Source organism: Bacillus sp. FJAT-49711 (assembly GCF_018343715.1).
Classification (GTDB): domain Bacteria; phylum Bacillota; class Bacilli; order Bacillales; family Bacillaceae_C; genus Lederbergia.
On record NZ_JAGYPL010000003.1, the window covers coordinates 548,469 to 606,139 of the forward strand.

The window sequence follows — 57,671 nt, forward strand, 5'->3', positions numbered from 1 at the left end:
CGCAGTGATATGACTCGTTCATTTAGCATTTGATCTAAACCGACTTGCAGCTTTCTTTTATTCACTTCAAAAGGAAGCCGTTCAGAAGTACTTAACACCTTCACTTCTTTTACAAGCACTTCCACACCTAATTCTGTTTTTGTCGTTTCTACTAATTCACCTTTAATTTCAACAACACTTTCGACATCAACTTTAAATCCCGCTAGGTCATTTTCTAATACACATTGAATGACACCCGTTCTGTCACGCAATAATAAAAAACTAAGATTTCCTAAATGTCGGATTTTTTTCACCCAACCTTGCAGTAAAACGACCTCTTTACTAGATGATTTACATTCACGAATGAGTGACCGCTTCAATAATTGTTCCATTATTTTCTCCTCCTATATTTTTCAATTTATTTTCATTATCATTGTCATCGTCGTCATCCACGGCCACTCACCTCCTTTAAGAGAATACAAAAAACCGCCCCTATAAATAGGGACGGATAATCTCCGCGGTACCACCCAAATTGTCAAAATGACCACTTAGACCTGATAACGGCAGGCGCCGTCTGCTTTTACTAATCATCACGTTCAAAGCTACGCTCACAGGTGTCTTTCCACCATGCGGTATCGCAATCTTCCCAGCAACCGATTGCTCTCTTAAGACCCACGCATGAGTACTTTTCCTGATCAACACTTTTTATATATTGTATAGTATTTTATTGATTTGTCTTTAAAAATGCAAGATATTTTTGATTTTTCATTGATTTTTTTGCTCATTCAACAGTTCCAATTAAAGAGACTTTGAATTCTAAACTTTATGAATATGATATGATTAATACGACTAGTATCCATCAATAGAAAGAGTGGAATTTTCATGTACAAAGTGTATTGCAGGGCTTTTCAAAGGGTTATGAAAATAGCTTCTTCATTCATTCCTTGGCGTGAACCTGAACTACTAGAAGGAGAAGATAGTTTAAAAAAACTGCCAAGCCTTTTTACACAATGCAAAATTGAAAGCATTTTAATTGTGACTGATAAAGTTATTGTTTTAGTTGGTTTAATAGACGATTTTCTAAATGATCTTAGAAATGAAGGAATCAAGTACGTTGTATATGACAAAACCGTTCCTAATCCAACCGTTGAAAATGTTGAAGAGGCTTATCAAATGTACGTATCCAACAACTGTACAGGGATTGTTGCTTTTGGGGGAGGTTCCCCAATGGATTGCGCGAAAGGTGTTGGGGCAAGGGCAGCAAGACCTAATAAGAGCATTCACCAAATGAAAGGTTTATTTAAAGTATTGAAAAAGATTCCTCCCCTGTTTGCAATTCCAACTACAGCGGGTACTGGAAGTGAGGCAACACTAGCAGCTGTTATTTCGAATAACACGACACATGAAAAATACGTCATAATGGATCCATCTATCATTCCGCATTTTGCAGTTCTTAATCCGTTGCTTATCGTAAACCTTCCTAGACATATTACAGCTGCGACTGGGATTGATGCTTTAACACATGCCATTGAAGCATATATCGGCAGGAGCAACACAAAAGAAACAAAAAAGTACAGTTTAGAAGCGACTAAATTAATTTTCGAAAATCTTTATGAATCCTATTTAAATGGAACAAACATTCAAGCACGTAAAAATATACAAAAAGCTGCTTATTTGGCTGGGATGGCATTCACACGTGCTTATGTTGGGAATGTGCATGCGATTGCGCATACTTTAGGAGGATTTTATTCTGTTCCACATGGGCTTGCAAATGCTATTATACTTCCATACGTTCTTGAATATTATGGTGCTGCAGTTCACAAGTCTTTATCTGAACTTGCAGATATAGTAGGAATTGGTGATCCGACAGATACTGACGAACTTAAAGCAACAAAGTTTATAGAAAGCATTAATATGTTAAATAAAAAGATGGAGATTCCCAATAAGATTAGCGAAATAATCAATACAGATATTCCAGTGATGGTCGAACGCGCTCTAAAAGAGGCAAACCCTCTCTATCCCGTGCCGAAAATTTTTAATAAAGAGGACCTTTTCCGTCTATACCAACTTCTTAAAGACTAGCTTGTTCCCATAACTAAGATAAAAAGGTGGCTGTTAAAATGGAAAACTATACTCCTCTCATTACGAAACAAAAATCTTTTTTCCGCACAGAAACTACAAAAAAGATAGATTACAGATTAAATGCACTCCAAAAATTAAGAATGGCAATAAAAAATAACGAACAAGAAATAATAAATGCCTTAAGAGCAGATTTAAATAAATCTGAATTTGAAGCATATACCTCTGAAATCGGTTTTGTTCTTCAAGAATTACGATTTACCATAAAGCATTTACGTTCATGGGTGAAGCCAAAAAGAGTAAAAACACCTCTTACCCATATTGGCTCTCGAAGCTTTATTTTACCTGAACCATATGGAGTGGCACTCATCATCTCCCCTTGGAATTACCCGTTCCAATTAGCAATCGCTCCATTAATCGGTGCTATTGCAGCTGGAAACTGTGCAGTCATCAAACCATCTGAATTAACACCGAAAACATCGGAAGTATTAGCGAAACTTGTTAGAGATATATTCCCTAAAGAATATATTTCCATTGTAGAAGGAGACGCAGAAACGAGCCAAGCACTTCTTAATGAGCAATTTGATTATATCTTTTTTACAGGAAGCGTTTCAGTCGGAAAGATTATTATGGAGGCAGCGGCTAAACATCTAATACCCGTAACCTTAGAATTAGGTGGGAAGAGCCCCTGTATCGTTCATAAGGATGCGAACATTAAACTTGCAGCAAAACGGATAGCTTGGGGGAAGTTTACCAATGCAGGACAAACCTGTATTGCACCAGATTATTTGTATCTACATAAAAGCATTAAGGAACAATTTCTCCAGCAATTCAAAGAAACGATCATTGAATTATATGGGCAACAGCCGTTAAATAATAAAACATTCACGAGAATCGTAAGTCTTCGACACTTTAAACGACTTACCTCTTTACTCGATAATGGGGACATTTTTATTGGGGGAGGCTTTAATCAGGAAAAATTAACGATAGAGCCAACAGTCCTAACGAAAATTACTTGGGAAGATCCGATTATGCAAGATGAGATATTTGGACCAATTCTTCCTGTACTCGAATACGAAGAGCTGCCAGAAGTACTGGAAGACATTCATCATCACCCAAAACCACTTGCCCTATATATCTTTACTGAAAGTAATACAGCCCAAGAAAAAGTCCTTAACAGTGTTTCATTCGGTGGTGGCTGTGTTAATGATACAGTCTATCACTTTGCTTCTCCTTACCTTCCCTTCGGTGGTGTAGGAAGCAGTGGTATAGGTGCCTATCATGGAAAAGGAAACTTTGATACCTTTTCTCATCAAAAAAGCGTACTTAAACAAACGACCTTATTTGATATTCCTTATCGTTATCCAAATGTTAAAAACGGACTTCAAAAAATAAAGTTTTTTATGAAATAATGTAGTTCTTTTAGATACTCCTTCCTCGCCAACAATAACCAAAGGCTAAAATTTCTAGGTGCATGAGGAAGGGGTAATTAAAAACCTTTTATAGATCATTTGAAAAATTGCACCAACTAAAGTCATTCTGACCTCCCCCCTTAAACTGTATATTTCTTCATTTCTAGCCTCTATAATAGCTTTCAATGCATTTCATCGTTTTAAGCATTTCAATTTTCCATTGAAGATTTTCGGAGTTATTCCAGCACCTGTTCACTTTAAAGAATTGGTCTTCCTTAAAATTTTTATAGTTAACCTTTTACAAAAAGTAATTTAAAAACACAACTTTTATTTCACTCACACGTCTAAGTATTGAACTTCAAAAAAGGGGGGCCCGAAGTTTGTCTGAATTCAGAAAAGAAGAAATCGCCAATTGGTACGATGAACATAGCAAGTCCATATTAAGCTTTATTTTATTAATGGTAAGGGATTATCAAGAAGCTGAGGATTTAACGCATGATACTTTTGTAAAAGCATATCAACACTATAATTCTTTTAAACACAGTTCCAGTGAAAAAACATGGTTATTTAGCATTGCACACAATGTCACTGTAGATTATTTAAGGAAGCGCAAAACCCGTAATTTCATTAAAGAAACACTTCTTTTACAAAAAAATAATATTCCTTTACCAGAAGATCTTATCCAAATAAAAGAAGAATCATATGAACTATATAATGCTTTAGGAGAACTGAAAGAAACGTATAGAAAAGTTATCGTTTTGAGAAAAATTAAAGGTTTTTCTATAGAGGAAACAGCAAAAATATTGAATTGGTCTGAAAGCAAGGTTAAATCGATGCTGTTCAGAGCGATGCCCGCTTTAAAAAAACAATTAATTAAGGAGGGCTATTTATATGAAAAAACATGTTGATGATTTTGATAATGTTCATTTTGAACTAATGTGGAAAGCGAAACGAAAACAACAATTGAAAAACCGAATCATGACTGATATTAGCATATTAGATTTGGATAAAAAAAATAAAATCACTCATTTTAAAACTGGAAATGCATTTGGAAAGTTAGCATACTCCAGTATTGCTGCAATTGTATTGTTTGGCTTATTTATTGGCTCAGCCTTTATTTCTCCAGCAATGGCGGAGGTCGTTTCAAAGATTCCTTATTTAAATAAAATATTACATTCGGAGCCTGTGAACCGAACTATATGGAAAGACTTGGAGGAAAGAGGCTATCATATAACCGGAATAGGTGGGAATGCCGGTCATATTTCAATATCAATAGATGGTTCCGAACAATACTTTCAAGATGTACGCGATGAAGTAAAGGAAATTGCCACCAATATATTAAAAGAAAAAGATTATGATGCATATAAAATTGAAGTCGAAAGACAGATCGATCGAGTTCCAGATACTCAACTCTCAGAACGCGAGGAATTGACTTCTAAGGCACTAGAAGAAAGCTATAACAAATTGATTGAATTAAATTTTAATGTACTATCTTACGGATATTCCCATATCGCTCCAAACTCAGAGGAAATAGACATCAACATCGATATTCCTAATACTGAAAAAAGGGTAGACGAAATAAAAAATATCATAAATGAAAACCTAAGTTCAAAAACTATTGACTCATATACTATAAAGGTTAATAAAATTGATCTTGCTCAAAGGGAAAATGAAGAAAAATGGCACGAAATATTCGATGCAATTATCGAAGGATTGTATGCGAAAAAAGAATACAATGTAACAGGATTTGCTTATTCCTTTAAACCAGAAGCCTTGCAAATTATAATTAAGACATCAATAAAAGCTTCTGACAAAAATACAGAAGAAAAGGTTCGGATTATTGAAAATACAATCGATGAATTTTTAAATTCCGAAGAAATTCAGAGTAAAATCAATAACGATCCATATAAAATTATCATTAGGGGTAAAGATGGAAAGAATATAAATTGAAGGATCTTATATGAAAAAAGTACGAGGTTGTTGCTTTTAAAACAAACACTGTTGAAGGTTGATTGGAGCGAAATTGCGAGACTCCTGCGGGATGTGCGGACAGGTGAGACCCCACAGGCGTTTTGCGCCAAGGAGGCTCACCGCCTGCCCCGCGGAAAGCGAGCAACTGCAGCGGAAATCAACCTTTACGCACTACTTGATAAAAAGCAACAAAGTATGTGAGAAAAGCCTAACGAAAAAAGGCAGTCCTTAGAAGTCATTTTTCATGACTTTTGGGACAGCCCCGTACCTTTTTAATGACTAGCGACTTTTCCAAGTCCATCTTGTGTTTCCTTAACAGCCAGTTTGCTAATCAACTTTTTACTTTCTATATTTAATCCTTTAAGATTTACTTTTACACCATTTTGATGGTATTTCATCACTACTTTATCGATGGCACCAACAGCTGAATCGTCCCAAAGATGAGTATTAGAAAGATCTATATCAATTTCATTTATCATCTCTTTATAATCAAAACAATTTACAAAATCTGTTACAGAAGCAAAGAAAAGTTGACCCGTAACATGATAAATCTTCTTCCCGGAACCTTTAGCCGAAACACTTATGACGTTCACTTTTGAAATCTTTGCTGCGAAGAAAATAGCACTTAATATTATTCCAACTAAAACACCCTTCGATAAATCATGAGTTTCAATTACCGTAATAACCGTCGCAATCATAACAATCGAATCTGTGATCGGAACTTTTCTTAATGATTTCAGGTAAGACCAATCAAATGTTCCAATTGAGACCATAATCATCACGCCGACTAGAGCCGCCATTGGAATTTGAACAAGAAAACCTTTGAATGAAACGATGAGTGTCATTAAAAAGGCACCCGCTACAAATGTGGATAGACGCCCCCTTCCACCTGACTTTACATTAATAACGGATTGTCCAATCATGGCGCAGCCAGCCATACCACCAAAGAAAGCAGAAACTATATTAGCAATACCTTGGCCTCTTGCCTCCTTATTTTTATCACTTTCTGTGTCCGTCATATCATCCACAATCGAAGCTGTTAGTAACGATTCCACTAATCCAACAATGGCAATCGATAAAGAATATGGAAAAATAATTTTCAGTGTTTCAAAATTTAACGGAATATCCGGAAGCAAAAATACAGGCAACTTTGATGTTAATTCCCCCATATCGCCTACTGTGCGCACATCACTTCCCGTAAATATGGCGATCGCTGTCATTACCAAAATAGCAACGAGCGGCGATGGAACAACCTTTGTAAAACGAGGCAGGATATAAATAATGGCAAGTGCTCCTACGACCATCGCATACATTTCCCACGTTTCTCCTACAAAGTGTGGCAATTGGGCAGCAAAAATTAAGATGGCCAGCGCATTAACAAATCCTGTCATAACAGACCGAGGGACGAATTTCATCAAACGCCCTAATTTTAAAGCTCCCATTATGATTTGGATAACACCCGTTAAAATCGTTGCCGCAAGCAAATATTGTAAGCCGTAGTCTCTAACTAAAGTCGTCATTAATAACGCAGTTGCACCTGTTGCAGCTGAAATCATCCCAGGTCTTCCACCTACAAAAGCAATTGTAACAGCAATACAAAACGAGGCATACAATCCCACCATGGGATCCACCCCAGCAATGATTGAAAATGCGATTGCCTCCGGAATTAAAGCAAGGGCAACAACAATACCCGCCAATATATCTCCCCTTACGTTGCCAAACCATGTATATTTAATTGTATTAAAATTCAAACTTAGCACCTCTCCCTTTATTTTCGCATTAAATTTTTGACTTTAAACTCTCATGAAAGTCGGGGCCGTTGTGAATAAAACAAAGTATAAGGGAATGAGGAATATTTGTGAAATCGCCATGTAAACGTGAACAATTAATATTATCTTAGATTTCCTCTATTTTTCTTTACTTTTTTGTATAATAGTACTTTTTTATTTTGAAGTTATCTGTCCAATTACCATTATTGTCATTTTTAGGATAGCATTTTTATGATTTATAGATAATCATCTTTTTAGGCAGTGGCTGCCTTTTGATTTGCAACAACAGTCAACCATCGTACAGTGATTAAAAACCCCAAACATACAATTATGTTGGGGGTTTTATAGTCTAAAAAGCTAATTCCTACTTATCAAAAATCCTTCTTCCAGCCTTGACTAATTCATTGGCGATAATTGGGATAAGGGAGATTCCAACAACAAACAACCAGTCCTTCCCAGTCAACACATGTATCCCAAATACATCATGTAAAAATGGGATGTAGACTAATGCTGCTTGAATAATGATACCAAGGAAAATGGCCCCGATTAAGTATTTATTAGAGAATAAGCCAATTTGGAAAATTGATTTTTTCTGGCTTCGCAAATTTAAGGAATGGAAAAGCTGCGATACACTTAATGTGATAAATGCCATCGTTTGAGCGTGTGTAAGTGCGTCGTTAGTTATATTTCCAAAATCGATTGAAAAAATAGAGCTTGCTCCTGAGTAAAATCGAAGTCCCTCAACAAAAGCAAAAAGTGTGATAAATCCAATCAGAAATCCGTTTAGTAATGCAAATGTACCTGAGCCTTTAGCAAAAATACTTTCTTTTGGATTTCGTGGTTTTTCCTTCATTACATCCGGGTCATCAGGATCCATTCCAAGTGCAATAGCAGGGAAGGTGTCGGTAATTAAGTTGACCCATAAGATTTGAACAGCCGTTAATGGAGTTGGCATTCCTAGAAGAACCCCGATAAAAATCGCTGTGATTTCCCCAAGATTACAAGAAAGTAAAAATAATATAGACTTCTTAATATTTTGGAATATATTACGACCTTGTTCAACAGCTGCTACAATGGTTGAGAAATTATCATCCGTTAGAACAATATCTGCTGCGCCTTTCGCTACGTCCGTTCCGGTAATTCCCATTGCCACTCCAACATCCGCCTGTTTTAATGAAGGGGCATCGTTGACCCCATCACCAGTCATCGAAGTGATGTGGCCATTTTCTCTTAATGCTTTGACGATCCTTACTTTATGCTCAGGTGAGACACGGGCAAACACTCGAGTTTTTTCCACTTTTTCTTGAAGTTCCACATCACTTATTTCATTCAATTGTTGTCCAGTCATTGTTTCGGATTTACTGCTTGCAATTCCGAGGTTTTGGGCGATTGCCAAGGCTGTATTTTGATGGTCTCCCGTAATCATTACCGTTCGAATACCGGCATTCTTACACTCAGCAATCGATGCCTTTACCTCCTCCCTAGGTGGGTCAATCATTCCGACGATTCCTAAAAAGGTTAAATCTTCTTCCAGATTATGATTAAATTCTTTTTCAGAAGAGACATTTCGTTTCGCAATAGCCAAAACACGAAGTGCTTCTTCTGACATTTGATTAGAATTATGGAGGATTCCGTTTTTATCTACCTCTGTCATTGGTTTAATCGAACCATCTATAAAGATTGATGTCATTCTTGGCAGCAGTCGATCTAAAGCACCTTTCGTAATCGAAAAAAATTGATTTCCATTTTCATGTACTGTCGTCATCATTTTCCGATCAGAATCAAAAGGAATTTCATACACCCTTTTATGTTGGTCTTCCAATTCTCTTTTCGTTAGACCCATATTCATTCCAGCTGTAACTAAAGCAATTTCTGTTGGGTCCCCTGCTTGTTTGTCGTTATTCACAACCGCATCGTTACAAAGCATCATCCCTTTAATAAAATCTTTAGTCACTTCATTACTAAAATGGATGTTTTCTAATTCAGTAAATTTTCCGTCCGCATATACTTTCGTTACGGTCATTTTGTTTTGTGTTAATGTACCTGTTTTATCTGAACAGATTACACTAACAGCTCCAAGTGTTTCAACAGCAGGAAGCTTCCTAACAATCGCGTGGTGTTTGATCATTTTTTGAACGCCAACAGCTAAAACAATCGTTACAATCGCAAGGAGCCCTTCCGGAATGGCCGCCACTGCAAGGCTAACAGCTATAAGGAACATCTCTAAAACTTCGCGGCCTTGAAAATATCCTACAAAAAACATAATGATACAAACGAATATAGCACCAATTCCTAATATTTTCCCTAGCTCGTCTAGTTTCTTTTGTAGTGGAGTACTTTCTTTCCCTTGACTCCCTAGCATTTTCGCAATTTTGCCGATTTCTGTTTCCATGCCAGTATGAACCGCAATCCCGATGCCGCGCCCATATGTCGAAAGTGTTGACATAAAAGCCATATTTATCTGGTCACCAAGAGGGATTTCACCTTGTTCCAGCGAAGTATCAATTTTATCAACCGGAACGGATTCGCCGGTCAAAGCTGATTCTTCTATTTGTAAATTTGCAGTTTCTACTAGGCGCAAATCGGCGGGAATAAATCGACCGGCATCAATTAAAACAACATCCCCAGGTACAACTTTTTCTGAAGAGATTTCCTTTACGATCCCATCCCGTTTTACGATAGCATTCGGTGTCGACATTTTTTTTAATTCTTCTAAGGCTTTCTCTGCTTTTGATTCCTGCACAATTCCAATTACTGCATTTAACACAATAACGATTAAAATGATAACTGCATCACTAATTTCACCAACTATCCCCGAAATGACAGCAGCTGCAATAAGAATATAAATCAACATGCTATTCATTTGTTCCCAAAGCATTTTCAAGATGGTCGGTTTCTGACCCTCTTGAAATTCATTCGCACCGTATTTCTGTAAACGTTCTTCTGCTTCTTGGCTGGAAAGCCCCTTTACAATATCTGTTTGTAACTCCTTCTTTACATCTTCAACTGATTTTGAATACCACAAAGACACCATAACCCACTTTCTATTTAAAGGTATGAAATTACCTATATTCTATCTTTTATTAACCAATTAATCGATAATATTTGGAAAAAATTCCACGAACGTGCAATTTCATTATATTTTGTAAAAGCCCCGCTTAAAGATTTAATAATTATTTAAGAATTTCATAAGAAGTGATTTAGAATTGCCTCGTATGATATACACAAGTCAAAAATGTGGAGGAAAGAACATGAAAGTCAATAATCCAAGGGTACGTGTTGGAAGAATCACTTATTTTATATTTGCCATCCTATTTGCATTATGTATCATAGCCCAAATTTATTTAGCGGGGGTGGCTATCTTTTTAGATGGATCGGCATGGACGAAGCATATGATGTTTGTTCATCTATTTGGGTTTAATTTTCCTGTTTTAATGCTTATTTTGGCTTTAGTAGGGGCTTTGCCGCGCTGGGCATATTTTCAGCTTACTGGAGTATTCATTTCGATTTTTCTTATGTACTTTACGGCAAATATTAATGCCATTTTGCCATGGTTTGGTCCACTACACGTCATTATGGCTTTATTATTATTCGTCTTATCATGGTCGATTGTGTTTAAAACATGGAAGTTGATTTTTAAAGGAAGTGAAAAAAATTGAAATTATTTTCTGCCATATTCATAAGTGTTATAGGAGGCTTTATACTTGGTATTGCCTTATCAAGTATAATTGGGATATTTAGTGTCATTTTTCTTAATCAACCAATTGGAATAAAGTATCTTCCTTTTTACACTGCCTTACTTTGTGCTGTTGTAGTGCCGATTTGGCATAATAAGGTAAATACTGTCAAGCACTCTTGACGGTCTTATTAATTAATTGAATTATAATGTATATAATTCTATAATTTTAACATTTATGGGTGATCACATTGTCGATTAAGAAGCGATTAATTTTATCAAATATAGGGATGATAATCATTCCTATTATTGGTTTCTTTTTAGTGGAAATCATGTTGGGATACTTATTGTTTGTCGTATTTAAAGGAAATCCTCACGGCTCAGAATTAACCTTTTTTCTTAGCCTTCGATTTATCTCGATGGTGATTGTTCTAATCATTACAAACGGATTATTAACGTATTACGTATCAAAAAGTATAATAACTCCAATTAAAAGGCTATCTATTGCGGCAAAGAAAATCAGTAAGGGTAATTTGGAATATAGTGTAACATCCTCCAAAAAGGATGAGCTTGGCGAGCTTAGTCAAACATTTGAAGCCATGCGTCTAAAACTGAAAGAGGCAAAGGCAGCTCAAATACAATATGAACAAAATCGTCAGGAACTGATTGCTAGCATTTCTCATGATTTAAAAACTCCTTTAACATCTATAAAAGGCTATGTTAAAGGCATTGAAGACGGAGTCGCAAATACGCCGGAAAAATTAGAACGTTATATGAACATCATTTATTCGACAGCGAATGATATGGACGTACTTATAGATGAATTGTTTTTATATTCAAAGCTAGATTTGAAACGATTGCCATTCCATTTCGAGAAGGTTGACTTATATTCTTTTTTCACTGATTTTGTCGACGAATTAGCGTTTAACTTAGAGAAGGAACAAGGAGCCGCTACCTTAATCGCCAATAACGCTGACTCTTATATAGTTGAAGCAGACAGAGAGAAATTGAAACGTGTTGTAACAAATATCGTCCAAAACAGTTTGAAGTATATGGATAAGAATGATAAAGAAATCAATGTTCGGTTACTATCAAAACCGGGCGAAGTTATAGTAGAAATGCAAGATAATGGCAGAGGCATGAATAAAGAAGATATTCCATTTATATTTGATAGTTTTTACCGTACCGATACTTCAAGAAATTCTTCTACTGGCGGCAGTGGACTTGGACTATCAATTGTTAAAAAGATTATTGAAGAGCATGGGGGAGCAATTTGGGCAAATAGTGAATTAGGAAAAGGAACTAGTATATATTTCAATTTAGAGAAGGTGAAATAAATGAAAAACATATTAATCATTGAAGATGAATTAAATATTGCGGAATTGGAACGTGATTATTTAGAGATCAATGGCTTTGAATGCGACATCGCCACAAATGGTGAGGAAGGATTAAAACTAGCCTTGACTAATCGATACAGCCTGATTTTATTAGATTTAATGCTCCCGGGTATTGATGGATTTCAATTATGCAAAAAGCTGAGACAAACATTAGATATACCTATATTAATGGTTACTGCTAGAAAAGAAGATATAGATAAAATTCGGGGATTCGGTTTAGGGGCGGATGATTATATTGTAAAGCCATTTAACCCAAATGAATTAGTTGCAAGGGTAAAAGCACATATTTTAAGATACGACCGTTTAATCAATCACGGTGGGAATAAACAAAATGATATTCAAATCGGCAACCTCCTAATTCAAATTGATTCAAGACGGGTGTTTGTAAAAGAAGAAGAAAAAGTATTTACCGCTAAGGAATATGATTTATTGCATTTTTTGGCGACAAATCCTAACATCGTTTTCAGCAAAGAACAATTATTTGAACGAATTTGGGGATATGATTCAATGGGAGACACGACAACAGTTACTGTCCATATTAGAAAAATTAGAGAAAAAATTGAAAATGATCCCTCTTCCCCACATTGGATTGAAACGATTTGGGGAGTAGGGTATCGGTTTAAAAAGTAACATGTTATTTTTCTTTATTAGAGACACCTTTCCCCGTCTCAAATTCCTATCTGTTAACAATCGATTCTATGTTATATTTGAAAGAAGAAATGCAGTGGAAATACTTTATTGGAGGTAAATGTTGTGGAGGAATTTTTAGAAGATCATTATTTAAGAGGTATAAGACTTGATCGTAATAGTATTCCTTCTTTTGATAACTATCCATTCCATTTACCGAGTATTAAGACATTAGATGAACTTGCCTTTCATCCAAATGTTACATATTTCGTCGGCGAAAATGGCATGGGAAAGTCAACATTATTAGAAGCTATTGCGGTTGCTTCTGGATTTAATCCAGAAGGTGGTTCATTTAACTTCAACTTTTCCACGTATGATTCACATTCCCCATTAGAAAAGTATATTAAACTGATAAAAGGAATCCAAAGACCTACTGATGGATTTTTTCTTCGTGCTGAGACTTTTTACAATGTAGCAACAAATATTGAGAAACTAGACAGTGAGCCAGCGCCGGGACCACGAATTATTGATTCATTCGGAGGATTATCACTTCATCAACAGTCACATGGAGAATCCTTTTGGGCAACATTTATGAATCGATTTCGGGGAAATGGCATTTATTTGTTGGACGAACCTGAGGCAGCATTATCCCCGCTTAGACAGCTATCGATGCTAGCTCAAATCCATGAATTAGTCAGGAAAGGTTCCCAATTTATCATTGCGACCCATTCCCCCATCATCATGTCATATCCTCATTCTAAAATTATAGAACTGAGCGAAGATGGTGCCAAGGAAACCTTACTTGAAGAAACGAACCATTATAGTATCATGAAACAATTTTTTGATGATAAAGATAGATTACTGCATCATTTGCTGAATCATTAATGCTTGGGAATTTCATTCTACCGATTAAAAGACCATTTAATGGGTTAATTCAAAAAACAGGCAAGAAAAAAACAATTAAAAAATCTAGTCACTACATTCATCATGATCAGATGACCGAAAGTATTTTCCCCCAAAATTCATTAATTGGGAAACACCTGGACTTTTTACTTATCAGTTTACTCGATTACTTTTGAAACAGTCATCCCGTCACCAATCGGAATAAGCAAAGATTCTAATTGAGGATGATTGGCCACCGTTTCATTGAATTTCTTCATAGATTCTGTATAGCGTTTAGGATTGGCAGACTGATCAGCAACACTTCCGCCAGCAAGTACGTTGTCAGTTACGATTAAGGCACCCGGTTTCGCAAGACTAATGGAATACTTTAGATAGTTTGTGTAATTTTCTTTGTCAGCATCTATAAAGAAAAAATCAAAACGTTTATTTTCTACAACAAGTTTTTCAAGACTTTGAAAAGCTGCCCCGGTCATATATGTTACTTGATCACTAAAACCTGCTTTACTTAGATTACTATATGCTAGTTTTGCGTATCGCTCCTCCAATTCAAGAGAAGTCAATCTCCCTTCTTTGCCGAATCCTTTAGCAAGGCAAATTCCGCTATATCCTCCAAGTGCACCTATTTCTAAAATATTTTTAGCACCAGAAATGGAAACAAGCATGGTTAACAATTTCCCAGCAGAGGAAGAAACGGAAATAGATGGCATTCCATTTTCTCTTATAGACGCAAGGACTTCCTCCAAAAGAATATCTTGGCGAGTAAACACTGCATCGATATAACTGTTAATTTGTTTCATCCGCTTCATTTCCTTCCTCGCTATCATCTAAAGACTCCGATTCAGGCACTTCCAATTCTTCAATTTCAATATTATGCATATCTACTATTTCACTTTCGTGTATTTCAAATAATTGTTTAAATTCGCTGATTACCATATCAATTGCTTTTAATTCACCAACTAATATTGGACGAATTGATTGATAGTCAGGTTCATCCAATTGACGCTTGATGGTCGAATGCCTAAGATGCATTGATTCTAAAAAGGCTATAGCTCTGCCCCTTCGAAAAGTTTTCGCCCCATGATGATGCGACTCTTTTCTTTTATGTCTTTCCCCACGGTGATGTCCACCATTCTCAAATTCCTTGAATTTTTTATGTTTCATTCCTTCATCCTCCTTTGTATACACATGTATACATATTATATAATTTATTGTATACATACGTATACAACGTGTCAATATAAAAACGACTGAGCTTCACAAAAATGATAGAAGCTCAGCCAATATAATCACTCACCCAATTGATCTAAAAGAAGGTCTGTCGTATTGGTCAATTGAATTTTTGCATCCACTGATACATTATTTTGATGGGCTTTATTGTTTAAATGCTTTTGAAATTTTTCTAAATGCTGAATCGCTTGCTTTATTCTGTTCATTTTCAAATGATGTTCTGCCTGCTTTGCGGAATTCACTAGCATTGGTACAAGCGGTCCTTTAATATCATTCGTTGAGATGTACCCGTTCAGTTGCTCATTTAAAAAGGAAATCGTTACCGGCTCAGCAATCAGCTTTTCCATGATGGCTGCTTGCTCCATTAGCATTACTCCACTTAAATTGATGCTAAGATCTAGGTTCAAGCTAGGTGTTCTTTCCCAAGAGGAGCCAAATAATACTTTATCCTCTCCTAATTTGTTGTTCCATGCACTTTCAGCGTTATTTATAAGGAACTGTGCAATGGCTTTTTGATTAGGATCTTCCTTAACTAATCCACCTAAATAGCGCACTAAAATTCCTTTAAACAAACCTCCATCTCCGCCGCCCTCATCTTTTAAAATATTCGTAGTATTATTCCCTACTAATCTTTTCATACTTGTCTCAGCCGTCTGTATGGCAGCAAAAAGATATTCCTTATTATCTGTTGCTCTGTACAACTCAACACCTGCCCCAATATAAACTCCTTGGTTATAGGTGAATTCCCAATTCTTATCTATATTTCCATCGCCAACACGATTAATGCCGTCCCATACAAAGCCAGTTTCAGGATCTACTAAAGTTGATTTTTGCCAATTAAATATTTTAATTGCCCAATCTAAGTCATCTGGGTTTCCAAATTTTTCATAAAGCCTTGCAGCTAATATAACTGCCGGCGCATTTGATGGAGTATTTTTATAGTCTAACTGCGACTTATTCCAAGCAATGCCTCCGCCAAATTGATCACTCCACCCTGTTTTAATGTCATTCCACAGAGTAAATACTGCAGCTTCATATTTTGAATCATTAGTATGTTCATACAGGCGGAGCAAGGCCAAACTCATCCACAACATATCATCATAAAAGTGGTTAGTGATGACTCCATTGTTTCTTTTTAAAATACTTTCATACAGAGCCTTTGATCTATCTAGATAAACTTCATTGTCCGTACGTTCGTATGCATCAATGAGTGTATCTAAGGCATGGGCAAGCCACCAGTAATGGAATTGTCCATTACAATTACTACACTCATATGAATTATTAAACATATTCGTTTCGTCATTCCAGTAATTTTCAAACAAGGATTGTTGGGCTTGTCCAGCTTTCTCTTCCCATTCATTTGAGACGGTACTCGTGACATCTTCCTCGTTATTATTTGCAAAGGTTGAGCTTCCTAACAACAATAAAAAGATAAGTGAAAGTGCAAAGACTTTTTTGGTCATTATCTCTTCCCTCCCAATATTAGTCACATAGACGAAGTAGTTTAGTAATCTATAAATTCCAATTCTCTAGTATTTACACCATGAATACACCTCTCCTTTTTGGATAGCGCTTACAAACCAATTCACGCTATCGATCGAAGTTAGAATCACATGGTTGATAGATTATCTACATATAATGTTAATTTATATGTAGATACGTGTATATAGTGCCATCGCTTCAATTAACAAGGCATATCTCAGTGACTTTCTACCAACTTATGAAAACCCATTTTGATAGTTTCTTAGGACTTGGAGTCTTTACAAATATTTGTTTCCATGTGCCTTAATCGACTAGTTTAATACACATTCGAATTATTTGGACGGGGGTTTTACGTTTTAATAGGATAAAATTACATAATTTTACCGTTACTCCTTACCTCAATTCTTACTTAGGGATTATAGATATAACTTATGTATTTAGTAACAGTCCTTCTCTCCGGCATTTCCCATAAGCTGCGTCACATTTGAATTACTCTGTACTTCTTCGTTCCTAGCTCCTTCAAATTTTCTCTTAACCGCAAAAAAATAAAACTTCGTTCTGTTATAAACGGAGTTTTACTACAATTAACTATGTTTTAATAATATCGCCTCTGTAATTAGCAATTGAATTATTTAGAATAACGCTCAGATAGTTTCTTTTTATGTGATTGAAATACTTCTTCCAAAGGGATATTGTACTTATTCGCAATTACAATTAAGTTGCCTAATACATCCCCTAACTCCTCTGTTAACTCCTGTTTATTTTCCTCATAAGATCCACTTACTTCATCAGGTCTATCTCTACCAATCTCGAGGGCTCTTATTGCACGGGCAACTTCGCCAGTTTCTTCTGCCAAAAAGCCGATGCGAACAAATATGTCTAAATCAGACCAGCCCTTGCCTTCATAATAATCTTTCACCCATTCCTGAAATTCTGATACATTCATTTCGTTCACCATCCGTTTCTACATTTAAAGCTTAACAAAATATTTTAATTTATGATATTGTCAAAATGAAAGGTGGGATAGTATGAAAAAAATAGCTGTATTTTGTGGATCAAGCAACGGAGTATCCGAAGCTTATATTGAAGGTGCAAAAAGGCTTGGCAAAGAACTGGCGAAAAGAAATATTGCCCTTGTATATGGGGGTGCAAGTGTAGGAGTTATGGGGGCAGTTGCAGATTCTGTTTTAGAAGAGGGTGGAAAAGTAATTGGTATAATGCCAAGCTTTCTAGAAAAAAGAGAAATATCTCATAAGAACTTAACACAACTCATTGTTGTTGACTCTATGCATGAGAGAAAAGCAAAAATGGCCGAATTGGCAGATGGATTTATAGCTTTGCCAGGAGGGCCGGGAACATTAGAGGAGTTTTTTGAGATTTTTACTTGGGCTCAGTTAGGACTTCACCAAAATCCTTGTGGACTTTTAAATATTAATCATTATTTTGACCCGCTTATTACTTTATTTAATCATATGGCAGATGAACAGTTTTTACATGAAAAATACCGTTCTATGGCTCTTGTAGATACTGAGCCGCAAGGACTTCTCGATCAATTCAATATATATGAACCACCAACCTTAAAAACTTATATTACTGAAAAACAAATTTAGCCATCCTATTATCAACTTTATAATAAGATGTTTACACAAAGCTACGGAACTATGAGCATACAAAAAAAAGTGAATTCATTTTGAAAAATGTCTTTCAAATGAATTCATTTTTATTAAAAGTCCCTAACAGCAGATCTAGGAAAATACAACTTATTCATAATGTTAGGTAGAGTTCAGTTCTTTCACTCCATTCATTATCTTCGGCATCACTAATCTATGTTCCCCTCAGTCGACCTTTATTGTACAACCTGTCAAAAAGAACCAATCAATTGCTGATTGGTTCTTTTCATATAATCTATACTTATTGATTTCCTTTTTTAACCCACTCTGCAACTGTCACAGTACGTTTAGCTTGATGCTTAACAGCAGCTTGAACGTCTTCAATCATTTTTCCATCTTGTCCAACTGTTACGCTTGTTCCATATGGATTTCCGCCTGCTCCAAATAATACTGGATCAGTGTAACCAGGAGTGGCGATAATCGCACCCCAGTGCATCATGGAAGTATATAAGGATAACAAGGTAGCTTCTTGGCCACCATGTGGATTTTGTGCAGATGTCATAGCACTTACTACTTTATTCACTGTCTTACCTTGCGCCCAAAGCCCACCTTGAATATCTAGGAACTGTTTCATTTGTGATGGCATATTACCAAAACGTGTTGGGACACTAAAGATAATGGCATCTGCCCATTCAAGGTCATCTGATGTAGCTACCGGAACATCCTTCGTAGCATCTACGGTTGCCTTCCAAGCTTCGTTTCCTTGAATGACTGATTCAGGGGCTAATTCTTGTACTTTTAAAACCTTAACCTCAGCACCTGCTTCTTTCGCTCCTTCTTCTGCCCATTTTGCTAATTCATAGTTAGTTCCACTCATACTGTAAAATACGACTGCTAATTTAACGTTTGACATATTTTCCATCTCCTTTGGTTTTTTTCCAAATAATTTATCTAAAAATCCCATTTATTACGTCCTCTCCTTAATTAATAACTTTTAAAAGAACCCCCTTCATAGAAATGAATGACATTCATATAGCAGGAATTTTATAATACGTTTAGTTCATACATCTCTATATAGAGATAATTGAGGTAAATTAGTATTTAAGATTTTACCTTATCTATACTATGCCTCTCTAATTTAATTCCTAATCAGTATATTATCACTTAGTATATCTCTATTTCAATATATTTGCTTATTTTTACGAAATAGCATTGGATAATGGGAGTAAAGTTTAATAATTCCATCCACCAGTATTATAAAGTTAAATACCATCTACCAGCTGCTTCAACTTCCTCAATTGTTAATTGATGACCTCTATTTTCCCAATGAAGATCAACTTCGGCATTCGCCTTTTCTAATAATGTTTGTAATTCCTGAGATTCTTCCGGTGAACAAATTGGATCGTTTGTTCCAGCTGCAATAAACACTGATTTTCCGGACAAATCAGGAAGCTCCACTCCTCTTCTTGGGACCATAGGATGGTGAAGAATGGCAGCCTTTAAAGAGTTTTTATAGTGAAACAATAAGCTCGCAGCAATATTAGCTCCATTTGAGTAGCCAATAGCAATAATATTATCTCGGTCAAAATCATATTTTTGTGCTGCGTCATCAAGAAATTGATTCAACTCATAAGTACGGTATATAAGATCTTCTTCATCGAATATTCCTTCAGCTAATCTTCTAAAAAAACGAGGCATTCCGTTTTCTAAAACATTCCCGCGAACACTTAATACTGAAGCCTCACTATCAATCATTCCTGCAAGAGGCAATAGGTCTTGTTCATTGCCTCCAGTACCGTGAAGCAACAATAGTGTTGGTTTATTTGGATCTTTTCCTTTATTGAATATATGCTTCATTATTTATCACCCTATCATTTTCTTATTTAGGTCGTTCTATCTCAAAAACCTCTCCGATTTTAGCATAACTAGCACCTGCTAATCGACTTACAGCAGCTAACCCTATAGGATCTATTCTTCCATTTTTATAAATATCGTCTTCAATATGATACTGAATAATTTTTCCGATGATTAAATCAAAACCAGGTAAATCTCCCAATGTTAAAGAGTGTTCAAGTACACACTCCAACCGAATTTTTGCTTGTTGTATACCCGGAACTGAGATTTTAGTACTTGCGACTTCTGTTAATTGCGCCAACTCAATTTCACTCTCATGAGGAGAAAGACTTGCCGCTGTTTTATTGATCTTTTCAACATTTTCTTCATCAACGATATGAACGACAAATTCCTTCTTCTGAAGAATATTCCTAGCTGTGTCCTTCTGTCTCCCTCCAGGACGCTGTATGGATAAAGAAATCATCGGGGGATTTGAAGACACAATATTAAAATAGCTAAAAGGTGCACCATTTAAAACACCATCTTCGGACAACGTTGTGACGAAAGCTATTGGTCTTGGTATAATGCTTCCGATAAGAAATTTGTAATTTTCTCTTTCCGTATTTGTATTAGGATCAATGGAAAGCATAGAATCATTCCTTTATTTAATCTAATTCTCGCACATGAATTGGCATCAAGCTGTGTTCAAGCTGCTCTCTATATTGTTCATACTGCACAGGCAGCATTAGCTTTTCTCCCATCGTTTCTTGTGATTCATCATGAGCAAATCCAGGAGGATCTGTTGCAATTTCAAATAAAATTTCACCATGTTCCCTAAAATAAATGGCATTGAAATAATTTCTATCTTGAACAGGGGTTACACCATAACCACTTTCAGCTACATATTTCTGCCATTCCAGCTGATCATTGTCATCAACGGCTCTCCATGCGATGTGATGAACAATTCCAACGCCCATTTGGCCTCTTCCGGTCGGATTCGCTTTTAAGTCAATGATATTTCCTATATCTGCTGAAGAACGGAAACGGATAAGATCTTCCTCATGACCAATGAGCTCAAGTCCCATTACCTTTTCTAGCAATTCTGCTGTTTTGTTTGGCTGAGAAGAAAATAGAGTGGCTCCTCCAAAACCTTTGATTGCTACTTCTGGGGTTATCCCTCCAAAAGTCCAAGGATTAACTGCCCCTTCTTCTCGTTCAACAATTTCCAAGTGTAAGCCATGTGGGTCGTCAAATTGCAAATACTGTTCACCAAATCGTTCTGTTTTAGCGAAGGCAATACTGAACTTTTCTAATCTTCTTTCCCAAAACTCCATTGAGCCTTTAGGAACAACATAAGAAGTAACCCCTACTTGTCCATCACCAATAATTCCTTGACGTGCTCCTGCCCACGGAAAAAACGTAATGATTGTTCCTGGTTTACCTCCTTCGTCTCCAAAATATAAGTGATACGTGCCTGGATCATCAAAATTGACTGTTCGCTTGACTAAACGCAACCCTAGAATTCCTGCATAAAAATCAACATTTTCTTGCGGATGACCTACAATTGCCGTGATGTGATGAATTCCGCTAGTTTTTTTAGTCATTCATTTTCACTCCCACATACTATTTATTGGATATAAGTTACAAATTCACTCACAGGTTTACGATAACCACGAGGTTTTCTACTTTCCACTTTTTCCTTCCCCAGTGTTATCATCATAACGATCTCGCATGACTCACTTATATTTAATATTTCTTTCACTGCTTTAGGATCAAAACCAATCATTGGACAAGTATCCCATCCTTTTTCTTTGGCAGCCAACATGAAAAGCATTGCAGATAACGAAGCATTTCTTATTGCTTCATCTCTTTGAAATTGCTTGCCTCTTGATTGATAAAATGTAACAGTATCATTTACCATAAAATCATATTCCTGTTTATTTACAATTCCTAACAATTTTAAGCCCTCATAAATTTTCTCAGCCTGATGGTAAGCACATTTATCCCCTAAGACCATGATTACAGCTGAGGAACTTAATACTTTATACTGCCCGTTAGCCGCTTGTTGTAATCTCTTTTTAGTTTCATCATCTAATACAGCTACATATTTTGTATGTTGCAAATTAAATGCTGAAGGTCCTAATTTTACCAACTCAAAAATCGAGTTTAGTTCTTGTTCTGTAATTGTATATTCGGGTATAAAATTTGTGGCCGATCGTCTTTCTTCTACTAATTGAATAAAACCTGACATCTCTTATAGATCCCCTAACTAATAATATTAAATTTGCTTCAACTTAATATATTATGAAATCGAGATAAATATATAAAAAAATTATAAACCTTGTGCGTGGTAGCCTAACTTTTTCAATTGTTCAATCATAACTTGTTTTTCATCGATATCTAATCCTGCACATATCTCTCTAATTGCTTGTTTATGTTTAGGGAATACTTCATCCATTAATTCAGTTCCAGCCTCAGTAATTGCTGCATATGTGATACGGCGATCCTTAGGACAAGGTTTTCTTCTTAATAAATTTTTCTTCTCTAATTTATCTACCACATACGTAATACTACTGCTTGCAAGCAAAACTTTTTCACCAATTTTTTGTATGGGCTGTTCGCCTTTACTGTAAATCAATTCAAGAACAGCAAATTCAGTTGGATTTAGCCCTAAACATTTTATATCCTCTTCAACACGTTTTTTTATTGATTCCAAAGCCCGAGTCAAAACAACAAATAACTTTAGAGATAATTCTTCTTCTAGTGCATTATTGTTCTGATTGTCCATTGTTATCATCCCTCTTTTTATCTCGAATTCGAGATAATTATATAATGAACCACTTTCCATTGTCAACAGATAAATTTACATAATAAAAATAACTTGCCCCATTATCCCGTACCTTGCAAAAATAACTCATAAACTATCTTGGGCTCTACCAGAGCGGAACGACCTATAATCAACCCGCATTATTAATGAAGTCACCTTAACTTTGGCGTCGAATTAGCGAGTAGACTAATTCCAATTTTTCGGGCTCCGCCTCACACTTTCCCTGATTATAGGTCGAGATTAAAAATCTAGGTTTTATTCCATATCTCTTTATTTATGCCTTTTTCGGCAAACACAAACCATAAGTGGGCTATCAGCTTGGAATGGCTTCTTGTCAAAGTTCCCATACATCTGCTCAAGTACAAATCCATTATAATATAGCAAACTTTCAAGCTCCTGAGGAAAAAAGTAACGAATCACAAAAGGCTCTACTGTTTCCACTACGTTCGACGAGTCCTGCCATCGACGATTTGTAAAAATATAGTGCTCTAACTGTCTTTTATGATCATACGAACGTCGATATGTGCTGCTACAATGATAACCATCATTATCTATCCATGAATCGGCATAATCTTTTTCTGTATCTTCATCTGCTGATAAAACCGAAATAGTCGGATTTCTAGTTTCGAATGCAAAGACTCCATCTTCTTCAAGATGTCTATGAACTGATCCGAGCAATCCGTCCACTGATTCTCTATCCAGGAAGTGCTGAAATGAGTTGCCTGTTGTAAATATGAATCGATATTTACGATTCAACTCAAATTGTCTTGCGTCAGCATGAACCCAATTGACCGAAACATTTAAGCGTTCTGCCTTTTGTTTTGCAAGTTCCAACATTTCTAAAGTTATATCCAGACCAGTAATTTCAATTCCACGCTCCGCTAAGGGAAGGGTCAATCTCCCTGTTCCACAAGCAACATCTAAAATGGGGCCACCTTGTTGGTTTGCTAGATCAAAATAAAACTTACTTTCTATTTTGCTCAAATCATTCAATAAATCATAAGTGTCTGCATCCTTATACCCCTCTAAATTATCAAAATCTAACATAGACACCTCCAAAAATTTAAAGCCAATGGAATTTTTTAATTTCAAGATTGGCCTTTTAATATACAGTTCTATTTGCATTGTTAAATTCCTTCTATTGTAATAGAGATAAAGGTAATTTAATGAATAAAAGATTCAAGTTTCTCGTTTTCTGCCACTAAAGAGAATTTAAAAAAGAATCGAACGCCAGCAATTATATACTGGCAATCGAATGATACATCCTGGCTCTTATTACATTATTTATACAGTTGCTTCTCTTGCAGCTCCTTCCATTCCTTAACCAAACGCTTTGGTGCGGCACGTAAATAGGCTTCCGAAATTAACTCGGCTAGTTCATCCCAGTCTCCTTCACTCGGACTTTTAATAGACACCCATCCGTGACGCCCGATATAGGGAGTTTTGAAAAATTGCCTTTTCTGCAGCAATAGCTCCTGAGTTTCAAGATCTGATTTAAATGATAAACCAGCCCTTTTAGTTAATTTCACGAAAGACTTTCCATTAATTTGAAAGGATATGTGTCCAAAACCATCAATATGCTCAACAACTTCAGGCAGTAAAAGGCAAACCCTGCGCACATTTTCAAGCAAAACATGTGGCACATCGTTTATGTTCACGACTTTATTCACCCCCCTATTATATTAAAAATCATGTATTGTTACGCAAAGCTGTATAACGATTCCAAATGGATCTCGTATAATAGCATATCCGGGACTAAATGCATTTTCTTTCAATGGTATCAACACTGTAACCTCACTATGTTCAACAAGGGATTGATAAAGATTATGAATAATATTCTTGTCTTTCGACTGAATACATAATGAAGAGCTATTCCCTAATTGCCATGGGCGTGAAGAATCCATGGCTTCCTCCGCAATCATTATTTTATTAACACCAATTTCCAAGACAGAATGTGTAATATATTCATCTTGGCCTTCCTCAAAATGGAAGTTTGGGTTCATTTCCTTCATTTCTTTATAACTTTTCTTAAAAAGAACTTTAGCACCTAAATGTTCTTCATAAAATACAATTGCTTTTGCAGCTTCACCATTTAAAGATAAAAATGGAATAACTTCAAAATTCATTTGATTGCCTCCTTCACTATTATTGAATACACTTACAAGTATAGTAATTAAAGGTGACAAATTTAGGCACCTTTAAGAGGTGATTTTTTCATGAAAAAATCAGAACGTATAAATCAAATGCTTCGCTTCATTAATCAAAAACAACACTTTTCACTTCGAGATTTAATGAATGAATTTCAAATTTCAAAAAGAACTGCTTTAAGAGACGTAGCTTCATTAGAGGAAATTGGTGCTCCTATTTATGCTGAATACGGCCGACATGGGGGGTACCGCTTACTCAATCAAATGCAGCTTCCCCCCATTTCTTTTAGCAGTCAAGAAATTTATGCCCTATATTTTGCGATGCTAGCACTTCAAAGTTTTACTAATTTACCGTTCCATGTAACTTTTCGTTCCATTCATGAAAAATTTATAAATGAATTGTCGGATAGCCAAAGGCAAGAAATTGAGAACATGAAAAACCGAATATCTTTTCGCCATACAGAACAAATCAAAGATAGTTCCCATCTAGAAATTTTATTGATGGCAGCTGTTAAAAAAATCGTGTTAAAAATCAATTATCAAAATGCTAACCAAAAGAGTACTCGTACTATTCAACCACTTGCTATTTACTCAATGAAAGGCTACTGGTATTGTCAGGCTTATGATATGTGTAGAGAAGCTTATCGGGTGTTCCGTTGTGATCGTGTAACATCGGCTGAAATCACGAATATCAAACCGTTTGAGGATTTGAATGAAATGACAATACAAAATGCTCAATCGCTTTGGAGACCATCCGAAAAAGCAGTGCAATTTAAATGTCTTTTAAGCCTTGAAGGAAGAGAGCTATTTCAACAGGAGTCATTTCCTTCTATGAAGTTAGTCCAGGAGATGGATAATACCTATCTTGTTGGTTCGTATGAGCCACACGAAATTGATTTTATCATTAATTATTTTGCTCGCTTTGGAAAATTCATAAAAATAATAGAACCAATCAGTTTGAAAAAAGCCTTAAAAGAATATTATAGAATTTTAATTGATAATGTTTAAAGGGCAGCTTCTAATCTTTATGGCTAACTGGACTTAACCTTATTTACATTTTCCGTATCACAAAGTATAATAAAATGTGTAAAGCGATTTCAATGAGTACATTAATTAAAAAGCAGAGGTGCATTTTGTGAGTGTGGTAGTAGTTTCTAAATAGGAAAATTTTAAAAGGGAATAAGTAAGTTTTAAAATCAGGGGATTCTTTCATTTTCACCCCCCTTATTTACGCATGTACTTATTTCCACCTATGAAGATACCTACCTTACTTTACAAACATGTGCATCATTTCATGATTAGACTATCGTAATAGATAGTTTAATTTATGTATTTACTTTGCCTTGTCTACGTAAGCTGCGGTATGTGCCGCGGCTTTTTTATTTATCTAAAACTCATTGAAATCCTGCGAGTAGGTTTCTTCATTGTTGATCAAATCATCACTTTGAGGAGAATGAAAAAATGAATGAAAATACTTTTGAAAAACTTCAATACAACGAATTAAAAGAGATTGTTAAAACTTATTGCGTTAGCGGACTAGGCAGGGAATTAATTGATAAATTAACCCCTAGTTCTAAATTGGAAATAGTAAAACATCGACTTTTGGAAACATCAGAAGCGCGAACGATTCTGGATGGAGGAGGAAACGTACCTTTCATGGGTGTTTCCAACATTGAACTCATTATCTCTAAAGTAGATAAAGGCATCATTTTAGATCCAGCGGAGCTTCTAAATATCTCAGATTTTTTAAAAGGTTGCCGGAGAATTAAAATGTTCATATCCAGCAAAGAATTCTTTGCTCCGACATTAGCGTCCTATGCTAAATCCATGACAGAATTTATGGAGATTGAAGAGGAAATAAATTTTTCAATTAACAATAATCAAGTGGATTCGGAAGCCAACAGAGAACTTAAACGTGTTCGTTACCAGATTCAAACAACTGAGCAGAAAATTAAAGAGAGACTTAATAAATTCTTAAACAGCAGCGCTAATCGAAACCATATTCAGGAATTCATTATAAGTGTAAAAGATGATCGCTACACAATCCCTATAAAAGCATCTTACAAAAATCAAGTACAGGGAACGATCATTGAAATATCTTCTAGAGGTTCGACCGTCTTTATGGAACCTAGTGTAATAGGAAAGTTAAGCGTGGAATTAGCCTCATTAAAATCGGAAGAGGCCATGTTGGAATATCAAATACTAGCTACTTTAACGGGGATAGTGGCAGAAAATCTCCAACCTATCCATATTAATATCGAGCTTATATCTCAGTACGATATGATTTTTGCTAAAGCAAAATATAGCAGACAAGTGGATGGAATTGAGCCTAATATTAATGATCATGGACAAATTAAATTAGTTCATTGCAAGCACCCATTATTATCAGGACATGTTGTTCCGCTTCAATTTCAGATAGGAAGCAGTTATCGCAGCTTAATCATAACTGGCCCTAATGCTGGCGGAAAAACAATTGTACTGAAGACGATTGGTCTTGTTACATTGGCAACGATGTCCGGATTTCATATTACCGCTTCAAGAGAAACGGAAATTGCCGTATTTGATAACGTCTTTGTAGACATTGGCGACAATCAAAGCTTAGAAAATGCGCTTAGTACATTCTCGTCTCACATGAAAAACTTATCGGAAATTTTATGGACAGTGAACAACAATTCACTGCTGCTATTCGATGAAATTGGCAGTGGGACAGAACCAAATGAAGGATCCGCTTTAGCCATCTCTATCTTAGAAGAATTTTATCTTAAAGGGTGCATTACCGTTGCTACCACGCATTATGGAGAAATTAAACGCTTTTCTGAAATGCATCCTGATTTTATGAATGCTGCCATGCAATTCAATCAAGAAACATTAGAGCCATTATTTAAGCTTCTCATCGGGCAATCCGGAGAAAGTAATGCCTTATGGATCTCTAGAAAAATGAATGTACCTGAAAATGTTCTAAATAGAGCTGAAGGTTATATGAAAAATAAAGAATATCACTTGGAGCGATTAAATGAAAACAAAATCCGAAAACCAAAAGTAGTGGATGAAAAGGTAGAAAATCATATCGACTATCAAAAAGGTGACCGAGTAAAACTGCTAGACCTTAATGACTTCGGAATTGTGTATGAAGAAAAAGATGAATATCATAACGTTACTGTGTTTTATCAAAATCAATTCATGGAGGTAAATGAAAAACGTTTGGCTTTAGAACTAACAGCAGCTGAGTTATACCCAGAAGGCTATGATTTGGATACGTTATTTATAGATTTTAAAACGAGAAAGCTAAATCACGATATTGAACGCGGCTCGAAAAAAGCACTTCGTAAAATAAATAAAGAAATACGGAAAAATAAGTAAATCAAAAAAGATAGCCAAGATAATAAATTTTCAAAAACCATTGAATTTTTCAAAATGAAATGTTATTTTTACGAAGCAATATTTTTAATTTGCTTAAGATAAATAACTAGAAAGCTGGTTTGAAGATGGATTATAGTCCAATTCTTATTATGATCATCCTTGTGGCTGCTTTGATTTTCTATCGTCAACTCATCTCAATGTTTAAACCTATTAGGGGTAAAGGAACAAGGATCATGGCAACTCTATTTTTGTTAACACCAGGCTATGCACTAATTACGAATCCTAATGCCGATGTAACGCCTATCGAAGTTACTGTCGCGTTATTAATAGGATGTGTTTTTTCCTTTCCCTTGATCTTCACGACTGGCTATGAAAGACGGGAGGACGGAGGGATATATGCAAAGAAAAGTCTGGCATTCGTTATTACGTTTCTATTGCTTTTCGCAATAAGGTGGACTATTCGTGGATTGATGGATATGGATGCAGATTCTAGAATGCTGCTCTTCTTCGTTACTGCATGCGGCTATCTTATTCCTTGGAAACTGAGCAGTTACTTTAAGTTTCGCAGGGTATATGTATCGCAATAAATAGAAATAAGGGACTTAGAAGGTCCCTTATTCTACGTATTGGAACAAAGAGAACCCTAGATTTATCTTCTTGATGTACATCCGTCTCTGTTTTTTATAAAATGGGGTCTTTAATACCTTAATACTAGTGAGATTTCAAAATTATTAAATAGGAGCTATGTAATGAATAAAAAGAATCCAATAAGATTTGCCCTATTGTTAGCAGCTTTTTCTGCATTAGGACCATTTACTTTTGATATGTATCTTCCAGCATTTCCTCAATTAACGGAGTTTTTTGGAACAAATGCTTCAGCCATCCAAATAAGTATAACTGCCTGCTTGTTAGGAGTCGGTGTTGGGCAGATCGTTATGGGGCCTTTAAGTGATGTTTATGGGAGACGTAAACCTTTATGGATAGCGATGATTGTCTATGCCCTTGCTTCATTCGGCTGTGCTTTATCGCCAAATATCGCTATTTTTATAGCTTTACGCTTTCTTCAAGGATTTGCGGCATCCGCTGGAATGGTGATTTCCCGTGCAATTGTTCGTGATCAATATAGCGGCGTTGAATTAACAAAGTTTTTTTCACTCCTTACGATGATTGGTAATCTCGCTCCTTTACTCGCACCAATTGCAGGGAGTGCTGTCATTTCCTTCACCTCTTGGAATGGTGTATTCGTTTTTCTAGGGCTTCTTGGTATATTTCTAACAAGCATCACTACATGGAAGTTAAAAGAAACTTTGCCAGTTGAAAAGCGCGTTTCTAGCAACTTTACGGAGCTATTGCAAAACTTTAAAACATTAATTCAAAATCGAATATTCATGGGCTACGCTCTGGCGCAGGGGATAATGATGGCAGGGATCTTTGCCTACATTTCTGGAACTCCATTTATCTATCAAAAGATTTACGGAGTGTCACCACAAGTATTCGCTGTGTTATTTGCACTTAATGGAATTAGTTTAATTATAGGAGCACAAACGGTAAGGCGACTAGCGGGACGAATAACCGAGCGTCGGATTCTCCTAATTGGAATGTCAATGGCTTTTATTACAAGTGCTGCTGTTCTAATCGTCGTCCTTTCACATGGACCATTATTTACATTAGTCATTCCACTCTTCTTTTTTGTTGCTTCACTTGGACTAGTGGGTCCTGTTACTTTTACATTAGCGATGGAATCGCAAGGGCATATCGCAGGTAGTGCAGCCTCGTTGCTAGGTGTCATTCCTTTCTTATTAGGATCCGTGACTTCCCCACTAGTGGGAATCGCAGGCGAACTTTCTGCTATACCATTCGGTTTCATTCTTTTTACTACTAGCTTGCTAGCTATCATTGCCTACGTAGTTCTTGTTAAAAAAGATAAAACAGTTGAGACATCTGAAAAACAAGCGCTTAATCACTAAATACTACTCATGAATCATAAATAAGGAGTAATAAAATGAGCATTAAAACAGACCGATTACTCATTAGAAACTTTGAACCGAATGATTGGAAGGCTCTTTATGAGTACACTTCAAATCCCAAAGTAATGCACTACCTTCCAGAAACAGTATTTTCTGAGGAGGACGCAAAAAACTTCATTGAAAAAAACACTGGTGGAAAAGCGGAAAAATTCCCCGTCGTTCTTCTCGAGGAAAATAAGCTGATTGGCCATATTGTCTTTTTCAAATATTTTGGTGAACATACTTATGAAATCGGCTGGGTTTTTAACCCAGATTATTATAATAAAGGGTATGCTTCAGAAGCTGCATATGCGGTATTGAAATATGGATTTGAAAATATGAAACTACATCGTATCATAGCTACTTGTCAGCCTGAGAACACTGGTTCATACAGAGTGATGGAAAAAATCGGCATGCGCAGGGAAGGATTTTTTAAAAAATGTATCCCTCATGGAAATGAATGGTGGGATGAATGTTATTATGCTATTTTGTTTGAGGAATGGATGCAAAACAAGAGTTCACTAAAGAAGTGAGCTCTTGTTTTATTTATTTTCATAATTTAGGTTCCTTATTTTTATATTAAAAACGAAGGAAACCAGAAAACCCTTGACGCTCTTCTAATAATGCCGCCTTTCTAAACTTTAATTTTTCATTATCAGAAGCAACACAGAGGTATTTTAGTACCGTACTTTCTACAATTCAAATAAAACGATCCTCACAGTGACCTTGAAACCTAGTTGTTCTTCGTACCATTCTACAGATTGTATATTGAATACAATATCTCGCTCTAAGTGTTATTCCCACACTAGATGTCCCTTTCTCATTTTTGCAATGTAAATGATTTGTCCCGTGTGGCTAGGCAAATGTCTAAATTGGTGCAGAAGCATTTCTAAAATAGTGGCTTGATTATCTAAGGCACCGTTGAACGTAGGAAAATTTAAATAAGGTTGCTCCAATATTCTTTCAGGGTTCGCTTTCATCATTTCAAGAACTTGTATGAGGCAGTCATATGATTTTTTTGAAAGCTCTAAAGCTTGCTCTTTTGACATTTGCATACCTCGTTCAAATTCTTCACTTCTATCGTCGATATAAGGAGCACCAAAGTATACGGTTTCAAACCATTGATACACAGCACCTGAAATATGTGCTACCAAATTAGCGATACTGTTACTCTCGGGTGTTGGTGACCATACGATATCCTCTTCAGACAATTGCTCAATCACGATGCGCGTCCATTTCTGATCTGCCTTGTATTTCCTTAAGAGAAGGTCAATTACTATAGTTGTACTGTCCATAATCCCCCACGCTCCTGTATTTTTCTTAAAATGAACTGTGTTCGTTGCTGAATTTCTCTGATACCTAGACTTGAACCATTTCTGAATCTACTGGGATCCAGATACCATAATCAAGAATTTATTTGACCCATTAACGTAAATACCTCTAGCTATACGTCTTCCGGTTTTTTTGAGGTGGTATTATTAGTGAATTAGGATAAAGAATATCTAATACTGTTAGGAAAGCACTAAAAGCCAATGTTACTATCATTTCTTCTATAACCTATCACTCATTTCCCACTAACTTCCAACACCCAATCATTACATCGTATTGGATTTCCAATAGGGTATTCAAAATCACACTCACCGTTAAACGAGAAACCAAGCTTGCGACAAATAGCATTAGAAGCGGGATTATTGATTTTAGGAAAAGCATGAATGAAACTATGTTTCTTTTCAGTATTGATATAGTCGATAGCTTTTGCTGTTGCGATTGTCGCTATCCCTCTACCTTGAAATGCTGTTAAAACACTCCAGCCTATCTCATACACTGATTCTTCTTGCCATATCGTGTCCCAATAGCCTACACTGCCGACAGGTTCAAAATACGGCAGCAAAAGAATCTTAAACATACGCCCAGTTCCTTGTCCTGCAATCTCACAATAGCGTTTATGGCGGGAAAGGATTTTTTCCTCATTCTCTGATCCTCCAAAGTGTACTGTCATCTCCGGTGCGTTTAGAAGGTGAAGCAAATCAAGATCGTTTTTAGCCCAAGGTTCAATCCTTACTTCCGGCATATTCCTTTGATCCGAAATAGCACTCACTCCTTTGTCTTGTATTCCAAACTGATTTGATTATTAGCGGAACTGTCCAATAATACTCTATATTCCAAATTATAAACGAACAAACATTCGCCAACAAGTTTTTTAAACTTTAGCTTGAACCTCCCTGCTGACCATTACATAGCTCTAATTTATTTGCACACAACTTAATTGGAATGTGAACGAATTTCTATTCTTAAAGTTATGTTTTTGCTTCATAATTTAAAACTATCCTACGCTAATCAAATGTTTGATTGATAAAATGAATGTACGGGAAAGTGTTTTAAAATTATAAAAGATTATATGAAAAATATAGAATATCAGTTGGAACGAGTACTAAAAATGCAAATCCGACAACCTAAAGCATTATTAAAATTACTTTGATTCCCAAAAAAGGAATGAAACCGTTAAAATATGGATTAGGACATATAATAACAATGATTAGAGGAGGAAATTCATGAAACATATGATCGACTTAAGCGGTATTTGGAACTTTTATTTAGATAATAAAAAAGAGGGGTTACGATCCCATTTTGAGAATGTTCATTTTCCAGATTTAATTACACTCCCGACCACCACTTCTTACGCAAATAAGGGAGAACCTAACCTAGAAATAGCTTCAGGACATTTAACAGATTCATACAAAGCGGAAGGATATGCATGGTTTTCTAGAAACCTAGTAATTGATCCTGCAGATATTGGGAGAACCGCTATTCTCACATTAGAACGTACTCGCATTTCTCATGTTTGGATTGATAACCAATATGTTGGCACTCAGGACAGCTTATGTACTGCCCATAAGTATGATGTTACAAAATTTATTACTTCCAAACATCATAAACTTACGATCATGACAAGCAACGTAGATTATCCTGTAACTGGTGGCCATATGACATCCCCTGATACTCAAACTAATTGGAACGGCATACTAGGGGAAATGTCATTATGTTTCTATGATGCCTTTAGGATTACACAATTGCGTGTCGAGTCTAAAGAAAATATTCAATCGCTTGTTCATATCACTGTTCTTTCGGAGATTGTTAGCAATGTACAAGTAGTTTTATCGGCTGCACCATACCCAGAAGATAAAATGTATTCGGTTCCTGAACCTTTTTTTACAAAAGTTCGATTAAGTAAAGGGAAAAATGAAATTAATCTTACATATGATTTTCCTAATGACGCCCTTTTGTGGGATGAATATGACCCTAGTGTCTATCAAATTACTGTTACTATTAACGATCAGCAAGCAAATTCAGATTCCAAAACTACTTTCTTTGGTTTAAAAGAGTTCAAAGCTGAAGGTACTCATTTCACTATAAATGGCAGGAAAACGTTTTTGCGAGGGAAACACGAGGGAATGATATTTCCGCTGACTGGATATGCACCTATGGACGTAGACGGCTGGTACGCTCACATGAAAACATCTAAAGAATTTGGAATCAATCACTATCGTTTTCATACTTGTTGTCCTCCAAAGGCAGCTTTTATTGCGGCTGATCTTTTAGGGATATACATGCAGCCAGAATTACCTTTTTGGGGCACCTTTACTAATGAGAAAGATGAAAATCATAATGCAGCTGCCCAAAACTATTTAATTGAGGAAGGTTTTCGCATGTTAGACGAATTTGGAAACCATCCGTCTTTTGTGATGATGTCGATGGGCAACGAGCTATGGGGGAGCCCCGAATCAATCAATGAGTTAGTGGGAAGATATAAAGACTACGACAATAGACATTTGTATACGCAAGGCTCCAACAATTTTCAGTGGGTACCTAATATCCAGCCCAATGATGATTTCTTCAGTGGTGTCCGCTTTACCTTGGATCGGCAAATTCGCGGTTCTTATGCCATGTGTGATGCACCTTTAGGACATGTCCAAGTGAAAAAGCCTAATACAAATGAGAACTATGAAGAGGCCATTCATCCTTCTTATTCACATAAAGCCTCTCAAGTAAGCGAAGATGGCACAATTGAAATTCAATATGGAACAGGTGTGAAAAAAGTAAAATTAACAGATTTGCAGGAGGAATTGTTTCCGAAAATACCTGTTGTCTCTCATGAGATCGGTCAATATCAAACGTACCCAAATTTTGATGAAATTCAAAAATATACAGGTCCTTTAAAAGCACGTAATTTTGAAGTTTTCCGTGAACGTCTAGAAGAAAAAGGTCTTCTACCATTGGCAAAGGATTATTTCTATTCTTCCGGAAAATTAGCAGCTGCTTGCTATAAAGATGAATTAGAAACGGCTATTCGTACAAGCAACCTAGCGGGGTATCAAATATTGGATCTCCAAGATTTTTCAGGGCAAGGGACTGCTTTAGTTGGTATGCTTGATGCATTTATGGATAATAAAGGCATCCTGACAGCGGAGGAATGGCGAACATTCTGTTCAGACGCTGTACTGCAGGCAGAATTTGCTGATTATATTGTAGAAAGTGGCCGTACCTTCGAAGCGAATCTTACATTATCTTACTATCGTAAACAATCATTAATAAACCAAGTCGTCACATACAATCTGAACGGTGTCAGTGGGACAGTTCCTATGAAGGATATTACAGAAACTGGGGTCTATCGCTTAGGAAAATTGAAGATCCCGATTCCTTCAGTTGATGTTCCGACCAAGATGGAGCTAATGATTTCCATTGAAGAGACAGATATAAAAAATACGTATGTTCTTTGGATTTATCCCGAAAATCCCGGAGTTGCAAAAACATTATATGTAACTTCGATAGAAACTGCTATTAAAAAAGCTACCAAAGGCGAGAATGTTCTCTTATTATTAGATCATTCACAAAACCCTAACTCAATTGAGGGTACTTATTGTACTGATTTCTGGTGCTACCCAATGTTCAAATCGATTTCTGAGAGTATGGGAAAAGATGTGCCTATTGGAACAATGGGTCTATTCATTAAAAACACACATCCGGCATTAGCATTTTTTCCGAGCGAATCCTACTCTACTCCTCACTGGTGGGATGTAGTCATGAATTCTAGGTCCACTATATTGGATGATACACGTATCGAACCTATTGTTCAGACAATTGATAATTTCGAACGCAATCACCGACTCGGTTTGCTTTATGAAGTTACAATAGAAAATGCCGGAAATATTCTCATTTGTACTAGTCCTTTGCACAGCCTTGCTGATGCAGGTTCAAAAGAGGCAGCCTGGCTTCTTAATAGCCTTTGTGAATATGTATCTGGTGATGGATTCTCTTCTTCCTATTCCATCACATCCGATGAGTTAAGAAAACTATTTATTTAAACGAAATACAGATTTGGGCGGTTTAGAGAAAGTGATTGTACCTTAGTTATTATTCCTTCTTAACAACCTGTAGGACTATTTGAGATAGTGATTCCTAGATAGGTTCCACTTTTTAACAGTTACATAATGCAAACTAGCCCTCCACTTAATTTAGGTTGATGCCAATAGACAACTATCCTTTTTTCTTACTATTGGCATCATCACTATTTATCATTAAAGTTTGCACCTTCAATTGTAACCATATGTTATGGGCTGTATGTGGTATAATCAGTCCAATAATAAGCTGCGTACAGAAAAGGATGAGGATGATATATGAAAGATATTCGTACGAATAATATAGAACGTTTTTTAGGATATAGTCAGCTTTATGATCAAAATCGCCCTATTCCACCAGATGATATCATCAACATTTTAACGAGATATTTAGGTCAGCGTCCTAAACGAGTTGTGGATGTCGGCTGTGGAACAGGATTGTCATCATTCATCTGGTTAAATCAAGCGGATGAGATAATCGGGGTAGAACCAAATGATGATATGAGAGAAACTGCCAATTCCCAATGGAGAGCACAGCAGGAGCCAAAAAGTCTTCGGTTTGTGAAAGGCATGTCTGATCATCTAGACCTGGAATCTGAATCAGTAGATATCCTTACTTGTTCACAATCCTTTCATTGGATGGACCCGCAGCCCACTTTGCATGAGTTTGCTCGTGTCCTTTCCGAAGGTGGAGTCTTTGCGGCATATGATTGTGACTGGCCTCCAACTTTTACAAAAGAAGTCGAAAATAGCTATCGAAACCTTATTTCTCTTGCCGATTCACGCGTTAGCGAACTTGTACAAACCGATCGATTAGCCTTCAAATGGAATAAAGAAAAACATCTTCAACAAATTCAAGATTCTGGTTTATTCCAGTTTTCAAAAGAAATTGTTTTTCACCATTGGGAATGTTGTGATGCAATTCGATATTCCAATATCGCTTTGAGTCAAGGCGGTTTACAGACGGCAATAAAATTAGGTGCGAATGATCTAAACGATCCAATCAAAGAATTCCAAAGTCAAGTCCACCAAGCTTTTGATGGTCAATCTCAAGATATTCTTTTTAGTTATCGCATGCGTATTGGAATTAAATAATCTCATTTCAATGTGTGATCATAGTGGAAAAGAAAGAAATAACACCAATGTGATGACTTTTTTGCAGCTACTGTTACTTCAGAAGAATGGGATGCCAGCTCACCAGAAGAAAAGTGTTTGCGTTGTATTGACTGGAAGCGAATGCGTACTGAGGTCTTGTCTCCTTTAATAGCAGGCGAGACTGTTCAATATCACCCCTTTTCTTTTTCATTGAGGAATGGTTTGTCTGATTCAATAGTTACAAAAGTGCCTTCAAAGGTTATTTTACTGGACGGTATTTATTCTTCCCTGCCTATATTATCTGATGTTGTCGATTTGAAAGTTCTAGTGGATGTTTCTCCGGATATTCGTCGTCATAGGCATAACCTGCGCGAGAGAAGTAAGGATGAGGAGTGGCACCTTCTTTAGGATCCTGCTGCAGATTATTATTTCTCAGTTCTATGTCCACCAGCTTCATTTGATTTAATAGTCAGTAATACATAGAGTTCGCTTTGCCGGATGGGAAACTCCTCCCCATCTCTAGAATTGGCTTTTTGCATTGCTCATGCAAACCAAATATATGGTGTCTATGTTATATATTGAGATTAGAAAATTTAAAGCAATTAGTCGAGCTTTTCGTAGAAACCAATGAGAGCTAGGAGCTGAATTTCAGCTCCTTTTTATTATGTCCTTTCCATAAGAAACTACGTAATTAAAATTTTAGGCCGATCAATATGAATAGTATATTTGCATCTCCCAAAATGATATGTTTGCTATCTTATTAATAGATCGAATCGCACAGTTTTACTTGGACATTATCTGGATTATATTGATTTTTGACTTCATTATAAATTTCTATGTTCCAACTAAAATTAGCCCGATCTAGGCTCTGCTCTTTAATCCATTTATGAAGGATTTCGTAGCTATTTCTTATGAAGTAATTTGGACCATCATGTAAAATAGTTGCATATCGGTTCGCAGGAATAGTTAAGGTCACCATATCTTTTGGGACATCAATATATTTAGATACTTCCACACCAATCCAATACCCTTCATCTTCGGGTGTTCGTTCCTCTGTAATAAATGCTCCTATTTGTCTCCCATTGTTTAATACACTATTAATTTCATCAGTACGTTGTTTAAGTTGATTAGCGGCTTTCGGGATTTCTTCAATATACTTATCACCCTCACAAAGTACTCGAAATCCAACTAACTTAATTTCTTTAAACTCTTTAACGGCTACCTCCGCCATTCTTTCACAACCTTTCTACATACAATTTATTGATAGAACTCAATTGTCTTTCGATCATTTTCCTATTTTTAGATACCAAATTAATACATTCTCCACCATAAAAACACTCATAAATATTAATCGTTTAATCCCTTTCCATCGAGTATTTGCTGTATTGACTTTTCAACCCTTGACACTCGAGTTTTAGATTGTTTAGGCCCTGAAAAATAAAGAATGTATGCTCTTTGCCGTCCCGGCGTCAATGCTTCAAAAGCAGTTTTCAAGGCAGGGATTTCATTGAATTTCTTTTGAAGTTCTTCAGGAATAATGTAATCTTCATGCTTTTTTAATTCCACTTTCAAGCCGGCTTTTTCTACTTCGATGGCTTCACGAATATAGGCTTTCAAAATGTGCTCCATCTCAACTATTTCTTGAACATTGGTGAAACGAATCTGGCGTGCCGCCTGTACATTCTCTGTTTGTTGAATTAGAATTCCATTGGGATCCTGTAACAAAGCACCTTTATGAAAAAGAAGCGCACAATATTCTTTAAACCCGTGTATTATTACGATGTTTTTTCCCTCAAATGTATAACAAGGATGCTTCCACTTAAAGTCTTCGTCCAACTCACAATCAAGAATGATATATCTCAACCGCTCATATTCTTCCTTCCACTTTTTTGCTCTATTTAAAAATTCATCAACCTTAGGATTCATTCTACTATTTATCATCAAGAAGCACCTCTTGTCCATTATTCGATCAGCTTACTCTTAAGAATGATCTTTTTCCTCCAAAAGACCATCTTTAAGAGAATTATCATTCATCAGAATGGGATGTTTGTCAAAGCTTCATCTGCTTCAATCTCTGCTTTTAGACGTAACCAATTCATCTTCCGTTCATCATCTACCGTTTTCCAGTAATAATGTTGATAAAGAAAATTGTAATCCTGCAAACGGCGATAACTTAGAAATTTGGGCATTGCTTTTAACCACCAATTTTCTACCGTATGTACCTCCTGATAGCCTTTTAGAAACCAGTCAAGGAACCAAGCTACATGGTCATCAAGAACTTCATTGTCTTTGTTTTGTCGGTTGTATCTCAAGATGACCGAGTAAAGAATTATGGCAATATCATAAGCGAACCAATGGTAGCAGGAATCATCAAAGTCAAATGCCGTAATTGCACTTTCTTTCGTTACAAAAATATTGTGTGCATGAAGGTCACAGTGAACAAGACCATAGTTCTTCGAATCTTTCGGAAGAGTGTCTAACCAGTTTAATAACTCCTTAGCTTTCTGCCGAGCAATCGTTTCTTCATTCGGCAAGTGACGCATCATATCCATCCATGGTTCCTGTTTCCAATCACGGCGTTTAACATTTTGTAGAGGGACATAAGACTGGGTAAGTAAGTGCATTTGTCCAATTATTCGTCCCCAATTAACAAACATTTCCTCGTCCCAGTCTTCGTCAATAGGGATTCGACCCGGCGCTTTGAAAAATAGAGAGGCGTAATAACCACCTATTACATTTTCAACTAATTTCCCTGTCTTTGATGGAAAGATTTTCGGCACAGAAACGCCATTATCATACAAGTATTTTATGAAGTTCAGCTCGGCCAATGCCTCTTTCTCATTACGCCATTTCTGATTCGATACACGAATTATTCTTGAAGGAAATCCATTTTGTGCTGGGTATTCATATACATCGTTTACATTGCCTCCAATATGAGTAAGCAGATTTACATTAAGTTCAAATGCATTTGATATAGTTTGTAACACACTTTTCTCTATCATTCCATTCCCACTTTCAGATTAATAATCAGTGATTCTACATTTAATATCCATTTACTCATGTTTGTCCTCATAAATTATTTTAACAATGATTACTTAATATGGGGATGGGTTATTTTCGCGTGCAGTAAAGGACCGTTCATTTGTAGAGGGATTTATGGTGGATTGGCGAATATAGATTAATACGAGGTGATGTTGTATGGAATATGAACCACCAAAACAGACTATTTCAGTTTCCGCATTTGTTACGAATGAAAAAAATGAGGTGTTATTAGTAAGGACTCATTGGCGCTCGGAAACTTGGGAAATGCCTGGAGGAAATGTGGAAGTCGGAGAACCTTTAGACGAAGCAGTTTGCAGAGAATTTCTAGAGGAAACAGGGATTGTTATCCGTCCCGTTGGTATAACAGGTGTCTATTTTAATGCAACAAAGCACGTTTTATCAGTCGTTTTTAAAGCTGAATATGTTCGTGGAAAAATAAAAATTCAACCTGAAGAAATAAAAGAAGCTAAATATATAGAATTAAACGACTCCAATATAGACAAATATATTACCCGTCCTCAACAAAAATCCCGGACACTTGATGCAATGAAATCAAAGTGTTTTATTCCATATGAAACATGGGAAATAAATCCGAGTTATAACTTACTATCCAGGTTGTATAATGAATAATTTTAAGCTAAAGGTTGTAGATCAAGAGCAGCCAACCAAGACTAATTATTAATTGTGCTAAGGTTCAGTGCATTCGAGAATGATAACGCAATTTGTATTTAGAATATAATGAGTGTATTTATACACATAATAAGGTTGTTATACAACAAATTAAGGAGGGATTTTGTATGCAACAAGATCGAAAAAATGCGGATTCTACGATGAAGCCAAAGTATTCTGCCGGAACCAATGCCCAAAAGGTCAAACAAGAAATTAAACAAGATGTAATGAATGGACAAGGTGCAATGACATCCCGTGAAGCGGGGGCCATGCGCGATTAGAGAGCTACCTAGGGTGGGATTTTTGCCCTAAAATCAATACCCGCCTTTTAATGGGGCTAATGGTTAAGAGCAGCTGATTTGAAAGTAACATTACTTGTTTATTACATCATTTAATTATAGAAAAAGCTGATTTCCAGAAGAAACCAGCTTTTTCATTCTTATATTATACAGTAACATCATAGCCTTGATCTTCAATTGCTTCTTTCATGGCTTCAACGTTTACTTTTGACTCATCAAATGTAATATCTACTTTACCAGCTTCTAAATTAACTTCAGCTTTTGATACACCATCTAGTTTTTTTAACGCACCTTCAACTGATTTTTTGCAATGGCCGCATGACATGCCTTGTACATTTAAAGTTTTCTCCATGACACCTTTTCACCTCCTTTAAATTGATTTTTATAGTTGACTGTTTTCTTAAAGTTTGTTGATTTTGCAAAAGCCTAAAAGCCGGCTTTTACACCTGTTTAGAAAGTTTAACGTTAGTTTCCAACTCTTTTCTCAGGTAGATTACGCATTTAAGAACAGAATCTATTTTTCGTCGTTAAAATTTATAGTAATTAGCAACCATTTATGAGAAAAAACCTTATAGTTTTATTCGTTTTAAACGAAGTGAGTTAGAAACAACACTTACCGAACTTAAAGCCATAGCTGCACCGGCAACCCATGGGGCAAGTAATCCAATTGCTGCAACAGGAATTCCGGCTGTATTGTATCCGAAAGCCCAGAATAAATTTTGGCGGATATTTTTAATGGTTGCATGACTAATTCTAATGGCTTTCGGAATGAGCAATAGCTCTCCACCAAGAATAGTTAGGTCAGCAGCTTCAATCGCAACTTCTGTACCGGTTCCAATCGCAATTCCGATATCTGCAGTAACCAATGCTGGCGCATCGTTAACTCCGTCACCAACCATCGCTACTTTTTTACCCTGTGCTTGAATTTCTTTAACTTTATCAGCTTTTTCTTCAGGTAGCACTTGAGCAATCACTTGGTCGATTCCTACTTGTTTTGCAATAGCTTGAGCTGTTCTTTCATTATCCCCTGTCAGCATAATCACTTCTAAGCCTTGTTCTTTTAACTCTTTTATTGCTTGTGGTGCTGATTCTTTAATAGTATCTGCAACCGCAACAATTCCACTATACTTCCCATCAACGGCAATCAACATCGCTGTTTTCCCATTAGTTTCAAACTCAACTAATTTCTCTTCATTACCTTCAATATCAATTTGATGGTCATTCATTAATTTTCGATTTCCAACAAGGAGCTGTTTTCCTGAAATCTTAGCTTCAATACCATGGCCAGGTATAGCGTTAAATTCATCCACTTCCACAAAATCAATATCTTTCTCTGTTGCATATGCCACAATAGCACCCGCAAGTGGATGTTCGGATCCCTTTTCTGCACTAGCTAACAACTGTAATGTTTCATCATCACCGGAAAAGTCAGTTACTTCTGGTTTTCCTTTTGTGATGGTTCCTGTTTTATCAAGAACAATTGCATTTAACTGATGCGTTCTTTCTAAGTGTTCTCCGCCTTTAAACAGGATTCCACTTTCAGCAGCTCTTCCTGTTCCCACCATAATAGAAGTTGGAGTTGCAAGCCCTAACGCGCATGGACAAGCAATAACAAGTACAGCAATTGCTGCAACTAGAGCAGGTTCAATTTGACCAGGCTGAACAAAAGCGATCCATACGATAAATGTTAGAATGGCAATCCCTACAACAATCGGTACGAAATAGCCAGATATAACATCAGCTAAGCGTTGAATTGGTGCTTTCGATCCTTGAGCTTCTTCCACAACTTTGACAATCGATGCAAGGGCAGTATCTTTACCTACCTTTGTCGCTTCCATTTCAATCGAACCATTTTTGTTTATCGTCGATCCGATTAAACTAGCATTTATTTCTTTTTCAATTGGAATTGATTCACCTGTAATCATCGATTCATCTACAGATGTTCTTCCTTTTACAACGATACCGTCTACAGGTATTTTCTCTCCTGGTTTTACAATTAACCTATCACCAACGACGACTTCATCGACAGGAATCATGATTTCCTCGCCACTTCTTATTACGCGGGCTTCTTTTGCCTGTAAATTAAGTAAAGAGGATAGTGCATTCGTTGTCTGGCTTTTTGCTCTTGCCTCTAAATACTTACCAAATAAAATCAACGTAATTAATACAGCACTTGTTTCAAAGTATAAATGCGGCATATATTCGGGGTTTCCGATGGTTTTAAATGCTTCGTATAAACTATAGAAATAAGCAGCGCTTGTACCTAATGCAACAAGCACGTCCATGTTTGCTCCACCATTTCGAAGGTTTTTATATGCACCAACATAAAATTGCCATCCGATGATAAATTGAACGGGTGTCGCTAAAGCAAATTGAAACCAAGGATTCATGAATATATCCGGTATAGTCATATTAAATAAATGAACTAACATGGTGACTAACAGAGGTGCGGATAACACAGCTGAAATAATTAACTTTGTTTTCTGATGTTGCAGTTCTTTTTCTTTATGTGTTTGCTTTTCTGCTGCCTCCGCTTTTGGTTTCGCATCATAACCTACATTGTTGATTTTCTCAATCAATGCTTTAGGATCCACTAATCCAGGATTATATTCTATGGATGCCGTTTCAGTTGTTAAATTTACAGTAGCAAATTTAACCCCTTTCTCCTTATTCAATACCTTTTCAATACGGTTCGAACAAGCAGCACAGGTCATTCCAAAAACATCTAATTCTATTTTTTCCATTAAAACACCATAACCGACATTTTCAATTTTTTTCGAAATATCTTCTATGGAAGTTTTTTCTGAATCATAGTCCACTGTTGCCTTTTCTGTCGTTAAATTAACCTGTGCTTTTACTCCGTCCATTTTATTTAATGTTTTTTCAATACGATTGGAACATGCGGCACAGGTCATACCTGTTATACCTAATGTTGCATGACTCATTTCACTCATAGATGCTTCCTCCTTACTTGGAAAACTGCTTCATGACACTCATTAATTCCTCAATTGTTTCTTTACCTTCGCCTTGTTTAATCGCGTCACTGACACAATGGTTAATATGCCGTTCAGTTACAGCGAAACCTACGTTTTTTAAAGCAGATTGAATGGCACTGATTTGTACTAAAATATCAATACAATATCGATCATCTTCTACCATTTTTTGTATTCCACGAACTTGACCTTCTATACGTTTTAAACGATTAATGACTTTTTGCTTCTCATCATGTGTTCTTGGTTTACTTGGGTGATCATGTAAGAATTTATCCAAATGATTCACTTCCTTTTCCTTCGATACTTATACTATACCCCCATATGGTATTTAAGTCAATAAATAAACTCGCTTTCTATGTAATACGATGGAAATTGATTAATACTACATTGCAAGGACTAGCTTCATTTATTATTTCAAAAGCAACTATAATAAGATTGTGCCCGGGAACTTTTGAAGTTATTAAAAGGGGAACACACTACATAAACAGTTGTTAGGTTAAAATAATGAACAAAAGCCCAGATTTTTGCTCTGAGCTTTTGTCCCTCTATGAAATATTTTTATTTGTATAACGTAAACCAATAGCCTTCGTCCAACTTAAGATTCTTTTAATGCAGGTTTACCCGCTTCGATCAATACTTTGTTTCTGCTTAGGAAAATGGCTAGTATGATAATGAATATTCCAGTTCCTAAAAGCAGCCATTCAATTTTGATGATGTCTGCAATTGGGCCGAAGATTAGCATTCCAAGGGGCATCATCGAGGTTGAAATCATCCCCATCACGCCAAAAACTCTCCCTAAATAATCTTCTTCTATTTTCTCCTGCAATAAAACGGTAGCTGGTGTATTAAAAATGGGGAGGGCAACACCGAATAAAGCCATGAAGGCTAAATAAACCCAAAAGTCTGGAACAATCCCGAGTGCAAAGGTGCACATCCCCATAATAATACTTGCGAATCCTAACGTTTTAATTTTGTTTTTAAAGCCGCCCCAAGAAGCAATAATTCCACCGCCTACCATCATTCCTATGGAGAAGGCAATTTCAATTGCTGATAATCGCCATACATCATCACCAAAACTACGTGTAACCTGTAGAGGAGTCAAAAATGACGCAGGTGCCATTAATACAAAGAACACCGCGAAGAATAAGAAGAATTTCTTTAGAAAATCATGGTTGTTCACATATTGCAGTCCTTGTTTAAAGTCACTAAGGTAACTTGTTGTTTGTTTTTCTGCTGCCTTCTCATGTACAGTAATCTTTAAGAAACCAAGAAGTGTAACAATTGCAATTGCAGCCGTGATGACATCAATAAAAAATATCATTTCAATCGAGGTCATTCCTAATAGTGCTGCACTAACTAATGGAGATACAAACATAATAATAGCTTGTATACTTCCATTTGCTCCATTCACCTTCGTCAGCTTATCTTTAGGGACAATTTGCGGTAAAATAGCACCGACAGCCGGCATCTGAATCCCGGTTCCAAAAGCACGAACTGCTGCCATCAAAAAGAGCAGCCAGATTGCATTAAATCCCATCAAAAAGAGAATTGCAAGTAATAAGGTAGCAATGGCAATAAGGCTGTCTGCCAAAATAATTAGCCGCTTACGGTTATAACGATCCGCCCAAACTCCTGCAACTGGTGACAAAATAAATGTTGGAATAAAACCGCAAATGATGTACAACGTCATCATTAATCCAGATTCTGTTGTCAGCGTTATATGCCACATAATTGCGTATTGAACGAGGGATGATCCAAAAAGTGAAATCGTCTGGCTACTTAAAAAGAGAATGATATTCTTTAGCCAATTCTCCTTGAGATTATTATTTATTGTGTTCATTTTTTAACATCTCATTTCCTGAAAGTTATATAGAATATATACTTCACCAACATCCGCACTTTGAATTGCTCTATTCAAATTTAATTTTAAAGACAGCAAAAAGAGGAGAAATTCATCCCCTCTTTTAAATAACCGTCAAATATAGGTTTCCTTAAAATAGACAGACCAATCCCGTTGCTCTGAATGAAGGCAGAGCATTCAAACGTATTTAATTAACGAATGAAAAAGCGGAATTTTAATCTCATTGATGCTGTCACAAAGAAAACCCCATTTCTTAAAAGTTGATAATATCATAGCAAAAGTACTTTATGTATACAATGATTTTATTGCAAAATAAGCCTTAATAATTTCTTGAATATACGACTTCATTAAAAATATCAGCTGTTTGCAAACCTACTTCTTTAATATTTAAGAATTTTTCATTCTTAACTAATACCCAAAAAAGACATCCTTTTTAATATTCCGCTTTGAAATATTATGATTCACTAAATAACTAGACATAGAATCTACCATGGACTTCGGTCCTGCAATGAAGTATTTACCATTGTTCTTATATAAGCCGGTAAACTTATCTATCTCCGCATGTAGGTCATTTCTGGAATCAAGATAAGTGACACTTATGGAAAGATTTTTAGCCATTTCATCAAGTTCGTTATGAAACAAATAAGATTTTTTGCTATCCATATAGAGAAGGTGCAGAGGCTTCTCAACACCATTTCCATCCGCCTCTAATTGTTTTAATATTGATCGAAATGGTGTAATTCCAATTCCGCCTGCTATTAGGAGTGAAGGACTGTTATCTTTTAAATAAAAGGATCCTACAGGGCCACTCATACTAACTTTCATTCCCTGTTTTAATTCTAACATCGCTTTTTTAAAATCACTTGGGTCATCATTAATACTAGTTGTTATTTTAATCATTTTCTCTGTTGGTGCTGATGCCAATGTGAACGGTCTGGTAGGACTTTTTACTTTTTTATGAGTAATAGTAAACAAACCATGCTGCCCTGCTTTCCAAGTTAAATCTTTTTCTTTTTCGAATAGAAAGGTATATACATTTTCCGATTCATTGTAGCTTTCTATAAGTGGCAATTCTCTCTTTTTGAATATTGATAGTATATCTTGAAAAAAACTCATTTCGGTAACTCCTTTATGCCTCTTAATATATTTTCTCTACTTCCGCCAAAAAGTGGAACAGTTTGCCTTATCCCAAATATTAAACTCAATTATTTTCTCAAGAAGTGAGTAGTCAAACGGACCCTTCCACGGAATACGTATTAACCCCTTTGTGTATTCGTAGCCAGCCTTCACGATATCTTCCTCTACATGAGTAATTGTTACATTTTCAGGGGCGACAGCTAAATGTTTTTTAGATACGCTAAAGCCAATAATAAATGTGCCATGATCCGTAAACATCGGTTGATTCCATTTAATTTCTGCCTTTAAATTTGGGTATTTATTATTTATCCAGGTCAACACTTCTTCTGTTCTTTCTCGTTGTGAGGGATCATCTATCCCAGCTAAAAACTCAGCAAAGGTTTCCATATTGTTCCCTCCTTAAATTGTTTTTATCAGCTAGCTATTTACAATTACAATAAAGCAGGACCAGAAATTTATTCTTATATTTCCCCAAATACTTTTTTAAGTTCTTCAATCTTATACGCCCAACCATATTTTGCTCCATTAAACGCTTGGTCTTCTTTTTCGAATCCTGAGTGTTTAAGATGTAGATGGGTTGTTTCACCTTCTTGTTTTAACTGCCAAGTGACTATAGTGTTTATCGGCCCGCCTATCCATGTATAAGATAACTTATAGGGTTTTTCTACTACCAATACTTCACTATCGACTACTAAATCTATTTCATCATTTCGAAACTGGCATTTGTATCCAACAATTGGTTTAAAATTATTTTCCATTACCCATTGTGCAAGGATATCTGAATTTGTTAAGGCTTCCCAAACCTTATTAACGGGACTCTTAAATTGAAAAGCTAATTCTAAATCTGCCATTATCTATTCCTCCAATATATTCTTTAATAATAGGGCTTTTTCATTCCAAAACTTCTCATAAAATGATAACCAATCTTTAACTTCCTGTAAGGGAACTGGATTTAATCGATACCTTGTTTCTCTACCTATTTTACGGTTAGTTACTAAGTCAGCATTTTTAAGGATAGTCAAATGTTTAGAAACAGCAGTACGTCCCATATTAAAATGAGGAGTAAGTTCATGAAGTGGCAACTCATCTGCACCTGACAACAACCGGATTAATTTACGTCTTGTTGGATCTGCAATAGCTACAAAAACATCCCGCTCTTGATAAGTGTTTTTCAATATGCTCTCTCCTTACAAAATGGACACTGTATGGTGTCATTATTATATGACACCATACAGTGTCCGGTCAATTTTTATTATTGACGTAGACGAATCTCAAAATGAATTCTCTCTAAAAGACATATGGAAATCTTGTAGAAAAATAAAAGAGCTAAAATACACAAGTAATGCATAATAGCTTGCATATTTTTAGCTTTGTTTTATTCCTTATTAAGGTGGTTTAATTGAATAATCATACTTATTTTCTTATAACCTTTAACTTTTATTCAAGAATTCCAATATGGATAAGAATCCGACATTTTAACTTACAAACACACCCATGTATATTAATTTTTTAGTGTTGATGATCATAACAACTAATAAAGGGTGTATCCTTTTTATTTATATCCCCTATTAAAGGAAGCCGCTGTAACATATTTTGCAATACCAAAGCATCCCAAGGAAGATGTTCAGTAATCCCTAATCCCACAACATCATAGGCATTTGCGACATCTTGGAGAATACGAATAATGGTCTCCATGCTGGAGGCTTTTGGCGCTTTTTCGAGCATCTCTTCATACGTATTCGGATTGGCTACTAGAAGAGAACGGAACTCTCTAAGGTCAAGGACATCTAAATCAAAATGAATAAATACTTTTGTTGGATTTAATTTCTCTAGCCAATTCAGTACCGGTGAACTGTCTTTTACTAATTCTTCTGGTGCCACAGCACTTAAGTGAAATTGATCTACAACTTTCGCTTCTTCGGCAGACCATTCATTTAACCCGACATACAGGACATGTTCAGGTTGAACAAGTTTCGGAACGGAAGCGACAAATTCTTCATCGCCAACACCGAGCAAAGTAGCCAGTACATGTGCGTGTTGCCCAATATAATGATCCGGCAGCTTGACATCGGGATGGGAATCCACCCAAAGGACAGCAACATCGCTATCGTATTTTTCATTTAAATAGGCAATCGGTGCTAATTCTACACCGCAATCTCCTCCAAAGACGACGACACGCTCAGGTTGATGTTTATTTAATATGCTGAATGCCTCATGTAGCTGTTTCAATACGTCGGTGCGTGCATAAGTCCCCTTTTCTACTTGTACTCCATCTGTATTTAAAGAAACCGGCACTTCTACTTGAATATCATCTGAAGCGGGAACAAGCCAATTTAATAATTGTGCGCCTAAATAATAAGACGGATTATATCCGCCTTGCCATTGCGGCATCAATAAACGAAGAGTCTTGCTCTTTTCTATGTCTTTATTTTCTTTCATTGGGCATTCCTTCCTTTCAGAAAATATTAATAAGGAGCAAAGTTAAACTCTATTGTACCAATAGACATTTTCCCTTCAAACGATTTTAGTCATTATAAGATCAATTTGCTCCTCGTCACCCATATAAAAAGAGTGGGATCCTGTTTGAACAAACCCCAATTTCTTATAAAAAGCAATGGCATTTTCATTTTTTTCCCATACGCCCAGCCAGACATTCTTTTTATTATGTTTCTTCGCAATTTCAATCGCTTTATTTAACAGAAGTTTACCAAGCCCATATTTTTGACTTTTGGTATGAATATAAACTCTCTCAATTTCAAGTGATTCTTCACCCATTTCTTCAGATTGAGCATCATTGACATTGACCTTTAAATAACCAGCGATTTCATTGTGAAAATAAATGAAGAAGAATTCCGAAGATAAATTAGATAGTTCTTTTTCTAATTGTTTCAAATTAAACGCTCTTTCTAAATAGGCTTTCATATTTTCAGATGAATTCTGATCTTTAAATGTATCGTTAAATGTTTCTATACTTATATCTTGAAGTACTTGTAAATCTTCACGTTTGCATTTCTTTATTTTTATCGTCATTTTATTGTTCAAACCCCTTTATATATCAATAATTCCGCTTATTTCCCTTTTTCACAAATTCCCAGTCTTTTTCTATATTTTTTCTTACTCTTTGAAGAAGTTTAGAAATGGTTTCTACTTCATTTTCGGAAAGTCCATCTAATGCTACGATATTAGAATAATCATTTTCTCTTTTGATAACTGGATAAATTTTATTCCCTTTCTCTGTTGGAAAAAGCTTTTTAATTTTTTTGTTATCGTTGTCTTCTTTTTTTTCAATAAACCCATTCATTTCAAGTTTTTTTATAGCACGAGCTGCAGTTGTTCGATCTACTTTTATCATCTCAGCTACTTTTTCTTGAATGATTCCTGGATTTTCACATATTCGAACAAGGTACAAATACTGCCCTTTTGTAAGGTCATATTCTTTAAATTCTATATTGCTAATAGAATCTAATGCCCTTGCTATCATTCCAATTTCACGTAAAATTTCCTTCATATTGAACTCCTTCATTCGCATTTTGCTGCAAATACAACAATACTATTATAAGGTAATTTATCCCTTTTTTGTTGCATTTACAATAAAAAATAATGATAAAGAGATTGAATAAAGTGGATTATATTTTTATGTATTAAGAGTTATACTGCCAAAAAATCCTTTCCAACATATATCCGCATGAAACATTTCTGTTAAAGACTCTCATTGGAGAAGAGAAGGACATCACAAGTAGATGAATGGTTATGTAATAACATTGACTATGATTAAGAACTGTGTATAATACAAGATAATTGCATAAGTTAAATGTTTTCTAGGGTTCCGCAACTATAAATGTTGGTCTGGTCCGAGAGAAAACTCACGCTAGACGTGCCACGGAAGGATAAAAGCCTGGGAGAGACTGTTTATACAGTTTTCTCTCAGGCTTTTTTGCTTTTTGGAAATAATAAGATTGGAGGTATATACAAATGAGTGCAGACTGGATTAAAGTTTTTGTTGCTGCTTTTTTTGAAGTTTTGTGGGTTATTGGGTTAAAACATGCTGACAACTTTTGGGCTTGGGCAGGAACTATTATTGCGATCATCATCAGCTTTTATGTCATGATCATGGCGGGAAGGAAACTTCCTGTAGGTACTGTATATGCAGTTTTTGTTGGATTAGGAACCGCTGGAACAGTGTTTTCTGAAATCCTATTCTTTGAAGAACCTGTTAAAGCGGAAAAAATACTCTTAATTTTTGTTTTATTAGCAGGCGTTATTGGATTGAAATTAGTTACGAAAGACAAGGTTCAGGAAGGGGATGAAATCTAATGGCATGGATTTCTTTAGTTTTCGCAGGTTTGTGTGAAATGTTTGGTGTCGCGATGATCAATAAATTGCACAAAGACCGTAATTGGCAATCATTAGTCCTATTAATACTTGGATTTGGAGCAAGCTTTATACTTCTAGCCTATTCCATGAAAACTCTTCCTATGGGCACAGCTTATGCAATTTGGACAGGTATCGGTGCTTCTGGCGGGGCAATCTTAGGCATGGTTTTATATGGTGAATCAAAGGATTGGCGAAGGCTTGTTTTCATAGGAATGGTATTAGGTGCTGCAGTAGGTCTAAAACTCGTTTCATAAAAAAAGTGTCAAAAAAGCTAGGCTTTTAAAACACCTTAAAATTACCATTCAAACGTCGTTTTACTTCGTTTTTTAGAATAACGAATCCATAATGTACCGTGTTCCAATTCTTTAACGGATTCAAGTTGAAAGCCTGTTTCTTTAATGCTGGAATACGGTTCTTTTGCGATAAAGAATCGGTGGCCGTCTGGATCGCCATTTGCGATATAGAAGAAACACGGATTATTTGGAGGTGATCAAATTATGTGACAGATAAGGAGTGAGTTATAACTTGAGTCGGTAAAAACATCATTATTTAATAGTTACTCATGACGTTGAAGAAGAAACTAAAATTGCGTGGAGACTTGCTTAAAATATCTTCAGTACAGTAGATCATATAAAAAATGAAGAATTATACATAAAGGGAAATACTATGTTGATGACCAAATGGACCCAAGCGAAAATAGAGGAGAAATTAATAATTTATTGCCCCCTTGCTGACAATCTGGCTTTCTAATCGACAACCAAATTAGTCTAGAAGAGGGAGTCCTATTTTTTTTTCTCAATGAATCTTGGCTCATATTCTGATAGAACTTCAAATATTTCGTTTCCTGTAATGTAAATATGATGTTCCAAGTTAGGGTTAGTTTTTCGATTAATGACGGGATTCGAGTCAAACATTCTTAAGTACTTAGAATTTTCCATTTTACAAAAGTAGGCAGCTTCAGGGTCAAGCCTATTACTGGCATCTGTCTCTATAAAACGAATATCAAAGTTTCCCGTTTCAGTTGAAAATCTAAAAGCCCAAACATAGTATTCTACAGGGGAAATCGTTTGATCATAGATGATATCAAGTTGATTATTATATAAATCTTCAATAGTTATTTTTAATTAATCATTATGTCTGGTTATATTAGTTAAGTTAATATCGTATGGGTAGTTTGCTTTTAAATTTGTAACAGGCTGCCATATATGAAGTTTTTCTTTTTTATCAGGTGGATGCATTCTTTCACTTCCTTAAGGTTTATATAAATTATTTTATACTAGAAAGAATATATATAGTTATCCATATGATGTATAATTCTCCTAAAAGAGGTATATTTGTGTCGTAAACAAACATAATGAATTTTTTACAACCTTTTCAGAATGGAACAATTTTGCAGTCAAAATAATATCCCGCGAGCAATAACTCGATATTATGTAACATTGATTAAGAATTAAAACTTTGTATAATACGAGGTAATTTCATAAGCTGAATGTTTTCTAAGGTTCCGCAACTTAAAGTTGATCTCTTCCGAGAGTAAAACTCACAGCTTGGCTGTCTCAAGGAAGAATAAAAGCCTGGGAGAAACTTTTTTAAGTTTTCTTCTAGGCTTTTTTGCTTTTTGGAAGAGGTTTTAATGAGGCAGCATCTTAATGCATACTGTACTCTTGGTACCCGTTGTATGATTAAGAAGATAATCAACTTTTATTATGCGATTATCTTCTTTATTTTTTGAGAATTGCGTTAGAACTAAAAGTAAATAGCACTTTGCATCTTAGTTGTGAAAAGAAGAGTTTACTCTAATGCTATTAAAAATAATATGTTTATTCTTAAAGAAGTAATCCCATCCGGAGAATAATGTAATAACCATAGCTATCCATAGAGATACAGTATCAAAAGGAAAGTCAAAGTAAGAAAAAGGATAATTATGTAGAAGCAATGCTGAGATAGAGATTATTTGAATTCTAGTTTTCCATTTTGCAATATTACTTGCTGCAATCACTATTCCTTCTTTCACTGCAATAAGTCGAAGTCCGGTAACAGCAAACTCCCGACTTAATATTATTATTGCAATCCATCCAGGAACTAATTGTAGTTCAACTAAAGCTATCAATGCTGCCGCAACTAATAGCTTGTCTGCTAAAGGGTCTAAGAACTTTCCTAAATCAGTAATTAAATTATATTTCCGAGCATAATATCCGTCCAATCCATCCGTTGTTGATGCAATAATGAAAAGTAATGCTGCAAAAAAATGTGCGACAGGTATAGCATTTCCATCTATTTGCATTTCACCAAATGGAATCGGAATTAATAAAAAAATGAGGAGTACGGGAATAAAGAATATTCTAGTTACTGTAATTTTATTTGGTAGATTCATCTTTTCCTCCTTTTAATTAACTCAATATTCTTGTTTAGATTGTCATAAGCCCTGAAGTGAGTAGCGGCAAATTCAGATAAGACTGCCATCATAAAATTGAGGTTTCAATTTCATTTCTGATTGGCCAGACTTTAGTATAAAAAATATGAGCCCTAATAATACTTTTCTGTTTTTCTTAATGAGGTAATGGAAAGTCAGTGGTAGAAGGAATAACGATTAGCTGGTTTGTTGGACATGAGGTGTGGACTTCATTTTGATTTGACTTTAATAATACTAAAAAAGTCCTCATAAGCTTCAAGATAATAATCTGAACCTAGTTCTCCATTTTGGAAAAGACAGGTTTTTATTCCTATTTCTTTTGCAGGAATAATATCTAAACTTCGGTCGCCAATAACTAAATCAATCGAGTGTTTTTTGTGAAGATATTTGTATGAAGTTGGATTTGGTTTACGTGGGAACCCCGAATCACCTGTAACTATTTCTGCAAAGTATTTTTCCCAATCATAATATTGTAATATTTTCAAAACTTCCTTCCGAGTACTATGTGTCATAATCACATTTTTATTGGCGTACTTTAATATCTCCTCTACACCTTTGAATGGTTTGAAATCTTCTGTTGGTAATTGATTCACATGAGAGATAAAGGTTTTTATTTGAGAATTAGGTATTTTAAAATAACGAATGGCATGTGAAAATGAAATTTTTAATTGAGCATATAGGTCATCTTCCGAAATGTCCTTATTGGTCACCTGTTTTAATATTTTTGCAAAGACAGGATATGTATCAAAAAGTGTACCATCAAAATCCCATAATATGTTCAATAAAATCTTCCCCCTTTTTATATTAAGTTAAATGGTGTCTAACCTTTTGGGTTCCAGGCGTCTCTGGTCTTAATATAAATAAAGTCTTATGATTAAAGCTTTTTTAAACTTGAAAATGCTAAATCTCCAAAATTTTGAATATCCTTTATGTAGTCAAAGCCTTCATTTTCATATGTATATAAGCTATTGTACATCCTAACAGCAACTGCGTTTAATTTAGGAATAACTGTACAAGAACATCCTGATGCTCCTAGTATTTGGTATGAACCTTCCGGTAACTCTGAACCTAATTCGTTAAACTTAAAGGAGACTTCGCTATCTTTTATCCACCAAAGAAAGCCGAACTTTGGAAGTTGATTTGGTAAAGTACTTGGACTTTGAACTGATGTAACAAGATTAAAAATTTCTTCAGACAGAATTTGTCTTCCATCCCATGACCCTTTATTTAAATGCAAATTTCCCCATAAAGCCAATTCTCTCGCACTTACATATAAATTTCTTTCATCTCCAATGTTTGATCCTATTCTTAATGTCGGGTAACTATTAGGTGATTGTATATCACATACTAGATTATTTTTACCTTCCGTTACCCACTCTGTATTCGTCCAATTTAAAGGTTTAAATACTCTATCTGTGAGTATTTCATTAACAGTTTTACCCGTAGCTTTGTGCAATATTTTTGCTAATAATTCCGGTTTTTTCCCCTCAATATTGGTTCCTAAATCAAACACACGTTGTACTTTATCACTTTTAATATTTAAACCAGTACACCGTGTCAATAAATGCCTAATAGTTGTTTCCCCAAGTATTTCCTTATCCAGTTCATGCAAATAGTTGCTTATTTTATCTTCAAGGTTTAAATGACCTTCATAAACAGCTATTGCGATAGCTAAACCAACATACGTTACTCTTATCGAATAAACATTAAACTGTGAAGTATAATCTATATTTTTAGCCCCCTTTTCAAAGTGATGAGTACCTGAATACCATTCGTGTACAATATTATTATCTTTCATAATTACCAACGCAGCACCAGATGCGGACATTTCTTGTTTTACTCTCTCGGTATATGCAGTAATGTCTTTAAAAACATCTTTATGTAAAGTTAACCCCATCTCCAAAATCCCTTTCTTCCTCATATTAACTTCTATTACAACTTCGTGAACTATGATAAAAATCCTTTAAAATTTTTACAGCAAAGTAATTAACAAGTAGAAGATTCGAAAATTTGCGGATGTATGGAATGGTAAAACTGATCGAAATCCTCATGAACCCAGCATTGATAATTGATCAAGGCAATATGAAACCAAAAAGGCTGGAACTATATTAGTTCCAGCCCAATTTGTATAGGTTTTATGAGAGGTTCAATGCTATAAAAAACTCATATAAGAAGTATCCCGCAAAACCGATTAAAATAAATCCAGCGATGATAGATATCCATTTTATTATGGTCCGATTCATAACTTTTCTTGTTATCGCAACAATGGCAAGTAGACCAACATCATGGACTAGGATACCAGCTAATATACCAGCTCCGACGATTAAAAACTTACTGGGTTGTGTCGTATCATAGGAATCGGAAAGTACAGCTCCAAAAACAGAAATCCAAAACACAAGATTTCCTGGTGAAAGAGCTACAACTAAACCATTACGATATGAGCTAAAAAAGGATGTATTTGGTTTCTCCCCATTTAAAATAATATCCTGATTTGAGTTTTTTATAGAATCATAACCTAAAAACGCTAAGAAACATGCACCAATCAGCCACATTGGTATTTGAATGTAAGGTATAGAAAGTATAGAAGCCAAGCCCATATATAAGGCAATAATTAATAATAGATCGACTGTCATTCCACCTAATCCTACAGCCCAACCATGCATAAAACCCTTTTTCAAACCTTGCTTCGTCATTTCAACGGTCATTGCTCCTACCGGCATCGCAATTGCAAGACCTGCTAAAAGATACGTAAAAAATAAACTCAAAAAAACACTTCTTTCAAATTTGATGCCTTCATACGTCCGTTTATATTCATATTAACACAAAACCACTAATAATTATTCATATTTTAGTATTTTAATACAACATAATAATTATTTTTGATTTAAAATTAGGTACTGCAAAATGAACTGTTTCTGTTGATATTTTGTTCTCCCCTTCTTTTTTTATCTACCATTATTAAACTGTCTTTCGTATAGCAATTTCAATAAAAAGAGCATTAATCCATTTTAGATTAATGCTCCGCTACTTAAATAAAGATTTTATTTTTTGAGCAACTTCCCTTGGTTTAACATCAATGGATGGTAGGTCATCTATCTCCACCCACATAGGAATATAAACTCCTTTATTTTCATCCGAAAATTCTTCACCTTGACCAGTACCGAAAGCTCCACCAACGATTTTCCCAATAAAGAAATATTGCTTACCGTTAAAATCAATTTCAGCGATACACTCTTTTACATCAATATCAATACCTAACTCTTCATACGCTTCTCTTTTCGCTGCCTGTTCAGGTGCTTCCCCTTTTTCTATACCTCCACCCGGAAAAACATAATAAGTAAAGCCATTATTGATTCTTTTAATTAAGGCAACTTTTTTATTTTCAATAATAACAGCGGAACCCCTATCCCTCATAATAATCCTCACACCCTTTTATTTTTACTACTACTTAATTACTTCGATAAAAAGGTACTTCTCCTTCACACAACTCTTGCATCCTAGAACTTTTCCAAAGATTACCCAATTTTTTCCCGCTTGTATTTATTTTTTCTCTTCAATGATCCTATCCGCTATTTTGATTGCCACACTCCCCCTGAGCCAGGTACAAAACCACAAGTTTTATAAAAGTTTGTATTACGTTCCTCATAGGATACAGTTACAATTCCTAATCCAAAGCGTTCTGCTTCCCGTAACAATTCTTTTACCAATTTAACTCCGATTCCCTTTTTTTGAAACTCAGGATGTACGATAATGTCTTCCATATACCCGTGTTCCAAACCCATTCCACAAACGTACCCAAAAGCTATAAGTTTATCACTTTCATTCCTCACTCCAGCCCAGAAATTACAACGTTCAAACAGAGCAGGATAATCATTATCACGCCTTCCCCATCCAACAATCTCTCTTAAATCTGGCACCTCATTATTAGATATTGGAAGGTTTATCATAACTTTGTAATCCAATATTTTACTCACCCTTATCTTCTAATCTTTATTCTATTTAATTACTTTTCAATGCGATAAAGTTCATAATAAGTGTTGCTATTCTTAATGCACTCTCTGTTAATGAGATTTCACTGATATAATGC

General features: G+C 35.7%; 61 protein-coding genes, 1 riboswitch and 1 other annotated feature (1 of these 63 only partly in view). Of the genes, 22 read left to right on the plus strand and 39 right to left on the minus strand.

Annotated features, from left to right (window positions below; genetic code table 11):
- Window positions 1-371 carry the 5' portion of an aspartate--tRNA(Asn) ligase gene (gene aspS / locus KHA96_RS16755; RefSeq protein ID WP_213130450.1) on the minus strand. 928 nt of this gene lie to the left of the window's left edge, so the window shows 371 of its 1,299 coding nt (coding positions 1-371); it begins with the start codon at window positions 369-371; the stop codon falls past the left edge of the window.
- 105 nt (window positions 372-476) lie between these two features.
- Window positions 477-687: a binding site (T-box leader), on the minus strand.
- A 174-nt stretch (window positions 688-861) separates the two neighbouring features.
- Between aspS and KHA96_RS16760 the strand changes: the two genes are divergently transcribed.
- The 4 genes from KHA96_RS16760 (at window position 862) to KHA96_RS16775 (ending at window position 5,420) form a co-directional block, all read left to right on the plus strand.
- Entirely contained in the window at window positions 862-2,061 is a 1,200-nt protein-coding gene (locus KHA96_RS16760; RefSeq protein ID WP_213130451.1) for an iron-containing alcohol dehydrogenase, read from the plus strand.
- Window positions 2,062-2,099: 38 nt separating this feature from the next.
- Entirely contained in the window at window positions 2,100-3,470 is a 1,371-nt protein-coding gene (locus tag KHA96_RS16765) for an aldehyde dehydrogenase (RefSeq protein ID WP_213130452.1), read from the plus strand.
- A gap of 380 nt (window positions 3,471-3,850) precedes the next feature.
- Window positions 3,851-4,378, plus strand: coding sequence for an RNA polymerase sigma factor (locus KHA96_RS16770; RefSeq protein WP_213130453.1), 528 nt, complete (start codon window positions 3,851-3,853; stop codon window positions 4,376-4,378).
- The gene (locus tag KHA96_RS16775; RefSeq protein ID WP_213130454.1) at window positions 4,362-5,420 is read left to right on the plus strand and encodes a DUF4030 domain-containing protein; all 1,059 of its coding nucleotides are present in this window, start codon (window positions 4,362-4,364) and stop codon (window positions 5,418-5,420) included. Before KHA96_RS16770 ends, KHA96_RS16775 begins: the two co-directional genes overlap by 17 nt.
- Window positions 5,421-5,713: 293 nt before the next feature.
- Here KHA96_RS16775 and KHA96_RS16780 read toward each other — a convergent pair whose 3' ends face one another.
- A complete protein-coding gene (locus KHA96_RS16780; protein WP_213130455.1) occupies window positions 5,714-7,192 on the minus strand; it encodes a SulP family inorganic anion transporter in 1,479 nt (492 codons plus the stop codon).
- A 382-nt stretch (window positions 7,193-7,574) separates the two neighbouring features.
- A complete protein-coding gene (locus tag KHA96_RS16785; RefSeq protein ID WP_213130456.1) occupies window positions 7,575-10,241 on the minus strand; it encodes a cation-translocating P-type ATPase in 2,667 nt (888 codons plus the stop codon).
- Window positions 10,242-10,461: 220 nt separating this feature from the next.
- On the opposite strand from KHA96_RS16785, the gene KHA96_RS16790 reads away from it, so the two are divergent.
- The 5 genes from KHA96_RS16790 (at window position 10,462) to KHA96_RS16805 (ending at window position 13,795) form a co-directional block, all read left to right on the plus strand.
- Window positions 10,462-10,869 (plus strand): DUF6220 domain-containing protein, encoded by a 408-nt coding sequence (locus KHA96_RS16790; RefSeq protein WP_213130457.1) that lies wholly within the window; start codon window positions 10,462-10,464, stop codon window positions 10,867-10,869.
- Window positions 10,866-11,069: a DUF5957 family protein gene (locus KHA96_RS23115; protein WP_249315662.1), complete on the plus strand. Its 204-nt coding sequence runs from the start codon at window positions 10,866-10,868 to the stop codon at window positions 11,067-11,069. The genes KHA96_RS16790 and KHA96_RS23115 overlap by 4 nt, the downstream gene beginning before the upstream one ends.
- Before the next feature lie 59 nt (window positions 11,070-11,128).
- A complete protein-coding gene (locus KHA96_RS16795) occupies window positions 11,129-12,223 on the plus strand; it encodes a sensor histidine kinase (protein WP_349305786.1) in 1,095 nt (364 codons plus the stop codon).
- A complete protein-coding gene (locus KHA96_RS16800; RefSeq protein WP_213130459.1) occupies window positions 12,224-12,913 on the plus strand; it encodes a response regulator transcription factor in 690 nt (229 codons plus the stop codon).
- 123 nt (window positions 12,914-13,036) lie between these two features.
- Window positions 13,037-13,795, plus strand: coding sequence for an AAA family ATPase (locus tag KHA96_RS16805; protein WP_213130460.1), 759 nt, complete (start codon window positions 13,037-13,039; stop codon window positions 13,793-13,795).
- A 176-nt stretch (window positions 13,796-13,971) separates the two neighbouring features.
- Here the strand turns inward: KHA96_RS16805 and KHA96_RS16810 are convergent, their stop codons facing one another.
- The 4 genes from KHA96_RS16810 to KHA96_RS16830 all read right to left on the minus strand — a co-directional run bounded on the left by KHA96_RS16810 (window position 13,972) and on the right by KHA96_RS16830 (window position 17,468).
- Window positions 13,972-14,610 carry an O-methyltransferase gene (locus KHA96_RS16810; protein WP_213130461.1) on the minus strand — a complete coding sequence of 213 codons (639 nt, stop codon included), beginning with the start codon at window positions 14,608-14,610 and terminating at the stop codon, window positions 13,972-13,974.
- Window positions 14,597-14,974, minus strand: coding sequence for a hypothetical protein (locus KHA96_RS16815; protein ID WP_213130462.1), 378 nt, complete (start codon window positions 14,972-14,974; stop codon window positions 14,597-14,599). Before KHA96_RS16815 ends, KHA96_RS16810 begins: the two co-directional genes overlap by 14 nt.
- 125 nt (window positions 14,975-15,099) lie before the next feature.
- Window positions 15,100-16,503, minus strand: coding sequence for a glycoside hydrolase family 76 protein (locus KHA96_RS16820; RefSeq protein ID WP_213130463.1), 1,404 nt, complete (start codon window positions 16,501-16,503; stop codon window positions 15,100-15,102).
- 647 nt (window positions 16,504-17,150) lie between these two features.
- Window positions 17,151-17,468 carry a MazG nucleotide pyrophosphohydrolase domain-containing protein gene (locus tag KHA96_RS16830; protein WP_213130464.1) on the minus strand — a complete coding sequence of 106 codons (318 nt, stop codon included), beginning with the start codon at window positions 17,466-17,468 and terminating at the stop codon, window positions 17,151-17,153.
- 82 nt (window positions 17,469-17,550) lie between these two features.
- On the opposite strand from KHA96_RS16830, the gene KHA96_RS16835 reads away from it, so the two are divergent.
- On the plus strand, window positions 17,551-18,132 hold the full coding sequence (locus tag KHA96_RS16835) for an LOG family protein (protein ID WP_213130465.1): 582 nt from the start codon (window positions 17,551-17,553) through the stop codon (window positions 18,130-18,132).
- A gap of 301 nt (window positions 18,133-18,433) precedes the next feature.
- On the opposite strand, the gene wrbA is transcribed toward KHA96_RS16835, so the two are convergent.
- The 9 genes from wrbA to KHA96_RS16880 form a co-directional block, all read right to left on the minus strand.
- Entirely contained in the window at window positions 18,434-19,045 is a 612-nt protein-coding gene (gene wrbA / locus KHA96_RS16840) for an NAD(P)H:quinone oxidoreductase (protein WP_213130466.1), read from the minus strand.
- A 341-nt stretch (window positions 19,046-19,386) separates the two neighbouring features.
- Window positions 19,387-19,989 (minus strand): alpha/beta hydrolase, encoded by a 603-nt coding sequence (locus tag KHA96_RS16845; protein WP_213130467.1) that lies wholly within the window; start codon window positions 19,987-19,989, stop codon window positions 19,387-19,389.
- 22 nt (window positions 19,990-20,011) lie between these two features.
- On the minus strand, window positions 20,012-20,614 hold the full coding sequence (locus tag KHA96_RS16850) for a flavin reductase family protein (protein ID WP_213130468.1): 603 nt from the start codon (window positions 20,612-20,614) through the stop codon (window positions 20,012-20,014).
- A gap of 16 nt (window positions 20,615-20,630) precedes the next feature.
- Window positions 20,631-21,569, minus strand: coding sequence for a ring-cleaving dioxygenase (locus KHA96_RS16855; RefSeq protein WP_213130469.1), 939 nt, complete (start codon window positions 21,567-21,569; stop codon window positions 20,631-20,633).
- A gap of 23 nt (window positions 21,570-21,592) precedes the next feature.
- On the minus strand, window positions 21,593-22,216 hold the full coding sequence (locus KHA96_RS16860) for a nitroreductase family protein (RefSeq protein WP_213130470.1): 624 nt from the start codon (window positions 22,214-22,216) through the stop codon (window positions 21,593-21,595).
- A gap of 81 nt (window positions 22,217-22,297) precedes the next feature.
- Window positions 22,298-22,753, minus strand: a complete 456-nt coding sequence (locus tag KHA96_RS16865; protein ID WP_213130471.1) for a MarR family winged helix-turn-helix transcriptional regulator — start codon at window positions 22,751-22,753, stop codon at window positions 22,298-22,300.
- 309 nt (window positions 22,754-23,062) lie between these two features.
- The gene (locus KHA96_RS16870; protein WP_213130472.1) at window positions 23,063-23,839 is read right to left on the minus strand and encodes a class I SAM-dependent methyltransferase; all 777 of its coding nucleotides are present in this window, start codon (window positions 23,837-23,839) and stop codon (window positions 23,063-23,065) included.
- Between the two features lie 233 nt (window positions 23,840-24,072).
- Window positions 24,073-24,462, minus strand: coding sequence for an MmcQ/YjbR family DNA-binding protein (locus KHA96_RS16875; protein ID WP_349305787.1), 390 nt, complete (start codon window positions 24,460-24,462; stop codon window positions 24,073-24,075).
- A gap of 12 nt (window positions 24,463-24,474) precedes the next feature.
- Window positions 24,475-24,918 carry a VOC family protein gene (locus KHA96_RS16880; protein ID WP_213130473.1) on the minus strand — a complete coding sequence of 148 codons (444 nt, stop codon included), beginning with the start codon at window positions 24,916-24,918 and terminating at the stop codon, window positions 24,475-24,477.
- A 90-nt stretch (window positions 24,919-25,008) separates the two neighbouring features.
- Here KHA96_RS16880 and KHA96_RS16885 point away from each other — a divergent pair, with 90 nt between their 5' ends.
- The 5 genes from KHA96_RS16885 to KHA96_RS16905 all read left to right on the plus strand — a co-directional run bounded on the left by KHA96_RS16885 (window position 25,009) and on the right by KHA96_RS16905 (window position 30,838).
- The gene (locus KHA96_RS16885) at window positions 25,009-25,947 is read left to right on the plus strand and encodes a helix-turn-helix transcriptional regulator (protein WP_213130474.1); all 939 of its coding nucleotides are present in this window, start codon (window positions 25,009-25,011) and stop codon (window positions 25,945-25,947) included.
- 453 nt (window positions 25,948-26,400) lie between these two features.
- Window positions 26,401-28,299, plus strand: a complete 1,899-nt coding sequence (locus tag KHA96_RS16890; protein ID WP_213130475.1) for an endonuclease MutS2 — start codon at window positions 26,401-26,403, stop codon at window positions 28,297-28,299.
- A 125-nt stretch (window positions 28,300-28,424) separates the two neighbouring features.
- Window positions 28,425-28,886: a CcdC protein domain-containing protein gene (locus KHA96_RS16895; protein WP_213130476.1), complete on the plus strand. Its 462-nt coding sequence runs from the start codon at window positions 28,425-28,427 to the stop codon at window positions 28,884-28,886.
- 162 nt (window positions 28,887-29,048) lie between these two features.
- A complete protein-coding gene (locus KHA96_RS16900; protein WP_213130477.1) occupies window positions 29,049-30,266 on the plus strand; it encodes a multidrug effflux MFS transporter in 1,218 nt (405 codons plus the stop codon).
- 35 nt (window positions 30,267-30,301) lie between these two features.
- A complete protein-coding gene (locus KHA96_RS16905; RefSeq protein WP_213130478.1) occupies window positions 30,302-30,838 on the plus strand; it encodes a GNAT family N-acetyltransferase in 537 nt (178 codons plus the stop codon).
- Between the two features lie 261 nt (window positions 30,839-31,099).
- Here KHA96_RS16905 and KHA96_RS16910 read toward each other — a convergent pair whose 3' ends face one another.
- Together KHA96_RS16910 and KHA96_RS16915 are read right to left on the minus strand one after the other, a co-directional pair.
- The gene (locus KHA96_RS16910; RefSeq protein WP_213130479.1) at window positions 31,100-31,600 is read right to left on the minus strand and encodes a DinB family protein; all 501 of its coding nucleotides are present in this window, start codon (window positions 31,598-31,600) and stop codon (window positions 31,100-31,102) included.
- Window positions 31,601-31,869: 269 nt separating this feature from the next.
- Window positions 31,870-32,376, minus strand: a complete 507-nt coding sequence (locus KHA96_RS16915; RefSeq protein WP_249315663.1) for a GNAT family N-acetyltransferase — start codon at window positions 32,374-32,376, stop codon at window positions 31,870-31,872.
- Between the two features lie 481 nt (window positions 32,377-32,857).
- On the opposite strand from KHA96_RS16915, the gene KHA96_RS16920 reads away from it, so the two are divergent.
- The 3 genes from KHA96_RS16920 to KHA96_RS16930 all read left to right on the plus strand — a co-directional run bounded on the left by KHA96_RS16920 (window position 32,858) and on the right by KHA96_RS16930 (window position 37,204).
- Entirely contained in the window at window positions 32,858-35,668 is a 2,811-nt protein-coding gene (locus tag KHA96_RS16920; RefSeq protein WP_213130480.1) for a glycoside hydrolase family 2 TIM barrel-domain containing protein, read from the plus strand.
- A 312-nt stretch (window positions 35,669-35,980) separates the two neighbouring features.
- Window positions 35,981-36,796 (plus strand): class I SAM-dependent methyltransferase, encoded by an 816-nt coding sequence (locus KHA96_RS16925; protein ID WP_213130481.1) that lies wholly within the window; start codon window positions 35,981-35,983, stop codon window positions 36,794-36,796.
- A gap of 141 nt (window positions 36,797-36,937) precedes the next feature.
- Window positions 36,938-37,204 carry a hypothetical protein gene (locus tag KHA96_RS16930; RefSeq protein ID WP_213130482.1) on the plus strand — a complete coding sequence of 89 codons (267 nt, stop codon included), beginning with the start codon at window positions 36,938-36,940 and terminating at the stop codon, window positions 37,202-37,204.
- A gap of 352 nt (window positions 37,205-37,556) precedes the next feature.
- On the opposite strand, the gene KHA96_RS16935 is transcribed toward KHA96_RS16930, so the two are convergent.
- From KHA96_RS16935 to KHA96_RS16945, 3 genes are all read right to left on the minus strand, one after another.
- Window positions 37,557-38,027 (minus strand): GyrI-like domain-containing protein, encoded by a 471-nt coding sequence (locus KHA96_RS16935; RefSeq protein WP_213130483.1) that lies wholly within the window; start codon window positions 38,025-38,027, stop codon window positions 37,557-37,559.
- A 116-nt stretch (window positions 38,028-38,143) separates the two neighbouring features.
- Window positions 38,144-38,737 carry a YdeI/OmpD-associated family protein gene (locus KHA96_RS16940; protein ID WP_213130484.1) on the minus strand — a complete coding sequence of 198 codons (594 nt, stop codon included), beginning with the start codon at window positions 38,735-38,737 and terminating at the stop codon, window positions 38,144-38,146.
- A 92-nt stretch (window positions 38,738-38,829) separates the two neighbouring features.
- Window positions 38,830-39,798: a phosphotransferase enzyme family protein gene (locus tag KHA96_RS16945; protein ID WP_213130485.1), complete on the minus strand. Its 969-nt coding sequence runs from the start codon at window positions 39,796-39,798 to the stop codon at window positions 38,830-38,832.
- A gap of 196 nt (window positions 39,799-39,994) precedes the next feature.
- Here KHA96_RS16945 and KHA96_RS16950 point away from each other — a divergent pair, with 196 nt between their 5' ends.
- Window positions 39,995-40,468 carry an NUDIX hydrolase gene (locus KHA96_RS16950; RefSeq protein WP_213130486.1) on the plus strand — a complete coding sequence of 158 codons (474 nt, stop codon included), beginning with the start codon at window positions 39,995-39,997 and terminating at the stop codon, window positions 40,466-40,468.
- Window positions 40,469-40,635: 167 nt separating this feature from the next.
- The gene (locus KHA96_RS16955) at window positions 40,636-40,788 is read left to right on the plus strand and encodes a hypothetical protein (RefSeq protein WP_213130487.1); all 153 of its coding nucleotides are present in this window, start codon (window positions 40,636-40,638) and stop codon (window positions 40,786-40,788) included.
- Between the two features lie 163 nt (window positions 40,789-40,951).
- On the opposite strand, the gene copZ is transcribed toward KHA96_RS16955, so the two are convergent.
- The 11 genes from copZ to KHA96_RS17010 all read right to left on the minus strand — a co-directional run bounded on the left by copZ (window position 40,952) and on the right by KHA96_RS17010 (window position 50,305).
- Window positions 40,952-41,158 carry a copper chaperone CopZ gene (copZ, locus tag KHA96_RS16960; protein ID WP_213130488.1) on the minus strand — a complete coding sequence of 69 codons (207 nt, stop codon included), beginning with the start codon at window positions 41,156-41,158 and terminating at the stop codon, window positions 40,952-40,954.
- Window positions 41,159-41,375: 217 nt separating this feature from the next.
- On the minus strand, window positions 41,376-43,760 hold the full coding sequence (locus KHA96_RS16965) for a heavy metal translocating P-type ATPase (RefSeq protein WP_213130489.1): 2,385 nt from the start codon (window positions 43,758-43,760) through the stop codon (window positions 41,376-41,378).
- A 13-nt stretch (window positions 43,761-43,773) separates the two neighbouring features.
- Window positions 43,774-44,076, minus strand: coding sequence for a metal-sensing transcriptional repressor (locus tag KHA96_RS16970; protein ID WP_213130490.1), 303 nt, complete (start codon window positions 44,074-44,076; stop codon window positions 43,774-43,776).
- Window positions 44,077-44,394: 318 nt separating this feature from the next.
- Window positions 44,395-45,639 (minus strand): MFS transporter, encoded by a 1,245-nt coding sequence (locus tag KHA96_RS16975; protein WP_213130491.1) that lies wholly within the window; start codon window positions 45,637-45,639, stop codon window positions 44,395-44,397.
- A 429-nt stretch (window positions 45,640-46,068) separates the two neighbouring features.
- Window positions 46,069-46,776, minus strand: coding sequence for an FAD-dependent oxidoreductase (locus tag KHA96_RS16980; RefSeq protein ID WP_213130492.1), 708 nt, complete (start codon window positions 46,774-46,776; stop codon window positions 46,069-46,071).
- A 36-nt stretch (window positions 46,777-46,812) separates the two neighbouring features.
- Complete coding sequence (locus KHA96_RS16985; RefSeq protein WP_213130493.1) at window positions 46,813-47,184, minus strand: iron chaperone; 372 nt, start codon at window positions 47,182-47,184, stop codon at window positions 46,813-46,815.
- 74 nt (window positions 47,185-47,258) lie between these two features.
- Entirely contained in the window at window positions 47,259-47,648 is a 390-nt protein-coding gene (locus KHA96_RS16990) for an SRPBCC family protein (protein ID WP_213130494.1), read from the minus strand.
- A 3-nt stretch (window positions 47,649-47,651) separates the two neighbouring features.
- Window positions 47,652-47,972, minus strand: coding sequence for an ArsR/SmtB family transcription factor (locus KHA96_RS16995; RefSeq protein ID WP_213130495.1), 321 nt, complete (start codon window positions 47,970-47,972; stop codon window positions 47,652-47,654).
- Window positions 47,973-48,306: 334 nt separating this feature from the next.
- The gene (locus KHA96_RS17000; RefSeq protein WP_213130496.1) at window positions 48,307-49,236 is read right to left on the minus strand and encodes an arginase family protein; all 930 of its coding nucleotides are present in this window, start codon (window positions 49,234-49,236) and stop codon (window positions 48,307-48,309) included.
- A gap of 75 nt (window positions 49,237-49,311) precedes the next feature.
- On the minus strand, window positions 49,312-49,827 hold the full coding sequence (paiA, locus tag KHA96_RS17005) for a spermidine/spermine N(1)-acetyltransferase (RefSeq protein ID WP_213130497.1): 516 nt from the start codon (window positions 49,825-49,827) through the stop codon (window positions 49,312-49,314).
- A gap of 25 nt (window positions 49,828-49,852) precedes the next feature.
- On the minus strand, window positions 49,853-50,305 hold the full coding sequence (locus tag KHA96_RS17010; RefSeq protein WP_213130498.1) for a MarR family winged helix-turn-helix transcriptional regulator: 453 nt from the start codon (window positions 50,303-50,305) through the stop codon (window positions 49,853-49,855).
- 299 nt (window positions 50,306-50,604) lie between these two features.
- A riboswitch (guanidine-I (ykkC/yxkD leader) is annotated at window positions 50,605-50,701 on the plus strand.
- 68 nt (window positions 50,702-50,769) lie between these two features.
- On the opposite strand from KHA96_RS17010, the gene KHA96_RS17015 reads away from it, so the two are divergent.
- On the plus strand, window positions 50,770-51,111 hold the full coding sequence (locus tag KHA96_RS17015; protein WP_213130499.1) for a DMT family transporter: 342 nt from the start codon (window positions 50,770-50,772) through the stop codon (window positions 51,109-51,111).
- A complete protein-coding gene (locus tag KHA96_RS17020; protein WP_213130500.1) occupies window positions 51,111-51,425 on the plus strand; it encodes a DMT family transporter in 315 nt (104 codons plus the stop codon). The genes KHA96_RS17015 and KHA96_RS17020 overlap by 1 nt, the downstream gene beginning before the upstream one ends.
- A gap of 528 nt (window positions 51,426-51,953) precedes the next feature.
- Here the strand turns inward: KHA96_RS17020 and KHA96_RS17025 are convergent.
- From KHA96_RS17025 to KHA96_RS17055, 7 genes are all read right to left on the minus strand, one after another.
- On the minus strand, window positions 51,954-52,109 hold the full coding sequence (locus KHA96_RS17025; RefSeq protein ID WP_213130501.1) for a hypothetical protein: 156 nt from the start codon (window positions 52,107-52,109) through the stop codon (window positions 51,954-51,956).
- Window positions 52,110-52,942: 833 nt separating this feature from the next.
- Window positions 52,943-53,545 carry a CDP-diacylglycerol--glycerol-3-phosphate 3-phosphatidyltransferase gene (gene pgsA, locus KHA96_RS17030; protein ID WP_213130502.1) on the minus strand — a complete coding sequence of 201 codons (603 nt, stop codon included), beginning with the start codon at window positions 53,543-53,545 and terminating at the stop codon, window positions 52,943-52,945.
- A 248-nt stretch (window positions 53,546-53,793) separates the two neighbouring features.
- Window positions 53,794-54,366 (minus strand): HAD-IA family hydrolase, encoded by a 573-nt coding sequence (locus KHA96_RS17035; RefSeq protein WP_213130503.1) that lies wholly within the window; start codon window positions 54,364-54,366, stop codon window positions 53,794-53,796.
- Window positions 54,367-54,458: 92 nt separating this feature from the next.
- Entirely contained in the window at window positions 54,459-55,505 is a 1,047-nt protein-coding gene (locus tag KHA96_RS17040; RefSeq protein ID WP_249315664.1) for a serine hydrolase domain-containing protein, read from the minus strand.
- 214 nt (window positions 55,506-55,719) lie between these two features.
- Complete coding sequence (locus KHA96_RS17045) at window positions 55,720-56,349, minus strand: LysE family translocator (protein ID WP_213130504.1); 630 nt, start codon at window positions 56,347-56,349, stop codon at window positions 55,720-55,722.
- A 259-nt stretch (window positions 56,350-56,608) separates the two neighbouring features.
- On the minus strand, window positions 56,609-57,001 hold the full coding sequence (locus KHA96_RS17050) for an NUDIX hydrolase (protein WP_213130659.1): 393 nt from the start codon (window positions 56,999-57,001) through the stop codon (window positions 56,609-56,611).
- A gap of 152 nt (window positions 57,002-57,153) precedes the next feature.
- Window positions 57,154-57,546, minus strand: coding sequence for a GNAT family N-acetyltransferase (locus tag KHA96_RS17055; RefSeq protein WP_213130505.1), 393 nt, complete (start codon window positions 57,544-57,546; stop codon window positions 57,154-57,156).
- Window positions 57,547-57,671 lie beyond the last annotated feature (125 nt).

Coding starts and splice junctions, on each gene's coding strand:
- KHA96_RS16925 (WP_213130481.1), top strand. CDS start 35,981: ATGAAAGATATTCGTACGAATAATATAGAACGTTTTTTAGGATATAGT.
- pgsA (WP_213130502.1), bottom strand. CDS start 53,545: ATGAATCTACCAAATAAAATTACAGTAACTAGAATATTCTTTATTCCC.
- copZ (WP_213130488.1), bottom strand. CDS start 41,158: ATGGAGAAAACTTTAAATGTACAAGGCATGTCATGCGGCCATTGCAAA.
- KHA96_RS16810 (WP_213130461.1), bottom strand. CDS start 14,610: ATGAAACAAATTAACAGTTATATCGATGCAGTGTTTACTCGCCAAGAT.
- KHA96_RS16900 (WP_213130477.1), top strand. CDS start 29,049: ATGAATAAAAAGAATCCAATAAGATTTGCCCTATTGTTAGCAGCTTTT.
- KHA96_RS17020 (WP_213130500.1), top strand. CDS start 51,111: ATGGCATGGATTTCTTTAGTTTTCGCAGGTTTGTGTGAAATGTTTGGT.
- KHA96_RS16870 (WP_213130472.1), bottom strand. CDS start 23,839: ATGTTAGATTTTGATAATTTAGAGGGGTATAAGGATGCAGACACTTAT.
- KHA96_RS17000 (WP_213130496.1), bottom strand. CDS start 49,236: ATGAAAGAAAATAAAGACATAGAAAAGAGCAAGACTCTTCGTTTATTG.
- KHA96_RS16945 (WP_213130485.1), bottom strand. CDS start 39,798: ATGATAGAGAAAAGTGTGTTACAAACTATATCAAATGCATTTGAACTT.
- KHA96_RS17015 (WP_213130499.1), top strand. CDS start 50,770: ATGAGTGCAGACTGGATTAAAGTTTTTGTTGCTGCTTTTTTTGAAGTT.
- KHA96_RS16790 (WP_213130457.1), top strand. CDS start 10,462: ATGAAAGTCAATAATCCAAGGGTACGTGTTGGAAGAATCACTTATTTT.
- KHA96_RS16940 (WP_213130484.1), bottom strand. CDS start 38,737: ATGATAAATAGTAGAATGAATCCTAAGGTTGATGAATTTTTAAATAGA.
- KHA96_RS16920 (WP_213130480.1), top strand. CDS start 32,858: ATGAAACATATGATCGACTTAAGCGGTATTTGGAACTTTTATTTAGAT.
- KHA96_RS16985 (WP_213130493.1), bottom strand. CDS start 47,184: ATGGAAACCTTTGCTGAGTTTTTAGCTGGGATAGATGATCCCTCACAA.
- KHA96_RS16915 (WP_249315663.1), bottom strand. CDS start 32,376: ATGCCGGAAGTAAGGATTGAACCTTGGGCTAAAAACGATCTTGATTTG.
- wrbA (WP_213130466.1), bottom strand. CDS start 19,045: ATGTCAAACGTTAAATTAGCAGTCGTATTTTACAGTATGAGTGGAACT.
- KHA96_RS16855 (WP_213130469.1), bottom strand. CDS start 21,569: ATGACTAAAAAAACTAGCGGAATTCATCACATCACGGCAATTGTAGGT.
- KHA96_RS16765 (WP_213130452.1), top strand. CDS start 2,100: ATGGAAAACTATACTCCTCTCATTACGAAACAAAAATCTTTTTTCCGC.
- KHA96_RS16860 (WP_213130470.1), bottom strand. CDS start 22,216: ATGTCAGGTTTTATTCAATTAGTAGAAGAAAGACGATCGGCCACAAAT.
- KHA96_RS16830 (WP_213130464.1), bottom strand. CDS start 17,468: ATGAATGTATCAGAATTTCAGGAATGGGTGAAAGATTATTATGAAGGC.
- KHA96_RS17040 (WP_249315664.1), bottom strand. CDS start 55,505: ATGAGGAAGAAAGGGATTTTGGAGATGGGGTTAACTTTACATAAAGAT.
- KHA96_RS16935 (WP_213130483.1), bottom strand. CDS start 38,027: ATGGCGGAGGTAGCCGTTAAAGAGTTTAAAGAAATTAAGTTAGTTGGA.
- KHA96_RS16845 (WP_213130467.1), bottom strand. CDS start 19,989: ATGAAGCATATATTCAATAAAGGAAAAGATCCAAATAAACCAACACTA.
- KHA96_RS16910 (WP_213130479.1), bottom strand. CDS start 31,600: ATGGACAGTACAACTATAGTAATTGACCTTCTCTTAAGGAAATACAAG.
- KHA96_RS16930 (WP_213130482.1), top strand. CDS start 36,938: ATGCGTACTGAGGTCTTGTCTCCTTTAATAGCAGGCGAGACTGTTCAA.
- KHA96_RS16815 (WP_213130462.1), bottom strand. CDS start 14,974: ATGAAACATAAAAAATTCAAGGAATTTGAGAATGGTGGACATCACCGT.
- KHA96_RS16800 (WP_213130459.1), top strand. CDS start 12,224: ATGAAAAACATATTAATCATTGAAGATGAATTAAATATTGCGGAATTG.
- KHA96_RS16760 (WP_213130451.1), top strand. CDS start 862: ATGTACAAAGTGTATTGCAGGGCTTTTCAAAGGGTTATGAAAATAGCT.
- KHA96_RS16880 (WP_213130473.1), bottom strand. CDS start 24,918: ATGAATTTTGAAGTTATTCCATTTTTATCTTTAAATGGTGAAGCTGCA.
- KHA96_RS16890 (WP_213130475.1), top strand. CDS start 26,401: ATGAATGAAAATACTTTTGAAAAACTTCAATACAACGAATTAAAAGAG.
- KHA96_RS16905 (WP_213130478.1), top strand. CDS start 30,302: ATGAGCATTAAAACAGACCGATTACTCATTAGAAACTTTGAACCGAAT.
- KHA96_RS17025 (WP_213130501.1), bottom strand. CDS start 52,109: ATGGAAAATTCTAAGTACTTAAGAATGTTTGACTCGAATCCCGTCATT.
- KHA96_RS16820 (WP_213130463.1), bottom strand. CDS start 16,503: ATGACCAAAAAAGTCTTTGCACTTTCACTTATCTTTTTATTGTTGTTA.
- KHA96_RS16955 (WP_213130487.1), top strand. CDS start 40,636: ATGCAACAAGATCGAAAAAATGCGGATTCTACGATGAAGCCAAAGTAT.
- KHA96_RS16965 (WP_213130489.1), bottom strand. CDS start 43,760: ATGAGTGAAATGAGTCATGCAACATTAGGTATAACAGGTATGACCTGT.
- KHA96_RS16885 (WP_213130474.1), top strand. CDS start 25,009: ATGAAAAAATCAGAACGTATAAATCAAATGCTTCGCTTCATTAATCAA.
- KHA96_RS16950 (WP_213130486.1), top strand. CDS start 39,995: ATGGAATATGAACCACCAAAACAGACTATTTCAGTTTCCGCATTTGTT.
- KHA96_RS16865 (WP_213130471.1), bottom strand. CDS start 22,753: ATGGACAATCAGAACAATAATGCACTAGAAGAAGAATTATCTCTAAAG.
- KHA96_RS16775 (WP_213130454.1), top strand. CDS start 4,362: ATGAAAAAACATGTTGATGATTTTGATAATGTTCATTTTGAACTAATG.
- KHA96_RS16895 (WP_213130476.1), top strand. CDS start 28,425: ATGGATTATAGTCCAATTCTTATTATGATCATCCTTGTGGCTGCTTTG.
- KHA96_RS16835 (WP_213130465.1), top strand. CDS start 17,551: ATGAAAAAAATAGCTGTATTTTGTGGATCAAGCAACGGAGTATCCGAA.
- KHA96_RS16990 (WP_213130494.1), bottom strand. CDS start 47,648: ATGGCAGATTTAGAATTAGCTTTTCAATTTAAGAGTCCCGTTAATAAG.
- KHA96_RS16975 (WP_213130491.1), bottom strand. CDS start 45,639: ATGAACACAATAAATAATAATCTCAAGGAGAATTGGCTAAAGAATATC.
- paiA (WP_213130497.1), bottom strand. CDS start 49,827: ATGACGATAAAAATAAAGAAATGCAAACGTGAAGATTTACAAGTACTT.
- KHA96_RS16980 (WP_213130492.1), bottom strand. CDS start 46,776: ATGAGTTTTTTTCAAGATATACTATCAATATTCAAAAAGAGAGAATTG.
- KHA96_RS17010 (WP_213130498.1), bottom strand. CDS start 50,305: ATGAAGGAAATTTTACGTGAAATTGGAATGATAGCAAGGGCATTAGAT.
- KHA96_RS16850 (WP_213130468.1), bottom strand. CDS start 20,614: ATGCTTTCCATTGATCCTAATACAAATACGGAAAGAGAAAATTACAAA.